Raw genomic sequence first — 57,671 nt, 5'->3', positions numbered from 1 at the left:
GACTTCCGATCTTTACTTTAACGTCCGTTTTTTCAGGAGACGAATGACGGAGAAGCACACGGATCCTCGCTAAAAATTCCCCGACTCCGAAAGGCTTGGTCAGATAATCGTCCGCCCCTGCATCCAATAGATGGATCTTATCTTTTTCAGAGTCCTTAACGCTTAGCACTAAAACGGGAACTTTCGCACCGGAATCCCGAATTTGAATGAGAAATTCCTCTCCACCTTTCTCCGGTAAACCTAAATCTAAAACGACGACATCGGGACGGACCATATAAAATTTTGATAATGCATCTTCTACTGAAACGGCCTCCTCTAATTTATAACCTTCCGGTTCGCAGGCCATTCTTAATAGTCTGCGAATTTGAATTTCGTCATCGATGACTAAAATGACCGGACTACCCAATGTCTTCCTCCAAAGGCGGGAAAGTCATTACAGGAATCCGAATCAAGAATCGAGCCCCACCTTCCGCACGATTCTCCGCCCAGATACGACCGCCTTGCGCCTCGACCAGCCCCTTACAGATGGAAAGGCCGAGTCCGGTTCCGTGAGCGTAGGAAGAAACTTTCGTGAACTTATCGAAAATCCGCTCTTCCTCGCCTTTCGGAATACCAGGTCCTTTATCCTCTACGACTAAGAGAAGATGATCTCTCGGAACGCTGGCGCGAACTGTCACCGGAGTTCCTTCAGGCGTATGCAGAAAAGCGTTCTGAATAAGATGAATTAATACCTGCTGCATAATGCGGTTGTCTAATCGAACCAAAGGCATATTTTGGTCCACTTCCGCCGTTAAACGGTGCGATCCTCTTTCCGATTCTTCTTCCGCAACGGCGCCTAGCACTAAATCCGCCGGATCCTCCCATTGCAGATCTAGCTTCAACCTGCCCGACTCCAAACGGGTCATGTCTAAAAGATTATTTACCAATCTTTCAAGTTTTCTATATGCGCTGCGCACTTCGGCTAATAGGGAAATTTCTTTTTCAGCCGATCGATCGACGGTGCCATCCAGAAGGTCTAGAGAAGCCCTAATAATAGTTAAAGGAGTACGAAATTCATGGCTGACCGAATTAAATAACGCCGAGTGAAGTCTTTCGGATTCTTCCACCATTCTCGCGTTTTCACGTAGGCCAAGAAGCTGAATCCTTTCCACTGCCAACGCGATCTGGTTTAACATAGAGTGCAGCAACGCGTCCTCTCCCGGTTCTAACGGTTCTCTACCTTCGCGATCCAATCCGAGTACGCCGAAACATCCTCCCGGCGATAGTAGCGGAAGATATAACCCTCGGGAAAGCGGGACAGTATCGGTGGAATTACCCGAAGGCTTCCTGTTTTGATAAGACCAGGACGCCAGTGCGAATTCTCTTGCCTCGGGAATGAAAGTACTTTTTGGATGAGCGGTTCTTTCCAAACGTCCGTCCTTATCCGTAATGACGATAAAAATCGGACAATCGAACGTCTTAGACAATAGCTCGACGGATGCGTTCACAATTCCGTCCGCAGTATGCGTCCGAGAAAGCGCGATTGATAATTCGTAAAGGGACGAAATCGCCTCTTCTCCGTGCTTGAGCGCGTCCTCTCTCGATCTTAAACGAGTCGTAAACACGCCTAAAACCATGGCGAGCACGAAATACATCACGAACATCATCCAATCTTCGAGCTTTCCTATAAAGAAAGTAAATCGAGGCGGAATAAATAGAAAATTCCAAAGTAACGCCGAGAGAGCGGAAGTAACCAACACCGGACCTCTACCGGCAAATAAAGAAATCAACATTACAAAAAACAGATAAACTAATCCGATCGACCAGTAACCTATTATGTTCAGCGTCAAAAGATTGATGGAAGTAACACCTAAAAGCGAAAGGAATGATAAAAAATACTGTATCGGGCCTGATTTCCCCACCCACCAAAGAGGTCTGAAATTTTCATACTTTCCTTCCCCACCCGGAACGACCACTAATTGAAAATTCGCCGATTCCGAGGTAAGTCGTTCTAGTAAAGTTCCGCCTTCTAAAAGTTGCCAAAATCGATTTCTGGTAGTTCTCCCGATTACGACATGCGTGGCCTTTGTGCGGTCCACAGCTCTTAAAATCCCCTGAACCAAATCCTTTTCCGGAAGGCTTAAAATTTCCGCTCCAAGTTCCCTGGCCAATTGCAGATGAGAGTGAAGCTGCTTTCTATCTTCGGCGGATAAATTTCTCCCGTCTTCTATGTACACCGTAACCCAGCTACATTTCAAAAGGAAGGCCATTCTTTTTGCGTGCCGGATCAATTCTCCCGAAGCAGGCGACGAACTGATCGCGACAAGAATTTTCTCCGATAATTTGGAATCCCTCGTCGGCTCGAGACGAGCCAATTCGCGATCGACAAGCTTGGAGGTGTAGCTTAAGGAGAGTTCACGCAATGCCGTCAGATTCGGGATGCGAAAAAAAGAAAGTAAAGCGCCGGGAACTTTTTCAGCCGGATAAATTTTTCCCTCTTTCAATCGCTTAACTAGGTCATCCGGAACTAGATCCACAAGTTCCACCTCGTCGGCAATTTCTAGAATCGAATCCGGAACCCGTTCAGCGACGGGTGCCCCGGAAAGTTCCTCGACGATATTGGCCCTGCTTTCCAAATGCTGGACATTCAAAGTCGAATAAACGTCGATCCCGTTATCCAGGATTTCCAAAACGTCTTGGTATCTCTTCGGATGTCTCGAACCAGGAACGTTCGTATGCGCTAATTCATCGACTAAAACTAAATCCGGTTTTCGTTCCAAAACCGCATCCAGATCCATCTCTTCTAACTCCACATTTTTGTACTTGGATTTTTTCCGCGGAACGATTTCCAATCCGAGAGCTTGAGCTTCGGTTTCCTCCCGTTTATGAGTTTCCAAATACCCGATGACTACCTCACGACCTTCGGACTTCGCTTTTTGCGCGTCGCGAAGCATCTCGAAAGTTTTCCCCACGCCGGCAGCCATTCCGAAAAAAATCTTGAGTTTCCCTCTAGATGAGGCTTTATCCCCTATTCTAGAGAGAAGTTCGTCCGGATCCGGTCTTTTTTCCTCAGGGTATGCCATTCAGTAAGATCGATACGTCGAAGGTTCCGCCGTGGACAAGGCGGAGGTTTCGACATTATTCTCCAAGGATAGATTCAGTTTCAAAACGTTGATTCTTTCTTCGCCGAAAATTCCCCATTGCGGATATTCGGTTGAGTCTTTAACCAACAGCTTCAAGTGCTTGATTTGCTCGTCGCTGAACCCCCTCGCTTTTGCGACGAGAGGGAGTTGGTATTCGACCGCCGCAGGACTTAAATGCGGATCTAAACCGCTACCCGATGCAAAAACCAGCTCGGCCGGGACTTCGGCCTCGCCACCCCTCGATAGCCAATAATTTTTCCGCTCATCTACTTGTTTACGAAGCGTTTCGCTCGTAAAACCAAGGTTACTAGCCGATCCGGTTTCCGGGTTGTAACCGCCCGCCGAAGGCCTCGCCTGGAAAAATTTCGGTGATTCGAATTTTTGAGAAAGTAATTCGGAACCGACCACCTTTCCTTTTCTGAGGATCAGGGATCCTTGGCTTTCTTTCGCAAAGGAGAGCTTTCCGATTCCGTAAATTAAGAAAGGATAAACCAATCCGCAAAGGATCGTCCAAAATATGAATTGAGAAAAAACTCTTCTCATACAAACCAACCTTGAACGTAATTCAACACTACGTCGATGAGCTTAATTCCGAAGAAAGGAAGTATAATTCCCCCGAAACCGTATATGAAAACGTTTCGAGCAAGCACCGTATCCGCGCCTAACGGACGATATTCCACGCCCCGCAAAGCCAGCGGAACCAAAAACACGAGTATGAGCGCGTTAAAGATCACTGCGCTCAAGACTGCGGACATCGGGCTTCCCAAACCTAAGAAGTTCAAAACTCCGAGTCCCCCTTTTCCTGCGACCGGATACAGACTCGCAAAAATGGCGGGTAGGATTACGAAGTATTTGGAAACGTCGTTTGCCACGCTGAAAGTGGTAAGAGATCCCCGGGTCATCAATAGCTGCTTTCCGATTTCGACGATCTCGATCAGTTTTGTAGGATTACTATCCAGATCGATCATGTTTCCGGCTTCTCTCGCGGTCTGAGTTCCGGTATTCATCGCAACGCCCACATCGGCCTGAGCCAATGCCGGGGCGTCGTTCGTTCCATCTCCTATCATCGCGACCAATTTTCCGGAAGCCTGCTCCTCGCGAATTCGTTTCAGTTTACTCTCTGGAGTCGCTTCCGCAATAAAATCGTCCACCCCAGCTTCGGCTGCAATCGCGGCGGCAGTCAGAGGATTATCTCCGGTGATCATGACCGTTCTGATTCCCATAGTTCTCAGTCGGGCAAAGCGTTCTCGAATCCCGCCTTTAACAACGTCCTTTAAATGAACTACACCCAGAATTTCGCGCCCTTCCGATACGACAAGAGGAGTCGCTCCTTCTTTCGCGATATCTTCCACTATGCGAACTATCTCGTCAGGGAATTCTCCTCCGAGGCCGATTATATAATTTCGAATCGCGTCCGCGGATCCTTTACGAATATTGGGTCGACTCTTTCCGTCCATGCTATTCTTAAAGTCGACACCGCTCATCTTCGTTTTGGCGGTAAACGGAACGAAGTCCCCTCCCAACTCGGCGAGGTTTCTTCCTCGAATGCCGAACTTCTCTTTCGCCAAGACGACAATCGATCTGCCTTCCGGCGTTTCATCAGAAAGGGACGCGAGCTGCGCCGAATTAGCCAAACGTTGCTCGTCCACTCCGGGGGCCGGGAGAAAACGAGTCGCCATTCTATTACCGAACGTAATCGTTCCGGTTTTGTCCAAAAGTAGAACGTCTATATCGCCGGCGGCCTCGATGGCTCGACCCGATTTCGCAATAACGTTTCTTCGAATCAAGCGATCCATTCCACTGATTCCGATCGCGGATAAGAGACCGCCGATCGTAGTAGGAATCAAACAGACAAGAAAGCCGACTAACGCAGGTAAAGAGTTGGACAATCCCGCCTCTCCACCGCCTTCTCTCACACTGTATTGAACGATTGGAACTAAAGTTGCAACGGCGAGTAAGAATACCAGAGAAAGTGCGGAAAGCAAAATCGAAAGCGCGATTTCGTTAGGAGTCTTTTGTCGTGCAGCTCCTTCCACAAGAGCGATCATTTTATCGATGAACGTCTTTCCCGGATCAGTCGTAATTTCGATGATGATTCTATCGCTAAGTACCTTTGTTCCTGCTGTGACAGCGGATCGATCTCCTCCGGATTCCCGTATTACCGGCGCGGATTCTCCCGTGATCGCGGATTCGTCGACCGATGCGATTCCTTCCACAACTTCCCCATCCCCGGGGATGGTTTCGCCCGCTTCGCAAACGACCCGATCGCCCGTTCTAAGAGTAGAAGCGGGAACGAGAGATTCAACGTTTCCTACGAGTCGCCTAGCTTGAGTTTCCCGTCTAGTTTTGCGTAAAGATTCGGCTCTTGCTTTTCCTCTTCCTTCCGCCAGGGCTTCCGCAAAGTTAGCGAATAGAACGGTAGCCCAGAGCCAGATGGAAATTTGAATCGCAAAACCTCTTTCATTCGAAGAAATGAAAAGTTCGCTCGTGGTCAGGATCGCTCCCAGATAAACCATGAACATAACCGGGTTTTTCCACTGGGTTCTTGGATCCAATTTGATAAACGAATCACCGATAGCCCTCAAAAGCAACGCCGAGTCGCCGAAAAAAGAAGTATTCTTTTTAGTAGTCATAGATTAAAAAGTCCTCCCCGTTCCTTGCAGCAGAAATTCCACTCCAGGACCGAGAACTAACACAGGTAGGAACGTTAAGGCTCCCACTAAAGCGATCACCGATACCAACAAAAGCACGAATAACGCACCGTCGGTAGAGAAGGTACCTTCCCCTGCCGGCGCTTTTTTCTTGCTCATCAGCGCTCCCGCTAATCCTATCGCAGGCCAAATCACGGCGAACCTTCCGAGAAGCATGCAGAAGGATAGCGCGAAATTATAGAATTGAGTATTCGCATTCAATCCCGCAAATGCAGAACCGTTATTTCCCGCTGCGGATGCGAAAGCATATAATATTTCCGTTAAGCCGTGCGGACCCTGATTCGCTCGGGAAGAAAGCCCGAACTCGTAAGAGGAAGCAAGTGCCGTAAACAATAAGATGCTTACTCCCGGTGCCAAGGCTCCGAAAAGCGCGTATTTGACTTCCCGCGCTTCGATCTTCTTACCGAAATATTCGGGAGTTCTGCCGACCATCAAGCCCGCGAGGAAGACCGTAAGAATCACGTAGAAAAGCATTCCGGCTAATCCGACTCCGACCCCGCCGAAAATGATTTCTCCTAAAAGAATATTCCAGACAGCGGCCCCTCCGCTTAACGGGGAGAAACTATCGTGCATAGAGTTAACCGAACCGTTAGAAGCTGCCGTCGTTGCCATTTCCCATAGCACGCTTTGGGCGATCCCGAAACGGACTTCCTTTCCTTCCCAATTGGGCCAAAACCCCTGGGACGAATGAAAGATTTCCGACCAGAAAGCGATGACAGCACTCCCTGCGAACAACAGAAGCATCGCGATGAAAAGAGAGACACCTGCCTTCCAGGATTTGGCCCATTTACCGAATGCAAACGGAAGCGACGCCGGAATTAAAAGGATTAATAAAGATTCCAGCCAATTGGAAAATGGCGTGGGGTTCTCGAATGGATGGGCCGAATTCACTCCGAAAAAACCGCCTCCGTTGGTTCCCAATTGCTTGATCGCGATTTGAGAGGCTGCGGGACCGAGAGGAATTCGAGAGTCGACTCCTTCTAACGAAGTCGATCCCACATACGCCGAAAAATCCATCACGACACCTTGCGCGATGAATGCGATTGCGAATAGGATCGATAAAGGAAGAAGAATATAAAGAGTAGATCTTGTCAAATCTACGAAGAAATTCCCGATACCAACCGGAGAAGCTCCTAAAATACCTCGGGCCATCGCGGCAAGGACGGCAATTCCGACGCCTGCGCTCACGAAGTTTTGGACCCCTAATAAAAGCATTTGGCTTCCGTAAGAAAGGCTAGCTTCACCGGAATAAGCCTGCCAGTTCGTATTCGTAACGAAACTTACGCTCGTATTCCAAGCAAGATCCCAATTCAGGCCGGGCTTTCCCTCCGGATTCCAAGGAAGGAATTCCTGAAATCTTAACCCTAACGTCACCACCGAGAGAGCCAATACGCTAAAACCTAATATTTCAAAAGCGTAAACTTTGGGAGAAGTGGATTTACTCGGATCGACACCGGTCACTTTATAGATGAGATTCTCGAAAGCGACTACAGGTTTTAGGAATTTAGGAAATTCTCCGTCCAAGACTTTGGCGATGAATAAACCTAACCACGGAGAAACCAAAAAAAGGACAGCAAAGTAAAGAAAGTAAAAAACCGAATCGTTTCCATTCATAATATTTACCTAAAACCTTTCTGGCCTAACGATTGCGTATGTCAGATAGACGACTAAACCGAATACGACTGCAATTAAAAACGGATAGGACAAGGAAGCCTCCTAATCACGCTCCATCCGAATGTGTGAGGATGAATGCATGTGCCAAAAACGTAGCTTTTTTTTATCGTCTCGTCAATGAGGAGTAAAGTGTAAAAGATCGAAGAAAGCGTTAATTTCTCGTTAAGATTTTAGATTCTCGATTCTGAAACAAGAAATCGGCCCGATTAAAGCATCTAAAAAAATTGATAAAAAGCAAACTTCGATAAGCAGGAATAGAGAAAAGTATTCTTACGTTAACCAAGATCGAGAGGGAGCTCCCGCAGATGGAGCAGCAATAAAAAACTTGCAAAATGTAAAGAAATTTGCTAATGAGGCGGAAGCCACCGACCGGCCCCCGCCCAGGAAGGGCGGGGCTAACCGAATTCACGCAATGGAGCCGCCGCAAGAAGAACCGCTGCCGGCAGTACAACCGAAACAATGTTGATCGAGCCGAATATGACGATCGGTTAGAGTTGCTTGGTTGAAATCGGAAATCTTTTGAACTGGACCTTCCACTTTCAGGTCCAGCATTTGATTAAAATCGCAATCGTAGAGGGTTCCGTCCCAGCCTACGCTCAACGTATTTCTGCACATCACTCCGGAGGCGGCCGCCGGGTTATACGAAGTGATAAGTTTTTCCAAATAATCCTCGAGATTCCCGCTTTCCAATAAGTATTCCAGATATCGACTGATCGGCATGTTGGTGATCGTGAATAAAGAATTGAATTCGATTCCGAATTGGGTTCCCAATTCTTTCTTAAAGTCCCCCTCAAGAGTGGATTGACCTCCGGGTAAAAATGCGCCCGCCGGATTGTACACCAAATTCAAAACCAAACCGGAATCGAGCTTCCCGTACCCTACAGCGTTCAATCTCCGTAGCGCCTCTATAGATCTGTCAAAAACTCCTTCCCCTCGCTGCGCATCCGTCCTTCTTTTCTGAAAGTAAGGAAGGCTCGAAACGACTTCCACGGAATGCTTTGCATAAAATTCCGGAAGATCCTTATACTTCTCTCCGGCGAGTAGGATGGTAAGATTACAGCGAACCATCACTTTCTTTCCCAGCTTGCTTGCCTCCTCCACCAGCCACCGAAAATCCGGGTTCATCTCCGGAGCGCCTCCGGTGATATCCAAAATGGAAATATCCGAGGACGCGAGTACATCCAAACATTCCTGCATAGTCTCTCTGGACATGATTTCTTTTCGATCCGGTCCCGCATCGACATGGCAATGTTTGCAAGTTTGATTGCAAAGCTTTCCGACGTTAATTTGCAAGATATCGGTTCGAATCGGCTTTAAAGGAAATAAACCGCTTTCGGAAAGTTTCCGATTGAAAAATGGGAACGAGCGTCGTTCCGATATTTCCGAAAGAATCCTGAGTTGTTCCTCCGAGGAAGCGAGATCGCTTCCTCTAGCTAGTAATGATTTCATAATAAATAAAAATTAAATACTGAGTTCTTTAACTTTATTTAATGCTTGGACGCTGTGTACCAAAGTCGCTCCGCCACGAATCGCCGCGCCGACATGAATCGCCTCCCAAATTTGCTCTTCGGTAACTCCTTTTTCCAGCGTATCGGTGGTGTATGCGTCGATGCAATACGGACATTGAACGACATGGGCTACCGCAAGAGCGATCAGAGACTTCTCCCTAGCGCTTAAGGCTCCATCGGCAAAAACCGCTCCATAATAATCGAAGAATTTCTTAGCTAGATCGGGTTCAAATTCTCCTATATTTCCGAATTTCTTTAAATCTTCGGGTTTATAGTAGGTATTCTCGTGTGCCATAAGTCGGCTCCTTGTCTTTGTTTTTGAGAGAAAAGATAAAGTAATTAATAATAGAGTTTAACAGAAGAAACCGAAACGGATACGAAAAAGCCGATGCCGCCGGAAGTTGGACTATTTTTATCGAAAAACAATCAGTTTCGAAAAGAAAAATTTGCCTCTTCGCTAAAATCTTCCCGACCGCTTAATTCTTCGAAACAAACGTAAGATTGTTACATTTTTCGCAAACTTCTTGTGGAATCACTCCCCACTTCATCAAATAGCCGAAAACAAAACAACCCGCGCAAAATCCGACGAAGCTCTCCAAACTTGCAAAAAGGACGAGGATTCCTAGTACAATCCGGAAGGCTTGGATTTGGCCGAGAAGAAGAAGAGTCAAGGCAGTACCGCTAAAAAGTAAGCCTACAAATTGAGCAAAGCGTTTCGGAGGTCCCGGAACGTTCGTGGCCGCAAAACCCATAAGAGGTACTAAAACGTGAATCGCCAATCGAGCAAAGAATGAAAATCTCGGTCCATACAGAACGCGAGCCAGAAATCCGTAGGTTAAGGCGATTGCCAACCAAATGGATAGAGTCCAAATCGTTGCAGCGGCAAGCAATACGACTAGACCGGCTACCGTTCTTGCAGCCACCTCATTGACTGAATCAGGAAAATTTCCGATTTGAATCATGGTACGAATCCTCCCATAAAATGCCCTTTTTCAAGACTTTAATACCGGCTTTTCTTACTCAAGAAAAAATTCGCTATATTGAACAAAATGACCAATTTAACAACTATGTACTTTTTTAAGCTCGGAAAGCGGTATTTGCTCGTTTCTTTTCTCTTATTTGCCTGGGCTCTCCCCTTAGCCTACTTCCCACTCTATCACTCGCGAAGCGACTTTTGGCACTTGATTATCCTTTTCGCGTTTAGCCTTCTTTCATATTATATTTTTATTATATACTCAAAGATTACGGCGATCGGGGAATCCTTCGGACTTACCGCCGGAATTTTACTTAGACTATTTTTCGTATTTCTTCCACCCGTACTGTCCGAAGACGTATATCGTTTTTTATGGGATGGATTTTTAGACATTCATTTACTCTCTCCTTACGCAAACCTACCGCAAGAATTGAAAGTTTCATTTTTATCGTCCGAGGAATCGGCGCTCGGAACGGAATTATTAGAACGAATGAATTCCTCGCGATTTTATTCGGTATATCCTCCCGTCCTTCAGGTATTCTTTTCGGCTTCCGCATGGAGTATGAAAGAGTTTCAATCGATATGGGTGGGAATCATTTTCTGGAAAGGGATCTTGTTTTGTTTCGAGTTGGCAGTGCTTCGACTCCTTCTTACTTTTCGAAAGGAAGGAGAGAATCCGAATTTTCTAAAATATTGGCTGCATCCTTTGGTCGTATTGGAAGGGGCAGGCAGCGGTCATCCCGAACCCATACTGATATTCTTCCTGCTTTTTGCGATGTTAGCTTGGAAAAGAAATAAGAGATTGGAAACCGGCTTAGCGTACACGGCCGCGGTCTTTACCAAAGTGATTCCCTTACTTATGTTGCCGTTGATTCTCTTCCGAATCGGAAAAGATAGGAGATATTCCAAAAAATCGCTTTCTTTCCTAATCTTACTGATTCCCGTCTTGCTTCTATCCGCGTGGGCAATAGATTCGATAAACCTTCTTGAAACGATCGAGAAACAATGGAAGAACGGAATCGGAGTTTATTTTAAGCTCTTCGAATATCACGGAGGTTTATATTATCTTTGGAAGTACGCGTTAAGTTTTTCCTGGTATCCGTATTCTGCCGGTCGTCATCTCGCAGTCCTCGGTTCGGCCGCAATCATCGTATATTCCTTTCGCCAATCGAGACGGATAGCTGACGTAAAATTCATTGCAAGTACATGGGTTTCTCTACTCGGAATTTACTATCTGTTCTCTACTACCATTCACCCTTGGTACATTCTTCCGCTACTAGCCGGCTCGGTCTTTACGGAGGAAATTTGGCCTCAGGTCGTCGCCGGGGTTTGGATACTATCGTATTCAACCTATAGACAAATTCCGTATGTCGACGACCCTATTTTTATGATTTTAGAATATGGTCCAGTCCTGATCGCATTATTCTGGGAAAAAAGGAAACTCATTGACCTTAAAAAGGTCAGGTAGTAAATACAAATTCGCTCCGCCGCTAAAAGGAAACATGATCGATGGCACCTAAAATTTTCGATACCTTCTCGGACACTCTAGAATCGGAAATCCTACAGAGCGAAAGAATAAGAAGTAAAATCTTACTGCTTATCTTTCTGACGACGATGACAATTTGGACGTCCCTTGCGATTTTCGTTCGGGAAAAATTTAACGAAAGCATCGGCCTATCCTTCCCGTTCGAGATCGTCATCGGAATTCTTTTATTCGGAAATATTTATGAATTCGGCGTGTTAAAGCTGTTAAATTATTGGGCAACGCTCGGAAAACCTCTCCCGCTTTTCCCTCGTTTCGGAAACGCTTTTGTTGAAACATCCATTCCGGCGGCAACCCTATTTATATTGGTGAACGGTTACGGATCTCCGGTCGTAGTTTTGAATTCACCGCTGCCCAACCTGTTTTTCATGTTTATTCTATTGTCCGTGCTCCGGATGGAATTCGGATTATCTTTGTTCACCGGACTCGTCGCGGGCATAGAATTTCTTATTATAGGATGGATTTACAATCCGAATACGGCTTTCCAAAACGATTTCGATTACGCTTTCTTCTATTCAAAAATTCCGATCGTAATGCGCTCGTTAATGTTCATCGCATCCGGTATCATAGCCGGCCTCGTAGGAATTCGGCTACGAAACACATTACGAAATTCTTATAAAATTCTAGAGGAAAGAAATCAGATAGTGGGAATGTTCGGACAGTATGTTTCTCCTTCCGTCGTGGATCGACTGATGAGCCAAAAAACGGAGGGAATCTCGGAAAGCCGGGAAGTCTGCGTCATGTTTCTTGATATTCGAAACTTTACGAAATTTTCCGAGAAAAAAAGTCCTACGGAAGTGATCACGTATTTAAACACACTTTTTGAGGATATGATCGATATCGTGAACAAGAATAATGGAATCATAAATAAGTTTTTGGGAGACGGCTTCATGGCTGTTTTCGGAGCCCCCTTATCCGACCCGGGCAAAGACGTTCAAAATGCAGTAAAAGCTTCGTTGGAAATTATAGAAAAGGTGGCCGAACTGAATCTCGCTCAAAGAATTCCGGAAACAAAAATCGGAATCGGTCTGCATTCCGGAGAAGCAATGACCGGCAATGTCGGCTCGTCCCAACGCAAAGAATACACGATCATCGGAGATACCGTAAATCTCGCCTCCCGGGTCGAACAGCTAAACAAAGATTACGGAACGGAACTCCTCGTAACCGATTCCGTTTACGAGCAAATAAAACACTATATGCAGGCGGAGAGCTTGCCGCCCGTAAAAGTAAAAGGAAGGGAAGAAGAAGTGCTGATCTACCGGCTAACGTAATTCGTTTTCGGAAAATCCGCATTTTACTTTTTGCGAATGTCCATCGACCGGTTAACAAACATAGAAACTCTAATGCAAACCCCTAAAATTCATTACGATAGCTTCTTGTCGGAAAAATACGCCTGGATGTTGGGAAATCTCGAAGAAAGAGAAAAGGAAGAAGAGGATCTCTTCCGCAGTTGGAGAATCTTGCCTAAAAGCAACGGATTGGCTTGGGATTTAGGCGCCGGAAATGGAATTCAATCCTTCCCTCTTGCCAGACTTGGATTCAACGTAGTTGCGATTGATTTTAGCCATGATTTACTCACTCAACTCCGACAAAGAAATCGGGGATTATCCGTGGAAACGAAGTCTGCCGACTTTACAAATCCTAGCTTGTACGCGGGGGAAAGTCCCGAACTACTGCTATGCATGGGAGATACTCTGGCTCATCTCGAATCCTTGGAACAAGTACAAATGGTTATTTCTCTCTGGTCTTATTTCTTAAAATCAGGTGCATATATTATCTTAGGTTATAGAGACCTAAGCTACGGAAAACCGGGAGAAAAGACCGGTTTCCCCGTTCGTACCGAAAAAGATAGAATCTTCTCCTGTTTACTTTCGTTCGAGGAGAAGAAGGTTCTTGTAACCGATCTCTTTCATCAATGGGACGGTCATCAATGGAATTTCAGCAACAGCTCTTACTATAAATTGATCCTGCCTATCGATCATTTATCACGTATGCTGACTCGATCGGGCTTTTCTCTCCGAAAGCAGACGGAGCGGGAAGGAATGAAGATTCTCCTATTACTCAAAAACTAACTGAACCATTCGCTCTCGAGTTCTTTTTACGAAAAACCTATCGACAGTGATTCTCGAAATTTGAAGCTGTTCGTATTCTGTCCCGGAACCGACTATGATCGAAAAATTGATACGATTTTCCATCAAGAACCGAATTCTAATTCTAGTTTTAACCGGGATTGTTACCGCGATCGGCGTATTTAATGCGTATCACCTCTCGATAGATGCAATTCCGGATATCACCAACGTGCAAGTTTCGGTGGTAACTCAATCTCCGGGATTATCCCCTATAGAAGTGGAGCAGTTTATCACGTATCCTATAGAAATGGAACTGACAGGCGTCCCGAACGTAACGGAAATTCGTTCCATTTCTCGAACCGGAGTAAGCAGCGTTACCGCAATCTTTAAAGATGGAACGGATATTTATTTAGCTAGGCAGCTCATTAACGAACGACTTCGAGCCGTAGAAAACCTCATTCCGAAAGGATACGGATCTCCGGAACTCTCTCCGATCGCGACGGGACTAGGAGATATTTACGAGTTCGTCTTAACTAGCGATCGTCATAATCCGGAAGAACTCAGAACTTATATGGATTGGGAACTCGCACGGGAAATTAAGTCGGTCGAGGGAATTATCGACGTAAATATCATCGGAGGAAATGCAAAGCAGTACCAAATCAAAATCGATCCTCATAGACTTGCCGTTCATAATATCACACTCTCTCAGCTTTGCGAGAAATTGGAATCAGCCAATCAGAATACCGGAGGCGGATACATATCCAAAGGGTCTGAACAGATCGTTATCAGAGGGGAAAGCCAGTTTAAAACCGTAGAAGAAATCCGTAATGTGGCGGTAAAGACCGAGCGGGATGGAGTTCCGCTTTTACTAGGTCAAATCGCGGACGTGGAAACAGGGAGAGCTTTACGCTTCGGTTTGATCACCAAGGATGGCAAAGGAGAAGTCGTCGGAGCCACAGCAATGATGCTTATGGGGCAAAACTCACTGGAGGTCGTAAAGAGAGTTAAAGAACGAATCGAGCAATTAAAAACCAGGCTCCCCGCCGGAATGCAAATCATAACCTTCTATGATCGCTCCGAATTTATAGGACGAACTCTCGGGACGATCTTCACGAACTTGGCTGAGGCCGGAATTTTAGTGATTCTAGTCCTGATTCTAACGATGGGAACCGTCAAAGGAGCCTTACTAGTCGGCTTAGCCATTCCGATACCGATGTTAGCTGCGACAATTTTTATGAGAATGTTCGGAATCGTAGGAAACCTGATGTCATTAGGAGCCCTAGATTTCGGTCTTCTTGTGGATGGCGCCATCGTAATGCTTGAATCCATACTTCATGGATTCATTTTACGAAAAGCATTTTATGAATTACAAAATACTCAGGACGATCGGGATCTTGCCGCCGAAGAAATTATTACGGAAGCATGCGTAAGAGTCGCAAGAGCCGCTACATTTTCGGTGGCGATTATCCTCCTCGTATATCTTCCTCTCATGACTCTGGAAGGTGTGGAAGGAAGAATGTTTCAGCCGATGGCGATCACGGTAGCGATCTCTTTGGCGACCGCGCTCTTATTCAGTTTAACTACATTTCCCGCAGCGGCCAGCATCATCTTCCGCAAACCCGTGTTTTACCATAGTAAATATTGGGACAAAATCACGGATAAATATCTCGAACTTTTGGATTTCGGGATGAAGAACAAACAATTATTCCTTCGCGCAGGCGTGGGAGTATTTGCTATTTCTTTAATTTTAGGTTCGACTCTCGGTTCCGAATTCTTACCCAGGATCGACGAAGGCGAATTTGCAATCGATATTAAACGACTTCCATCCACTTCATTGAACTATTCCAGGGAAACGAATACGGAACTCGAGAAAGTAATCGGAAAGTTCCCGGAAGTGTTAGGCGCCGTATCCAGAATGGGAAGAGGAGAATCCGCAGCGGAACCGGTGGGAACGGAAGAAGGGGAAACGATGGTAAAGCTTCTACCCGCAAAAGAATGGACCAGCGCCTCCTCTCGAGAAGAGCTGATGGACAAAATGAAAGATGCGATTTTAAATTCGGTTCCCTCTAGCACGATCGCACTTTCTCAACCTATCGAAAATAGGGTTAATGCATTGCTATCCGGATCTAAGGCCGACGTCGTCGTCAAAATTTACGGTGACGATTTGCAGGTGCTAAAGGATACCGCGACCAAATTTGCCGAGAAAATCAAAAAAGTTCCCGGTGCGGCGGATCTCAGAGTTCAACGAGTCTTAGGACTTCCTCTAATCGAAATTAAAGCCGATCGACAAAAAATGGCGAGATATGGAGTCGAAGCGGAAGAAATTCTTACGACTGTGGAAGCATTGAGAATAGGCCGAACTGCAGGAAGAGTTTTCGAAGGCTTTAAACGTTTTGACCTAGTCGTTCGATTACAGCTTGACGTATCCGATTTAAGCGAAGTGGAAAATATCCCGGTCATGACATCCGGAGGAATCACGATCCCTCTCGGGCAAGTTGCTACGATACAATTCGAAGAAGGACCCGCCGCCATTTACCGAGAAGCTTTGAAACGGCGTATCATGGTGGAAGCGAACGTTCGCGGAAGAGATTTAGTGGGATTCGTAAACGAAGCTCAGAAGGCAACGGCGGAACTCGAACGAACTCTCCCGGAAGGATATAGAACCGATTGGGGTGGACAGTTTGAAAACTTTATTCGAGCCAAAAATCGCCTTCTATTCGTCGTTCCGATCGCGCTCGCGATCATTTTCTTTATGCTCATGGCGGCATTCGGAAACGTCTATTATGCGTTAGGCGTTTTTATCGTAGTCCCGCTCGCGATTTCCGGAGGAATCATCGGCTTGGTGGCCAGAGGACTTCCTTTTAGTATTCCCGCAGGTGTGGGCCTCATTGCCGTAAGCGGTATCGCCGTATTGAATGGTGTCGTATATGCTTCAACATTACGCGAAGAACTGGCAAAAGGATTAACCGTATCCGAAGCCGTCATCAGTGCGGGAGTCAATTCTCTGCGGCCCGTATTGACCACGGAAATAATCGCAGCCGTCGGTTTTCTTCCGATGGCAATTTCAACGATGGCCGGAGCCGAAGTCCAACGACCCTTAGCGATCGTAGTAATTTTCGGTGTCATCGTTGCTACCGTACTTTCCCGAGTATTACTTCCGATCGTTATGGAGTATTTGCTAATCGTTTATCAGCACCAAGAAGAACGGAAGGCACTGAATAAAAAAAGATTGGAAGCGGAGTTTCAAAAATCCCGCAATAAGAATCATGTTTCGCTTCCGGTTGAATTCGAATCTTGGACCGACTATCCGGCGATCGATGAGTCCGAGAACGAAGAAGAGAAACCTTCTAAAAAGACTAAGAAATCTTCAAAGAATAAAAATAAATAAAGAAGCAAATCTGCAAAATTGACAGCCGAATAGAAGAAACGGTTGAAAATCAATTGCCTTAGCTTCTACTTTTCGTATTTTAAAGCGACATAAGAAATAGAATTATGTCGGAAAATCCTTTCCCCAAACGAATGATTTTCCATCCTAGCGTTTCCGGGAATCCTTCCCCTTCTTACGCCATGCAAAGTCAGAAACCGATTATCCAACTTTTAGATTCCACTAAAGAACCGTTTAACCTCGCGATCGCTTCCGCAAGAACCTGCTATTCTTCAAAGGGGATTTTGCTTCCGGAAGATATGGTAAGCTCCGAAAAATCTTTGGAAATTCGGGATAAAGTGGCAAAATCCACGAAGAAAGCGGGACACCTTACGACTCGGCAGCATCCCCATTTTATTTTTACCCTGGATAAAGTCTCCCGCCAATTCGTGTGGTCTTTCTTACATTCCCATCCGTATTATAACTCCGAGCAAGTCAGCCAGAGATATGTCGAAGTAAAAAGAGAAAATTATTATATTCCTCCTAATCTGGACGGGAAGCAATTTGAGCTGTATACTGAAGCGATCGAATTTGCGTCCAATGCATATTTCGAATTTGTCGAACTTCTGCACCCGTTTATTCAGGACGAATATTTCCTAGTTTACAAAGCCAGAGCCAGCTACCCCGAAAAATGGCAGGCTGCCATCAAGAAAAAATGTTTAGAAGTCGCTAGATATTTATTACCTCTCGGGACATTTACCTATCTTTATCATTCGGTCAACGGACTGACTCTGCATCGCTATTATCGTTTAATGAATTCGTTTAACGTTCCTGAGGAACAAAAATTCGTCGTCGAAGCGATGATAGAAAAGGTACGAGAATCGGACCCTCTCTATGTGGAAGAAATGGATGATCCGATTCCATTGGAAGAAACTTCTGAGTATCGTTTCTTTACGGAATTCTACCAAGACAATGCACGGGAATACAGACCTGCGCACGCGCAAAATTTCGTAAGGGAATTCGATGTAGATTTGGATGCGCGTTATTCTCGTTTGGTATCACATGCGTCGAATGGCCCGGAAGTTCTGGCTTCATCCGTCCGATCGGCGCTCGGAATTTCAAAAACCTCCCTCAGCGATGAAGACGCGATTCGTTTGGTAATGGATCCGAGCAAAAATAGGCATCTAACTTCGACTCTGAACGAAACGACTATGAGTTCACTATCTAGAGCGATGTTTAACGTTCATTATACGTTCAAAAAAAGAATTTCTCATACTGCAGACAGTCAAGACCAAAGACACAGAATGGTTCCGGGATCCCGCCCTGTATTGATGTCACAGTATGCAGGAATGCCGGATTATATTCTTCCTAAAGTCGTCTTAAAGTATTCGCAATTGGAAGAAACTTACAGAACCAAGATGGACGGCATTTTCAAAAACCTGAACCGCTTTTTGGAGGCTGGAGGAAAACCGGAATATGCTACGTATCTACTTCCGAATGCATTCCCGATCCGTTTTTATGAGGGCGGAGACCTTTTGAATCTCCACCATAAATGGAGAGCCCGAACCTGTTATAACGCCCAAGAGGAAATTTTCCAAGCGTCCATCAATGAACTTTCCGACATCGGCCAAGTTCATCCTCAGATCGCAAAATGGATTAAAGCCCCTTGTTGGATCCGACTTCAAGGAGATGTAAAACCGTATTGCCCCGAGGGCGATCATTATTGCGGGACTCAGGTTTGGAAAAAGGAATTAAGCGAGTATGATCGGACCCTCTAATTCGACCTGCCAGATAGGCGTATAGGTCTCACTCTCCTGCCCTTTTTTACAAAGCTTCGATCGGATGCGGGAAGAAATCTGTTGGAACTCCCACACGAATTGCAAAATGAAAAAGAATTGCAGCCTCTCAATTTTTGTGAAATAAGGCAATTCCACCGCTTCGCTCCGGCCCCCGCCCAGGAAGGGTTGTACGTCCTGGAACATAGGTAACACTTTAGACCGGAGACATGGGTTACACTTTCAAAGTCCTAGATATTTTCTTTGTGCTCTCATTCAAATAACCTATTTTCACAAAGCTGAAATAAATGGCCCATATGCCGTCGTCGACAGGTTCAAGGCCGATATTCTCTCCACCTAAACTCTTCGTAATAAAGAATCTTTGATTTTTCCAATAAAAATTACCGTCATCGACTTTACGAATTTCAAAATGATCCGGATAAAATATCTCGGATAGACGATTCGGATAGGATCTTAGGGAAGGTTTATAGATCTTCGCAGGCGGCTTTTGACCTAACGCCTCATGGGGACGATCATGGTTATATTCCGCTCTAAAACGATCGAATGCCTTTTGCTGCTGTCTCATATTAGAACGAATCGGATAAACCGCTTCTGCCTTCAACGTCCTATGCATTCTTTTATGCCTTCCGTTCTCTTGTGGTTTCCCTGGATGAATCCTTTCCGGAAAAATACCTAATTTGATCCACCACATTGATAATAGGGAAATTCCCGACCCGGCAGCAAACGGAATTCCATTATCCGTTCTAATCGCATTCGGAAGGCCGTATTCTCGAAAACACTTCTCAAATTCCTTCTTTGTTTCGTAAGTCCTTGTGCCTGATAGCCCTTTGCAACTTAGAAGAAACCGACTGTAACCGTCGGATATTGTTAAGGGATAACAACGAATTCCGTCTCGCATTTTAAAATCACCTTTGAAATCAGCACACCAAACCGCATTCGGATGATCATAACCTCGGAAAGGTTCCGAAAAACGAACCATTCCTCCTCTCTTCTTACGGGGCTTTACTAAACCTCTTTTCTTAAGAATACTGCCGATCGTGCTCGCTGCAGGCCAAATAATTTCCGGATGACTTCCCTCAAGTACTACAAGCAATTTGCGAGGTCCCCAAGTAGGGTGCTGCTTACGAACTGCAAGAATCAACCGCTCTTCCGCAAAACCTACTCGGTTCGGGTTTGTGTGCGGAACCCTACTTCTCTCCAAAAGACCTTCAGGGCCTTCCTTCCGATACCGTTCAAGCCACTTGTATCCCGTCTTTCTACTTATTCCAAATGTTTCACAAAGAGAACTTATGGAAACCGTTCCGTCGCATACTGCGGCAATAAATTTTACTTTCTCGTCCATAGGGGACACCTCTTTCCACGGCAAAGGATTTTCCTCCATTTGCCTAAATTTCAGTGTTACCTATGTCACAGGTCTATTCTGTTACCGATGTCTCCGGTTTGTACCGGTGGGGTTTACCCAAGATACGCGGACAGAGAGTTGCCGTAGTATCGATTCAATAATTTAACTGGATAAATCTTATCTTAACCGAAGAACACGTCCGAAATAAAAAAAGGAAGACTTTCTCGCTGCATCTCCCGCTCCTTGAAAGATAGGTGCTGCTATGAAATCCGTATCCACTCTACGAACTGAAGAACTCGTAACCTATCGTCGTTTCCTCCATAAACATCCCGAACTAAAATATGACGAAAAGGGTACCTCCGCCTACGTAGCTAAGCATCTCACCTCTTTAGGATATTCCTTTCAAGATGGAATCGCAACGACCGGAATTGCCTGCTTGATCGATTCCGGTAAACCGGGCAAAACGCTTCTGGTCAGAGCGGACATGGATGCCCTGCCGATTTTCGAGGAAAATAAGGTCGATTATGCATCCATCCATAAAGGAGTAATGCATGCTTGCGGTCACGATGCTCATACTTCCGTGCTGATGGGACTCGCATCCGACCTGAAGGAAGATTTGGCCGCAATCGTTCCCAAAGGCAGAGTTTTACTCGTGTTTCAACCTGCAGAGGAAGGTGGACAGGGCGCCGATCGAATGATCGAAGAGGGAATCCTTGAAAAATACGATGTTTCCGCAGCCATAGCATTGCACGTTTGGAATCACATTCCTGTTGGCAAGATTGGAGTGGTCGACGGTCCGATGATGGCCGCCGTAGACGAATTCTCCGTGACTATCACCGGAATCAGCGGGCACGGGGCAATGCCTCAGCACACGGTCGATCCGATTTTAGTCGGATCGCATATCGTGACCGCTTTGCAGAGTATCGTATCTAGAAATACCGATCCTCTCGATTCATGTGTCGTGACGGTCGGCGCGTTCCATTCCGGCAATGCTTTCAACGTGATTCCTGAAACGGCGGAACTGAAGGGAACTATCCGTACATTTACGAAAGAAATGTTCGATAAAGCTCCGGATTTGTTCCGACGAATCGTGGAAAATATCGCAATCTCTTTCGGCGCGGCGGCCACAATACGATACGATCGAACGAATGCACCCACGATCAACGAGCCTTACGTTACTTCTATCGTGAGAAGGGCATCCGATGTCGTCTTGGGCAAGGGTAATATAACCGAAGAAGGAGCGAAAACCATGGGAGGAGAAGATTTCTCCGCATTTTTAATGCGAGTACCCGGTTGCTATTTCTTCGTAGGTTCCATGAACCCGAGCAAAGGATTCATTCATCCGCATCATAGTTCCAAATTCGATTTTGATGAATCCGCCCTGCCTATCGGACTCTCCGTATTAAAAGAAGCGGTCCGCATTTATCTAGAGGAAAACTAAGCTCCTCGCGCGATCGCCCCTCCCTTTCGTAACGGGAACGGCACAATTAAACCGGTTCTCGCTTGGAGTTCTAGGGAAGAACCGGAAATATGCGTCGATGATTCGGCAATCGTATCGGTATCCATTTCAAGCAAAGCGGAAATAAAGCTACTCAAAGATACTTTGTATTGAGCCGCAAAGCAGGCCGATTCCCAATAATCCTGAAACCGGACGTTCACCCGTTTTCTAGAATCAAAGGATCGAATTTTTCGAAACTTCCATCTAGGCAATGAGCCTTGAGTTCTCCTTAATTTATAAGAAGAGAGTAGATACGTTAGATATCCTGCGGGTCCGCCGTATTTTTTGACGCCCTCTTTCCAGATAGATTCCAAATCGATCGGGATGCGTAGATCCATTCGAGTAAATCCGCCCGAAGCGATTAAAAAATTCCTAAACCTTTCTTCCATATTCTATTTACGTCCTCGATAAATGAAGGCATATGTCGACGATTCGAAAAAAGTCTCAATGGAATTTTTAGAAAATGTAATAAATAATCGTTAAAACTATGTGTTAACGACGAAAAGGAGGATAATGCGTAAAACAAAATGACATAATATAATAATATTAATTTCTATTTTGACAATTTGGAATTTCAGGGTTAGGACTTTTCCCTTCAGTTCGAAATATTTTAAAAGGGGTTTAATTTCGTAATGATTCGATTTCGTCGATTTCTTTCGGAATCATTGCTGTCAGCACAACCGGACTCTTTCCGTTTACTAAAACATCGTCTTCGATCCTGACACCGATACCGCGAAATGCCTCGGGAATACTTTCATCGGCTGGATCGAAGTACAATCCCGGCTCTACTGTCACGACCAAACCTGTCTGCATAGGCTTACTCGTTCCATTTTCAAAATAACGACCCACGTCGTGCACATCCATACCGAGATAATGACCGGTTCTATGCATATAGAATTTTCTAAATTCTCCCTTCTCGATCAAATCGGAAACGTCCCCTTTTAGAAATCCCATATCCTTCAATCCGGAAGTAAGCGTTCGAATCGTCGATATATGGACCGCATTAAACTCGATTCCTTCCATCGTATTTGAAATCGCTTCCATCTGGGCATGCAGTACGAGCTCATAAACGGCCTTCTGTTCCGCCGTGAATTTCTTTCCCGAAGGAAAGACCCTAGTGACGTCGGCAGTGTAATAATCCTTCTCTGCACCGCTATCAACCAGAATCGCCTCGTTCTCTCCGATTTTTGCCCGATTCGTCGTATAATGTAAGATCGTTGCGTTTTTACCGGCGGCTACGATATGACCGTACCCACCACCCCATGCTCCGTGCTTCAGATATTCCGATTCCAAGATCGCTTCCAATTCGAATTCGTACATTCCGGGTCTAGTTTCCCGCATCAATCTCTCGTGGCCGAAGGCTGTTATCCGCGAAGATTCCTTTAACTTCTCGATTTCTTCCGTGGATTTGATCATTCTCATCTCATGCAGAAAGTTAGGAATCTCCCATCTTTGGGGACCGAATTTTCCTTCCCTTAATCTTTGGTTAAGAGAACTTATTAAATCGAGTAATTGCGAATCCCTTGTTTTCTCCTTTCCAAAAAAATGATATAGAGTGTATTGATTCGTCAAGATCTCTCCGATTTTAGAATCCCAATCCCCTAAATCATAACTTTCATCCAGCTCCAGTCTCAACCCGATCTCTTTCTTACCCAGCCGAATTCCCGTCCAGATTTCTCTCTCCTTGTCTTTCGGTAGAGCGAAGTGCGCCGAATAATCGCGGCGCAGAACGAGAACTCCGTCTTCTTCCTCTATTCCGGTAAGATAATAATAGTCCGAGTCTTGTCGAAATTTATATTCCACATCCCGATTTCGAATCCTAAGAGAAGCTGCAAATAAGAGGAGGACGTCCCCGTCCTTTAATATATTTTGAACGGTCCGAATTCTCTTTTTGAAAATGCTATGATCCATAATTTACCTTCCTATTAGACGAAGAGCTTCCTGAACGATGCGATTCGGGTCCTGTTCGAGCATGCAACGGAAATGACCAGCCGGACAAACTCTACCTCCATGAATTCCGCACGGTCGGCAAGGTAAGCCTTGAATTTCCGAAATGAACGTTTTCCTAGCCAAAGGAGTATATCCGAAATCCGGGACTGTCGCGCCGAATACGGCCAGCGTAGGTACGTCAAAAGCGGAAGCGAAATGAATCGGAGAAGAATCGTTCGTCACAAGTAAAGCCGCGCCGCTCATTAAATAAGACATTTCCTGAAGAGTAGTTTGTCCGGCTAAATTGATCGCAAATCCGCTTCCTACCTCCTCGCATAAAGGAATATCTCCTTTTCCTCCGGTAAGAACGATCGGCAATCCGATCTTTTCCTTCAGTAATTTCCCCACATCGCGAAATTTTTCCGCAGGCATGCGCTTCGTTTCCCAAACGGAAGAAGGCGCTATCAATACGTACTTACCCTTTTCCAAATTTTTGTTTTTTAGAATTTCTTGAATTCCTTTTATGGATTCTTCCTTCCAAAAAAGTTCCGGCCTACGAGAGACTGATTTAAGTTCTTCCTGCGAATAAAGTAAAGAAAGAAGCTTGTCCACCTCGTGCGGACCTTTAATCGGACGGGGTTTTCTTTCCGTTAATAAAAAAGAAAAGCCGGCAGTATTATAACCGATTCTGCGAGGAGCTCCCGATCTCCAGGCAATAAGAGAGGATCGAAACGAAAAATGAGGAGCGATACAGAGAGTAAATTTACGTTTTCTAATTTCCGACGTGAAATTCCAAAAGCCGAACACCGATGATTTGATGATTTTCTTGTCCAAAGGAACGATTTCGTCGATCCACGGATTTGCTTCCAAAACGGATTCCGTTCCTTTGCTCACGATCACCGTTAAATTCGAACCCGGATACTTTCTCTTCACTTCTCGAAATAACGGAGTGGTCAGAATTAGATCGCCTAAGAAAGCAGTTTGTATTAAAAGAATATTCTCCGCCATTTCTTACTTCTACCTTTAATCCTCTTCGGGAAAAAACGGGAAATCGGCGACTTTAGTCCGAGCTAGTCGCAAATTAATTCTCCAACTTCAGGATCGTGGCGAAATTATTGATGCCCAATCCGCCTATGGAAAGCGCCAAACCTATCGAATGGTTCCCTTCTTTCATAAAAGAGAAGAGTTCGGAGATCTGAGCTAAGCCGGAAACTCCTACCGGATGGCCTCTGGTTTTTAATCCGCCCGAAGGATTGATCGGAAGCTTTCCCCGTTTATCGCTAATTCCTTCCTCTACAAACTTTAACGCCTTCCCTTTCGGAAACAGACCTGCATCCTCCGCTCCGATCAATTCAAACGGTGTGAATGCATCATGAAGTTCCGCCACACGAACATCGGAAGGTTTTATATCGGCTTCGGTGTAAGCCTGTGCGAACGCCTCCACCGAAGCCGGAAAGCTTAAACCGCCCGGAGTACCGTTTACATGACCGAGACCATGCCCAGTTCCCGCGATCGAGATTTTGGACTTGTTCTTTCCGGTTCGATTCGGATCCGATTCCAATAATACCGCACATGATCCGTCCGACAATGGGGAAATATCGTATAAACAAAGAGGACTGGAAAAAACCGGAGACGTGAAATATTCCTCTTCGGTTAACTTTTTCTTAATATGCGCGATCGGATTTTCCAAACCGTTATCATGCAGTTTCTTCGAAAGCGAAAAGAGATCCTTCCTGGAATATCCGTATTCATGCAGGTAGCGAGTCGTAGTCATCGCGCCTCCTTGAGCCATGGACATTGCAAACTTTCTTTGGGTTTCCGACAAAACGGATCCAAGTAAAAGATTATTTTCTTCTCGAGGCAATCGACTCATTACCTCCGTGGCAATGATGATCCCGCTACGAAACCGGCCCGATAGAATCAGATATCGACCTAAATGAATGGCGGAAGCTCCGCTAGAGGAGGCCGTTTCCGTTCTGATCGCATAAAGGCTCGGAAGTCCGAGATCTTCTTTTATTTTTGCCGGTAGAAAAATTTCTCCTGTATACTTCTCCGGGGCCATTGCGGAAAAGATCAAAAATTCGGGTTGAAATTCCGGGTTCCGTTTAAGTAAGTGATTCGCAGTCTCATAGGAAAGCGATTGGTAATCGGAATCCGTCTTACCGAACTTGCTCAACTGAGCATCCAGAAGATAGGCCTGAGGCATATTCCTACACAGGATTCGAAGCCGAATCCCTCGCAAAGTCAAAAACAATCGAGTCTCTTCAAGTCTTGATTAGGAATAGGGCTTTCCAAAATAGCACCGGATCGTTTATAGTGATAAATTGGAGGAGAAACAACGTGAAAGGAAACCAAGAAGTCCTCGAAATCCTAGCGGAAGTACTCTCCGCCGAGCTGACCGCAATCAACCAGTATTTCATTCATGCAAAATTGAATAAGAATTGGGGCTATGACAAGTTAGCTGATTATATGAAAAAGGAATCCATCGAAGAAATGCACCATGCCGATCAGGTCATCGAGCGCATCCTCTTTTTGGACGGTGTCCCGGACCTACAAAGATATTTAAAAATCAACGTAGGTAAAGACATAGAAAGCATCCTTAAGAACGACCTAGACGTAGAATATTCAGCCGTAGAGCGTCTGAACCGGGGAATAGAAATTTCCACCCGTAATAAAGACAACGGCACTCGTGAATTGCTCGAGAAGATCCTCGTATCCGAGGAGGAGCATATCGACTGGCTCGAGGCCCAGCTCGAAATCATCAAAACCATCGGGGTTCAGAACTACTTAGCCCAACAACTCTCCTAAACATTGTTTCCAAAAAAATCCGCGAATAAAAAAGGCCCCTCCTCACGTCAGACAGGAAGGGGCGCAGGATCTTCAGATCCCTCCAAAGGTAAGCCGTTCCGCTCCGGCAGTAAACCCCGTTCAGATAAAGACGGTGAATCCAAACCCTTCCGTTCCAGGGAAAGCAAACCCGACATGGAAAGAAAACCCTATCGAGCCAAAGAAAGTGGAAGCTCAGAGGGAGAACGTAAACCCTATCGCTCTAGTGGCGGCGGGTCTCAAAACCGGGATAGAAAACCATTTCGTTCCTCGGACGGAAATTCCTCCTCTCCAAGAGGAGAAAGAAGGCCTCCGCGTTCCAGAGATGGAGAAGAACGCAAGCCATACCGTTCTTCAGAAGGTGGTGACCGTAAGCCGTATCGCTCCCGTGAAGGAAACGGAAACCGCGAAGATGGAAATCGTAAACCGTTCCGGTCTTCAGAAGGCGGGGATCGCAAGCCGTTCCGGTCTTCAGAAGGTGGTGATCGTAAGCCGTACCGCTCCCGTGAAGGAAGCGGAAACCGTGAAGATGGAAATCGCAAACCTTTTGGATCTCGGGAAGGTGGTGACCGCAAACCTTTCAGATCTCGTGAAGGCGGAGATCGTAAACCTTTCCGTTCTTCGGAAGGTAGTGATCGTAAACCATACCGTTCTTCAGAAGGTGGTGACCGCAAGCCATATCGCTCCCGTGAAGGAAGCGGAAACCGTGAAGATGGAAATCGCAAACCTTTTGGATCTCGGGAAGGCGGAGATCGTAAGCCGTTCCGTTCTTCGGAAGGTGGAGATCGCAAGCCGTTCCGTTCTTCAGAAGGCGGAGACCGCAAGCCATATCGCTCTCGTGAAGGAAGCGGAAACCGTGAAGATGGAAATCGCAAACCTTTTGGATCTCGGGAAGGCGGGGATCGCAAGCCGTTCCGCTCTCGTGAAGGTGGTGACCGCAGGCCGTTCCGTTCTTCGGAAGGTAGTGATCGTAAACCATACCGTTCTTCGGAAGGTGGTGATCGCAAGCCGTTCCGTTCTTCGGAAGGTGGTGATCGCAAGCCGTTCCGTTCTTCGGAAGGTGGAGATCGCAAGCCGTTCCGTTCTTCGGAAGGCGGAGACCGCAAGCCATACCGTTCTCGTGAAGGAAGCGGAAACCGTGAAGATGGAAATCGCAAACCTTTTGGATCTCGTGAAAGCGGAGATCGCAAGCCGTTCGGTTCTTCGGAAGGTAGTGATCGCAAACCATTCCAATCCAGAAATGCCGGCTATAATAGAGAAGGAAATTCCGAGCGGAAACCGTACCAATCTCGGGAAGGTGGGGACCGTAAACCTTTCGGATCTCGCGAAGGCGGGGACCGCCCTCCTCGGCAAGGCGGACGTAAACCGTTCGGATCTCGTCCTCGAACTGATTCGGATTCCTATGGAAACGAGCGAGCCTTTCCTTCCGAGGAAAGCGAGCGTTACGAAGATGTTCGCTCCGGTTGGAATTCCAGCAAATTATCGTTAAGCGAATTTGATAGACCTGAAAGCTTGACGTTTCACGCATCTTGCGGAGACGGACTTTCATTTCTCTTGAAAGAAGAGGTCGAGGAAGCCGGCTTGGAAGTCTTATCTGAAAATCGCGGCGGAGTTTTCTTTAAAGGACCTGCGAAGAAAGTTAGAGATTTTTGTTTAAGTTCCGGAATCGCATCCGGTATCAGCTTCGAACTTTCCTCATGGGGAGATATTCAGGAACCGGATGACCTCTATGAAGTCGCTGCGATGTATCCGTTCGAGAAATTACTTTCACCGGGAACCCGTTTCAGGATCGACGCCAGCACGAAGGATACGCTACCCGATTCGCGTTATGCCACCTACCGATTAAAGGACGCTATCTTTGATCGTTTTAGGGCAAAAGGTCTGGATTTACCGGAAGCGGATCGAGACGAGCCTGAGGTTCTATTTTATCTGCGATCCAGAATGGACCAGGCAAAATTGTTTCTAGCGCTTCATGCACAACCTCTTCAGCGAAGAGGTCACGAACGACAAGGAGGAGAAGCTCCGATCCGGGAAACCCTGGCTCAAGCTCTTCTCCGTTTTTCCGGCTGGAAAGTTAATGAACCGTTATACGATCCATTTTGCGGATCCGGAACATTATTAATCGAAGCTGCTCTTCGAGTTCGCAACGGAGGCTGGGTGAATTACCGAAGCCTCTCCCGATCCTCGATTTTTTCCCGGCTATTCGGCTCATTCAAACCGAGCGAGCAGCCTTCGAAAGAAGCCGGTCCGATTTTATTCGGTTCGGACGTCTCGGAAGATGCGATCGAACTCGCGAAAGAAAATGCTAAAGAAGCCGGAGTTTCGGATTTAATCCGTTGGGATGTATTCCCTGCCCAAACCCCGCCTGAAGATTTCCCTTTCAAAAATGGAAGAATCGTAACGAATCCGCCTTACGGCGTAAGGATCGGTGATAAAGAAACCGTCGCCGAGCTTTATGCGGAATGGGGAGCTACACTCAAGGAAAGATTTAAGGAAACCGACGTGGCCCTTGTGGCTGGGGATCCTTCCCTACTAGGTAATCTGAAGTTGAAAGCTTCGAAAGAACAATCCGTAACGATTGCCAAGTTAAAGGGAAAATTGGTTGCCTATCGCATCGATTAAGGAGAATCCGAGGAGAGATGAACCACCAGGAGATTCTCCTTAAACTTCTGGAAGTTACCGAGAACTCCAAGGATAGCTTCCAGTTCCTAAAACTTTTCCGATCCTTGGAACCGGAGAAGTTTGCCGTGATCCATGCCGATTCCGAAGCATTGACGGAATCGGCGGAAGCGCTTTTATACAATTTAAAACTCCTCCAAAAGTTAGAACTCTTTCCCGTCGTCGTTTTGGAAAAGGACGGAGTATCCTACGCAAATCTATTTTACAGATCGCCTACTTTTCCAAAAACCACGTTAGACGAATTTAAAGACGGAACTTTCGAAACGAGTTTGCCCGGCTCTCATAATCTTCCGGCTAAATGGTTTCGCAATCCAAGTAATGCTCTCGAATCAGTTCACTCTTCCTTGAACGAAAGAAAAATTCCGGTATTTGTTACGGATCTTAGCGGATCGGAAGTATTTCCATATTTAGCGAATCTCTGCAAAGAACTAAAAACGAAAAAACTGATTCTACTAAAAACCTACGGCGGGCTTTATTCACCTGACGGAAAAAAAATCTCTATCTTGGATTTCGAGTCTAGGGATGAGATCGCGGAAGAACATCGACATCTTTTGGCGGAAGCAAATCGGATTTTTTCAGCCGTAAGCGACACCAATTTTCATATTGCGGTTACCTCGGCGCCGAGTCTCCTAAAGGAACTTTTCACGATTAAAGGAAGTGGAACCTTAATCCGAAAGAAAAATCGGATCGAATTCCACGACACTCTCTCTACTCTCGATCCCCAAAGGCTGAACGCTCTGGTGGAAGAGGCTTTTGGGCGGAGTTTAAAGGAAGGCTTTTGGAATAAGAATTTTGCCGGAATTCTTTTGGAATCGGCATACAAAGGTTGTGCGATCCTCCAAAATACTCCCTGGGGAACATTCTTATCCAAATTCGCAGTAAACGAAATCGCAAGAGGTGAAGGAGTCGGTAGAGATATCTGGGACGCAATGCTTTCCAAATACCCAAAAATTTTTTGGAGAGCAAGATCGGAAAATACGATCGCAAAGTGGTATACGAAGGAGTGCAGCGGGATGCAAAAAGAAGGGGTTTGGATTTATTTTTGGATCGGCCTGGAAGATAAAGCCATTCCGGAAGTCTGCTCCTTCTTACGCGACCTGCCGGTAGATCTGGAACCTAAAGAAAAAACGGAATCCTTTTCCTAATCCGAATCGTATGAACGAAAAAATCTTCCTTTACGACGGCGAATGCGAATTTTGCGCCAATTTAGCCGAAATTCTGAAAGACAAATGCCTGGACAAAAGCGTCCAATTTCAATCGTTTCGAACATTAGAAAAATATGAATTACAAAAAATTCATCCCGCGTTGACGCCGGAGGTGACGGCCGGAAATGTGCAATTCATAGACAGCGGCGTCCGGTACCCCGGATTTTTTGCAGTTCGAAAACTTTCCCATTCTCTATCTGGATGGCGTTGGGCTGCCCCGCTCCTATATTTTCCCTTTGTGCCGATCATAGGAATTCTGGCCATGAATCTACTAAAGGCATTTAGAAAAAAAGGGACTGCTACATAACATAAATATCCGGTCAGCCTATAAAGTCGGATCGGAAATATTACTTTTTCGAGATGGGCTCGGCGACTCGTTGTAGGCCGTCGTAAAAGACGAGGCGTGCATTCAAGGCAAGAACTGCACCTTCTCGGACTCGCTGACGCTTTTGCTCGTCGTTAGCGACGTCCTCGATTAAACGAAATAATTTTTCGGAATGTGATTCGTCTGCATCCAAATTCACTTGAAAGAATTTTCCTTCGGGAAGAGAAATACGGGATTTTAATTCCTTGTAAGAAAGAAACATCCTTCCATATTCCAATTTAAGCAAATATTCGTTTGCAGGTCCTAACGCACCCAAAGCGGCAAAAAAATCCGTTGTAGTGATTCTTTGCATCAAATTCAGATACTGCGCGGTTTCCGGTAGGATATCCTCGGCTGTGACGGATTCTTGCATTTCTGCAAGAAATCTTTTAAGAAGGGAAACATGCGCCTCGTCTTCCTCGCCTTCCCCCAATTCTTCCCAAATATTTTCCACTAAAACGATTTTCGAAGACACGAAATCGGATATTGCGGCCGTATTCAAAAACCAATTAACGAATGCGACCGAAACGAAGTATTCCTGCTTTAGCCAGAGGAGCAAATCGTATCTTTCCATCCGTTTTTCCCGTTGTTCCAACCAGGGATTGGAAGTTAAAACCTTATGATCCGCAACAAGGGCGATTAATTCATCTCGAAACGTTCCCATCATCGACGATCAAACACTCCCTTAGAGGACTTCATTTTTGCATAACCGAATCTTTCCTCTTGAAATTCGCTCCTTGCCATTCTCAAAAGATCGCTTAATAGAGAAGAATAATTTCCAAATTCACGCGTATAGCAGATCGGAAAGCTGCTATAAAACGGCGATAATCCGGGAGTCGTATTCCATTCCAAAAATTGAGGATGCCCGCTTAAGGTCGATTTCCAATCTAATCGTACGGCGCCGGTCGTTCTAACTTTTCTACAAAGCGACAGGGAAAAGGATCGAATCAACTCCGACCGTTCGGGATCGAGATCAAAGATCAGTCGTTCAGGCATCGAAGATTTAGTTTTAGTAAGCTGACCATAGACAGTCTCATCCGAATTCTCCAAACAGATACGAGCGACCTGACTAACTCGATATCCTTCTTTCGGAGATCCGATCACTGCGACAGTCCATTCTTCTCCCGGCAGATAGGATTCCCAGATCCAGGAAGAATGCGAATTTCCTTTTTCCTGAAGAAACTGATTTAAGGAAGCCCGACTCGAAACGATATTCGATTGGCCGATTCCTAAACTCGACCCTTCATATCTAGGTTTCAGGAAAATCGGAAATTCCGAATCGTCCGGAAAGCCTTGGACAGAATTCATTTCTTCGTAGAAATCAATTCCTTCTATGCATCCCCAATTCGCGGTAGGAATTCCTAAAGACCGAGAAAATAATTTGGAAGCGTGTTTATCTAAACTTAACGTATGAGCATAAGCATCGGAACCAGTATGTGGAAAACCGAAATATTCCGCCAGCGCAGGAAGCCAGGCCTCTCGGTTCCGTGATAAAAACCCTTCCAATAAATGAAAAAGTACCGGCCTTTCCGAAAAAGGGAGAGTCGTAAAAAAGGACAAACGGTTTAATAAATCCGGCGGCGATCCAACTAACTCTACGAGTTCACCCGATTCTTCTAAACAGGATTTTATGTATTCGATCGATTCAAGATTCTCCCACTCTTGGGTTAAATTTTGAGCAAGATCCGAATCATAAACGTCCGCGACAAGCAAAACGGAGGAATTTTCATTTTTCATATTAGGATCTCCTCCAATCGCCGACGGAAACTCCTTTATTAACCGAATATGTAGAATTTCGAATAGACTCCCAAACTTTCGGATCCAATTCAGGATAGTACGATTCGTAATCGCTATCGACAGGTTCAGGACTCAGGTGATAAGTTCCACGAACTGCCGAACGAAATACGTGGGTTTTCGACTCCTTATGGAAACCCAAATACCAATTCGGACCGAGAGTGATTTTTCCACCGCCTCCGGGTAAATCGTTCACGAACTGAGGAATTCCCATACCTCCGATTTTACCCCTCATATATTCCAATATCTGAATTCCTTTATAGAGGGGAGTTCGAAAGCCTCTGGATCCGGGAATCAATTCCGGATCGTACATATAATAAGCTCTAATTCTCAATTCTAAGAGTTTTTGGTGCAATCTCAACATGGACTCGCCGTCGTCGTTAATTCCCTTTAAAATCACGCACTGGTTTCCTATATTTACACCCGCTTTTAATAGTCGCAGCACCGCTTCTTTCGCTTCGGATGTGCATTCCTTTTCGTGATTGAACTGAGTATTACAAAAAATAGATAGATTGTCCGTATTATGAGATTCGATCATTTTACAAAGTTCTGAAGTGATTCGCATCGGTAATGTGACAGGATTCCTAGTGCCGATGCGACAGATCTTGACGTGGGAGATTTTTTCCAAATTCTCGAGAATCATATCGATCTTCGAATCGGAAAGGTTCAACGGGTCGCCGCCGGAAATAACGACGTCCGAGATTTCAGGGTGTCCTTTTATATAATCGAAACACGCTTCGAGATCGATAATTTCCATCCTTTCGAAGCTATCGGAGACTTTACGTCCGCGCATACAATGCCTGCAATAAACGGAACATTCATGGTTGGAAAATAATAAAACCCGATCCGGATACATATGCGTAAGACCTTTTACCGGCGAAAGATCCTCCTCATGAAGAGGGTCCATAGATTCTTCGGGCGCAAAAAAAGCCTCCTCTCTCTGTGGGACGATCATTTTACGTATCGGACATTGAGGGTCGAAAGGATCGGATAAGGAGAGATAATAAGGACTCGCGCCTACATTCAAACGAACGGTTTCTTGAATACCTTGCCGTTCGGATTCGGTTAATTCAAAATACAGATTCAAATCTTGCGCTTGAATTCTGTTGCGCAACTGAGCTTTATAATCGGACCACTCGAAAGATGAAAACAATCTTTGGCGTGCTTTCGACAGTGAAGCCGCGTCTTCTTCTACAGGATTTTGAACGAATTTTCTCATAGCGGCTTTCTCCATTTCCTCCTCGAAGGACGGAAAATCAAGCGAAGGAAAAAAAGGATGTCGCCAAATTTAGACACAAAACTATGGCCTTGTCCATGAATTGGAATCCTAAATCGGTTCGAGCCCTCGCCTTCGACGTTGACGGAACTTTGTTTTCCTCCGAAGGAATTATTTTAGAAACCTATGCCGAAGCGATTCGCCGGTTTTCACTCGCCTCCGGAATTCCTCTTGAGATCCCGGATCGTGAGAAAATCATGCTCGAAATCGGAAAACCGGTCAAAACCATTTTCTTAAATCTTGTCCCTCAACTAAAGGAATCCGAAAGAGACCAAATCTCCGATTCGGTATTGCATTTATTGGTGGATAAGATTCGTGCCGGGGAGGGAGAATTTTATCCCAAAGTTTTGGAAACCGTTTCTTCGCTAAAACAAAAAGGTTACCGAATCCTTGCGGCTTCTAACGGACGCAGGCCATATGTCGAAACCATCCTGGAAGTCTCGGGAGTTCTTCCCCTTTTCGATCCGATCCTGATTCTAGATAATAGTTCTTTAAAAAGCAAAGCCGACCTTGTGGCAAAATACTTGGTCGATTACGCTCTTTCTCCGGAGGCCCTTTTGATGATCGGGGATCGTAGCTCCGACTATGAAGCGGCTCGAAAAAATCAGTGCCCCTTTGCATTCTGTGCGTACGGACACGCGCCGGTTGGAGAAATACCGGATTGGGAAGTTTCCCTTGCTCAATTGCAAGACTTGGACAAGATATTCTGATGAGCCAATCGAGGAAGATAACACTCGTTTTCCTGGCAATCGCCTCCTCCCGATTTCTCTACTAATTGAATCTAAAATTTCCCGCACACCCCCTGTAAGAGCTCCCACACCGAGTGGGGGATAAAAAATCTTGAAATAATACGGATTTTGTGAAATGAGGGCTTTTCCACCGCTTCGCTCCGGCCCCCGCCCGTGGAAGGGTGGGGATTTTTTCCCCTCCGCCCGACTCGCCGAGAGATCCGCTTACCGATAAACCGCAAATTGCCGAGCCGATTTCCTTGGTCGGGGCAGCAAATGCTCGGAACACGTTTTCGAGGAATTTCGGCCAACTGCCCTCCTTTCTGTAAAAAAGAGGATTCTAAAAAGCCCGAAGATTTACGGTTCCTACAAGAATCCTTCTAAAAAGTGAGAAGAGCATTCCAAGAACTTCCGAAAATCTAATTGTGCCGGAATCGGAAAAATTGAAATCCCTCTTATACGTTCTGACCGGTATTTTATTTGTCTTGGTTCTATTGGATAAATCGACCGGAGCAGGATTCAAATCTACCGCAAACGGCGGTGAGCCCGGCTTCTTTTCGACATTCAATACGATCGGGAAAACGACACCTCAGCCTCCTCAAGCCACATCCGGAAAACAAACTCACGAAGAAGTGATGGATAAGGCAGAGGATGAAATTCTTTCCGAATTAATGCAAAACGGAGGACAAACGGTCGGCCAAAACTGGACGGAAAGCGAGACCACCGACTCGGACGATATCTTTATACCGGTTGTCGATAATCCAAAAGCTACAATTTCAGAATCTGCTGGCAATCAAGAGGTCCAACACGAACCGGGAGAAATTGAACTGTATTTTCTCAAATTCTATGGAAAGGGAAACAAAAGTCATTCAAGGCTCGTTCGAGTCAAACGCAGGCATACTTCCGGCGACAAAGTAAATTTCATTCTAAAGGAGTTATCAAAAGGACCCGATCAGGATGAAAAAAGAAGCGGCGTATTGAATGCCCTTCCTGCAAAATTCTCCTACTCCAACGAATATTCCGTAGAAAACGGTATTCTGAAACTTTCCTTAGGCAGCGAATTCGAAACGGGCGCGGGTCCGGAATTGTTAAAAGATCGTGTGGATCAACTCTGCTATAGTTTAATGGAAAACCTAAACGTAAAAGGAATCCGGCTCTATATCAATGGTAAAAAAGTCCGTTCCTTAGGTGGTGTTGGGCTTCCTATCCCCGAGGTTCTTACCAAGAATCCTAGGAAAATTGCCGTACTATAATTCAAAAAAATCACTTTTTTGACACAAGCTTACGTTATCCGCGCTTCCTCATTCTTTTTCCGAGGCAAATCGACGTTTTTTTGCTCCGTACAAAATTCTTTCTTGCTATAACGAATATTAAAATCGAACCGTGGATCTTGGGGACGGAAATTTTTCGGAATCCATCCGGACCCAAGCGGAAAGAAAACAATGGTTCAATGGTTTCCCGGTAGCGACCTTCGGGCCCGCCATCTATTTAAGAGAATTCTATTTAACAACTATCCTAGTGAATTCATCGAAAGAAACTTAGCCGACATTCGGCAGTCTCTCGCGATCCACTATTCCTTTTGTATCCTAATCACATTCTTCACATTTTTAATCCCGGATTCCAGGACCCTTAGCGGTGAACCGCTATTTTTACTTTACTCTAGCAGAATCACTCTTGTGATACTCTCCCTCGTATTTCTCTGGAGAAATTCGCTCAAGACCGATTGGAATCCGAAGAATATGGAATCCTATAAAGTGTGGTCCTCTTCCGTTCTGCTCGTTTCGTTTTTACCGTTCTTATATCTGGACGAAGTTCATTACGATATTTATCTTCATCAGGCTACTGCCATTCTTTTGAGTATGAATATCCTACTATGGTTGACCACGACAACCGTAGTGTTGGTCAATCTCACATTCGGAATCGCTTTTTTCGGAATTTGCTATCTCTCCGATTCCATATCCAACGCATTCCAGGAGTTTCCGATCCTATTAACCTATATTTTCGTCGGAACTTTCGGAAACGTCATCATGAATTATTGGAGAATGATGGACTATCGCGATAAGAATAAACTTTCTCGCGCGGTAATTCGCCTCCGAAAGAAAAATGACCAGATCAGAAAAATTTCCAGCGTCGACGATCTTACGGGCTTATACAACCGTAGGTATCTGATCGAACAGTTCGATATCTTCAAAAAACGCGCCCGCAGATATAAATTCAATATGGCCCTTATCATCTTGGATATGGACCATTTAAAGGAAACAAACGATAAATTCGGACATATGGCTGGCGACGAAGCATTGCAAACTCTCTCGGCCGTCATGAAATCCAGAGTCAGAGCGACAGACGTGTGCGCGCGGATTGGCGGCGATGAATTTTGTATTCTTCTAGATTCGGTCGATCCGGAAGGGCTCGATATGCTCTGCGAATCTTTAAGAAAAGGCGTGGAAGTACAGTCCTTGTCGATAGAGGACGAGCACGGAACCCCTGTATTTATAACGATTTCGATCGGAGCATCAATCCTTCCGTTTGATGAAGACTTAACCTTCGACGACCTATATCAATCGATCGACTCGGCTCTTTACAAATCGAAATCGGCCGGAAGAAATAAGGTTACCATCGTCGCCGCAAGTAAGCAGGACAAACAAAGAGATGCGTTCACTTCTTGGCCGGCGGAAGTTCGTATATATAAGTAAGTTCGCAGTATTCGCCGTCGCCGAAATACGTCTGCGCCTTCTGTTCCAGAAAAAAAAGCCGATGTTTTTGATTCGGTTCCAGCTCGTCCAACCTTTGAGTTACTTGCAATTTCGCCGCTTCGCAAGAGGATTTTTTCATTTTAAAAACATCCTGTTCATCCACTGAGACGACGGAAGCTTTACCCATCGCAATGAACTCGTATTTATGAGGCCCGAGTATCTTCACGCTTACCCCGGTTTCTAAATGGACTCTCTCTTTATGAGAAGGTCCACACGCGCAGACCGATAGTATCGCTGCGAGCGCTATACACTCTAATAAAATTCGACTTCTTATATCGGAGAAACGTAACATTGGACCCCCTCGGTCTTCTCGTCTTGTTTACGAAATGAAATTATTATGAAAACTATCTTCCGGTACGGAAACTCATGAAAGCGATTGCGAATGCTCTCTCCCTTCGTATTTTTCATAGTTATACAGGAGGTCCCTTCTCTTAGGCGAAAATCCCGCTTCCTGTAGGAATTTCACCGCTTCCCTTTCCGTCTTTAAACCGAAAGAACGAAGCACATTCTCCTCGATGACGACTGAGGAAATATCGTCCGCCCCGCTAAACAAGGCAAGTTGTCCTACCCCTTTTCCCAAAACCATAACGGATGTTTCAATATGCCGAATATTATCTAAGAAGATTCTGCTGATCCCTAAAACTTTCAGATACTCGGTGGTCGGGACCGAACGTACCTTAAATCTTTTGGTCTGAGGTTGAAACGTCCAAGGAATAAAAGAAAGAAACCCACCTGTCCGATCCTGTAAATTTCTCACGACCGTAAGATGTTCGATCACTTCCGCCTTCGTTTCTTCGGACCCGAATACGATATTCGCGCTGCCTGGAAGACCTGCCTCATGACAAGTCTCCATCGCAAGCACCCATTCCTCGGTCGTTGCCTTCTTCGGGGAAATAATATTGCGCATTCTATCCGTAAGTATCTCGGCCCCCGCTCCGGGAACAGAATCCAATCCCGCATCCTTTAAAAGATAGAGAACATCCAGCAAGGATTTGCCGGTAATCTTTTCAAGATTGATGATCTCAACGGGAGAAAATGCCCGAATGTGCATCTCCGGATATTTTTGTTTTACCGAGGAAATTACATCCAAGTAATAATCGAACGGGAGATCCGGATACACTCCGCCTTGCAGGAACATTTGGTCGGCGCCTTCTGAAACCGCGTAATCCATTTTTTCCAGAATCTCTTCTTTAGAAAGAACGTATCCTTTCCCGTTCCCGATCTCATCCATAAAGGAACAAAAGCTACATTCGACATTGCAATAATTCGTGTAATTAACTACTCGAAACATCGTATAGCTGGCGCTGGAATGCGGAAGAATCTTTTCACGCAACGTCCGAGCGGTAGCCATAATCTTTAAATGGTCGCCGTTCTCATACAGCTCTAGGGCTTCCCCGGAAGATATCCTCTCTCCGGCCAAGGCCTTCTCTAAAATAATATCCGTCGCTTGCTTTTGGAAAATAGGGCTCATTATAATACTAGCTTTTATTCGTTTACGTTGTTACCTTCAGACTTTTCGCGTACCGGAAAAAGGCGAGACCTTTTTCCCTTTTGGTTGAAAAGCAGGCTTTCTAATTGCGACTTATTCTCGACAAATTGCAAGAGGAATCTTAGAGAGCGGGAATTGTTTTTAGAATGCCTATCTCTAAGATAATAACGGCTAATAGAAATGATTATTCAAAGAAGGCTCAAATTCTCCGGTTCGGATCAGAACGGACGTTACGGCAATTTTTCCTGGACAGTGTGATTCCCCATCGTTACGGTGCTTCTGAAGACCATCCAAAGACAAAGGTACTACTGAAAGACTATGGCTATATCCAAGATCGCCTTCCACGTGATTTTCACGGTTCTGTTCGCAGTCGCGAACTTCGTGTTCGTCCGCGCGGTCCTCTACCGCCTCAAACTTGTTTTCAACGGTAGAAAAGCAGCCGGAACCGAAGACTTCCGGGAACACCCGAACTGGGGATTCAGAATCAAGAGTTTCCTAGTAAACGTAATCCTTCAAAAGAAGAACTTTAAAGAACCGTTACGTGGAATTATGCATGCATTTATATTCTACGGATTCGTAACATATTTGCTACATACGTCCAGCCAAATGGTGGCGGGAATATTCGGTTACGGACTGGAAGATGCATATAAATTTTCCTTAGTCGGATCCGTGTTCGGTGATACCGCCAATTACGTTTACGAATATGTCCTGCAATTCGTGACCGTCTTAGTTCTTGTAGGTTTGGGTTTCTTTGCATGGAGACGATGGATTCAGAAAGCCAAAGGATTGGACGTGCATTCTCCTGCGTCTGCGATCGTAATCGCGATGATTTCCATTTTAATGATTTCGACGCTATTGGGAGAAGGTGCAAAAGCTGTCGGAGCGGAATACGCAGACCCCATTCATGATGCAGCTCCTATCGCCGCCGCGATCGGGAATATCTGGCAGGCAATCGGTGTGGAATACTCTACTGCAGATTTAGTCGTTCAAATTATGTGGTGGTCTCACATTCTTGCGGTTTTCGCATTTATGCTGTACGTCCCGACCTCCAAACACGCACACTTGATCTTTGCACCGTTTAACTACTTTCTACAATCCGATACGCCTAAAGGCGCCCTGTCCAAGTTAAACCTAGAGGACGAAACGGCGGTCTGGGGAGTGAATCGTGCGGAAGATTTCCCTTGGCCGAATCTACTCGACGGTCTTTCCTGTATCGAATGCGGTCGTTGCCAAGTACAATGCCCCGCTAACCGAACCGGAAAAGTTCTGAATCCGAAAGCTATCATCGTAGATTTAAAACATGCACTAATGGACAAGCTTCCCGAAGTTGCAAAAATTCGCGAAAGCCAAGGCGAAGGAGCCGCAGACGCTGTTGCCGCCATCGATACCGGTGTCATCAATAACTACGAAGGCCTTTCCGAAGAAGCGCTTTGGGGTTGTACTACTTGTTATGCTTGCGTAGAAGCTTGTCCTGTCGGAAACAATCAAGTCAATGCGATCATGGAAATGCGCAGACACTTGGTTCTTGCAGAATCAAAATTCCCCACCGAACTACAAAATGCGTTCGTGAATATGGAAAATAATTCGAATCCTTGGGGTGTTGCAGCTCACTCTCGTGCAGACTGGGCGGAAGGGCTCGGCGTCAAGACTATGGCCGAAGACTCCAATGTAGACGTTCTTTATTGGGTAGGTTGCGCAGGCGCCTATGATGATCGGAACAAACGGATCGCTCAATCGTTCGTTAAGATTCTTCAAAAAGCGGACGTCAAGTTCGGAATCTTAGGCACGGAAGAAGGCTGTTCGGGGGATTCTGCACGTCGCGGTGGAAACGAATATCTCTACCAAACGTTAGCTCAAGCAAACGTGGACACAATGAACGGATATAACGTAAAGAAAATCGTTACCGCTTGTCCTCACTGCTACAATACCATCAAGAACGAATATCCGCAATTTGGCGGAAACTTTGAAGTGATCCACCACTCCGAGTTCATCAACGAACTCTCTAAGAGCGGAAAAATCGAAGTGGGTGTCGCAGAAGATGCAAACGCAGGCAAGTATACCTATCACGATTCTTGTTACATCGGACGTTATAATGACAACTACGAAAATCCTCGTGACGTAGTTAAGAAAGTTTCCGGCGGAAAATTGTCCGAACCTTCCGACCATCATACCAAAGGACTCTGTTGCGGAGCCGGCGGAGCGCAAATGTGGATGGAAGAGCAGAACAATGATCGCGTTAACTTCAAGCGAACGAATCAATTACTTGCAACCGGTGCGACCACTATCGCTACTGCGTGTCCGTTCTGTATCACAATGATCACGGACGGAGTAAAGCAAGAAGGTAAAGTCGAAGAAGTAAAAGTGAAAGACATCGCTGAATTAGTTGCTGAAAACTTGAAGTAACGATTCGACTCGTTTCCGAAACTTAAAAAGCCTCCCGAAAATAAGGGAGGCTTTTTTTCTTTCTTCGTTTTCTATAGCCCGTATGCGATTCGAAATTCTTCCGATTTTAGATCAAATGATCGAACTATATCAAAATCCTCTGAATATGGAACGATTCCGGAAATATTTAGACTTGGCGCTAAACGAAGACAAAACCGACGTCGAACTCCCTATTTTAAATTTCAATCCGATGGCAAAGGCACACATTCTTAGCAAATGTATAGAATTACAAAATCTGCATGCGGAAACATTGCTGGGGAAAGAAATCGAGAACTACAATAAGGAGCGGAAGGAAACTCGAAGCTCCGCTAAAATCAAAGTATCGATTACGGTAGCGGATGATATCGCAGGCAGTTGGACAAATCGATATTCAACGGATTATAGTTCGAAATTCGAGACTTTCTCGCTTCTAAAAAGAAATTTCTGCACTCCGCTTTTCTTTGCGTCCGAACCATTGGAGCCGAATATGATTCGTCTGCGCTGTAGAGAATACATTCTAAGAACGATTTTTCAGCTCGAATGGAAATATCCAAAAACCTTGGGAGAGCATATCGCGCAGGAAGGAAAAGTAAAAATTCGCACGAATCAGGAAGATGAAATCGAACCGGAGCAACGGTTTGTGGATTTTTATTTAGAAAATAGAAATAGTAACGACCGTTCGAAAATTTTTCCCTTTCTGTACGGTGACGAAGCCGCAATTCAATTCGGTTATGATCCTTTGGGAAATGCGGATTTTTTCGGTTTTAAGACGGCTAAAAATTTATACCAGGAATACGAAACCGAAGCCGGTAAATAGAACGATTAGAATAAAAAAAAGCGGAACGTTGCCGTCCCGCCGTGAATCATCTGGTGCAAATACAATATATGCGACGGGCACCGATTAAAAAATACACGAGATAATAGAATTTTTCCATTCCGGAATTTCCTTTTTTTACCTCGAATCAGAGTTCAGTAAGTTTTTTACTGAACAGCTCGTACATGGTATTTTCCGCATCCAATATAGTCTGTTCTCCGTTATTAAAAGGCATATGCCCTTTTAGGATAGCCTCCCAGGCGATTACTCCTGATTCGATATCCACAGCCTTAACGATTACTTCGGCCATGAATCTTACGCGCACTCCCCTTCTAGCTACATTATAATTTGTAATTTTTCCAAAGAGAGCAAAATTCGAATTCAATAATTTTCCGATATTTAAACCGTCGCTTTCAGTCACACCGGTTTTACCGAACGTCATTTCATTTAAAAGTTTATCGACTTTACTTCGTTCCAGAACCGTCAGACCCGTCTTTACAAGTGCCAATTCTGCTTTCTCTCGATTTCTTGCCTCTATATTTTTTCTACGGTTCGCAACCGCCTCATTTTGCTTCAGCCCCTCCGCCATTTCGAAAGGAAAAACGACATATTTATCCTTTCCGGGTTGAGAGATTCCGGATTTAGCGATTACTTGAACGTCGAAATGTTGCGCGCTTTTGCAATCAATCAACGATAGAAAGACCGTAAGTAACGCGGCGGTTCGAAAACAATTAAGTTTCATCGATTCTCCTCTTTGAATAAATAATGGACATGCATAAGCGACATTCCCTTTCTTTCCGCTCGAAATCGAGCAAAATTATCCGCTAAATATTAAACCTTTCATAAAAATCAAAATAAAAGCTCACTAAGGTTATATCGGTGAAGCTCGATTATTATCGATCGAAGACGGGGCGCGGCATTACTTTCAAATCAACGTTCCGCATTATTTTTAACGTTGCACGGATATACGATTTTTAAGTCTTAATCTTGGCCGAAATCTCGAAAAAATACGATCTTACTCTTCCGCTTTCAATCGAAAGATAAGATTAGATGAAATTGTTTATCCACACTAAGGATCAATACTTCGGTTGAGTGTCTCTTAATACCGAAGGTTCTTCGAAAGCCGAAGCTCAATTCGCTTCCTGAAATTCGAATCGATTTAATCTTGCAGAATTTCCTGAGTAGGATAATCCAAAAGACGGATTTCAGGATTCTTCTTTTGAAAATATCCTTTTTCCCATTCCGAATCGAATAATAAGGCGGCTCGACCGATACTATCAACGACCAGATTGGAACCGGCAGGAACCTTTCCTATATCTTCCTCAGGAAGCCAGCATGAAACTTGGTACGGAAGGATATTGATATTGGTAGGAGCTCCGTATTCGTCTTGAAGACGTCGGCGGAATACTTCGAATTGCAACTGTCCCATTGCTCCGATAACCGGAAGTCCTCCCCCGACGGTTTGAGAAGTAAATAAATGCAAAATGCCTTCCTCCGCCAGCTGTTCGATTCCCTTTCGAAAACTCTTTAAAGATCCGGTTTCAACGCAAGAAAGTGTCGCAAAAATTTCGGGCGCAAATACCGGAAGTGGTTTTAAATCCGGAACCTTTCCGCTAGCCAGCACGTCGCCTATCGCATATGTGCCCGGGTTTACTAATCCGATGATATCCCCAGGATAAGCTTCATCCACTGTATTTCGATCTTGACCGAAAAACGCGAAGGAGGATGAAAGCTTCACTTGCTTTCCGAGTCGACCGTGATTTACGTTCAATCCTCGTTCAAACTTTCCGGAACAAACTCTCAAGAATGCTATACGATCCCGATGCGCTTTGTTCATGTTCGCCTGAACTTTGAAAACGAACCCGCTAAAGGGAGTCGTCACCGGATCCAATCTCGCACCGTCTTTCAAAGGAAAATATAAAGGAGGGGGGGCAATTTCTAAAAAGTGATCCAAGAACAATTGAATGCCGAAGTTGTTCACCGCAGATCCAAAAAATACGGGAGTAATTTTAGATTCTAAAAAATCCTGTAAGGAGAATTTTCCGATCCCGTCCTCAACAAGTTCAACTTCCTCACGAAACGCTTTCAAAACCCAATCTTCGAACATAGAGTCCAAATTCGGATCTTCGATACCGGAACTTTGGAAGGCCGATTTTTGCGAGCCTCCGGGAGTTTTATCGTACGTATAAATTTTCTTATCAAGACGATTGTAAACTCCGCTAAAATCCACGCCGGTTCCAATCGGCCATACCATGGGAATTGCAGTAATACCTAATACTTTTTCTATCTCGTCCAGTAATTCAAAGAGAGGCTTCGTCGGGCGGTCCATTTTATTGATGAATGTAACGATCGGAATTCCACGATCTCGACAAACTTTAAAAAGTTTAATGGTCTGGGGTTCGACCCCCTTTCCGGCATCCAAAACCATGACCGCAGTGTCCGCTGCGATTAAAGTCCGATATGTATCTTCCGAAAAGTCCTCGTGGCCCGGCGTGTCCAATAGATTTAAAACATGATTCTTGTATTCGAATTGTAAGGCGGCGGAAGTAATCGAAATTCCCTTCTCCTTTTCCATTTCCATCCAATCGGAAGTGGCAGCCTTGCGATTCTTTCTGGCCTTAACGGCTCCCGCTAATTGAATAGCGCCCCCGTAAAGTAGGAGTTTTTCAGTGAGAGTGGTTTTTCCAGCATCAGGGTGAGCGATAATCGCAAACGTTCTTCTACGTTTGGTTTCCTCTTCCACAGATTTCTGGGTAACGACCGATTCAGACACGATGTAAATCTCCTCTAGGAATACGTTTTCCTGAGAGGATCCCGTGTCAGCACGAAAACCCTAAGGATTTATTCATGGATTCGTATTTAGCCGGTAAACTCCCCGTAATCAGTGTCATAGATAGTCCCCTAATTGAAATTTATCGTCCGACTTTTCTAACGGTCGATTCGCACGCTTTTTTCCCCGGAAAACACTCGGGAGGGGGATTCCCTCCCTCCTTTTTTTCAGTTATTTCTGCCCGGCTTTTTGAGGTTGTCTAATGCCGAATCCCGTATTTTCCTGGCCTTTGACTCACATCATGTTGGCTTCAAAAATAAAACATCTGATTTGCTGGAAAGATTGGGCAGACGACGAAGTGCTGGATCTTCTACAATTTGCCATTCATGTGAAACACCATAGGGCGAACTACCTTGGGCACATGACAGGTCGGACTTTGGCCATGCTCTTTCAGAAAACCTCCACGAGAACGAGGGTTTCCTTCGAAGTCGCGATGACTGAAATGGGTGGACATGCAATTTATTTGGATTGGATGACTTCGAATTTTCTTCTCTCCGATATCGATTTAGAAGCGGAATACTTATCTAGAAACGTCTCGGTAATTATGGCGAGAATGCGCAAGCACGAAGATCTTTTACAGTTGAAGGAAGGTTCCCAAGTTCCGGTGGTCAACGGCTGCTGCAATATGTTCCATCCTTGCCAATCCTTGGCGGATATCCTGACTATAGCGCTGGACAATCCTAAACCTCTCTCGGATCTGAGCCTAACTTATATAGGGGTTCACAATAATGTGGTGAACTCTTTGATCGGAATCACCTCCGCGCTAGGAATGCAACTGACACTTGTGACTCCGATTGCCGATGCGGAAAATATCGATCACGAAACGGTCGAACGAGCAAAGAGAAAGGGCACTCTCCACTGGGAAACGAACCTGATCGGAGCGATTAAGAATACGGACTATATCTACACCGATACCTGGGTGGATATGGAATTTTTCAACGATCCTAACTTTGCGGATAAGAAGAAGGCTAGGATGGAATTAATGATGCCTTATCAGATCAACGAAGCTCTTTTAAAAGAAACGAAGGCGAAAGTGATGCACGATATGCCGATTCATTCCGGATATGAGATCACTCGCGAGGTCGTCAGAAGCCCTAGATCGATTATCTTTCAGCAGGCGGAAAATCGACTAGATGCTCAAAAAGCCGTCATTCTCCAGCTACTAGAAGCCTAAAGCCCAGCCTCCAAAAATCCGTTGCCGGAAGGGCCACCTCCGAAAACCCTGTTCCAAGAACGGCCGCGATCGGCTTTAAAAACGGAAACAAAGGTATTTCTATGTCCAAACTTACCCATCCAAAGGATGCGCTATTCGAAGGAGAGAAGCCCTTCCCCATCATTCCTGCCTGCGAGCATTTTGCCGGCTCGGAAAAGCTTATCACCAAAGCGCTTGAACTCCAAAACAAACTCGGCGGTCTTTTTGACATTACAATGGACTGCGAAGACGGGGCTCAAACGGGTAAGGAAAAAGAGCACGCAGAAATGATTGTGCGGATCCAAAACTCAGAACTGAATAAACATAATATGAGCGGGGTTCGTATTCACGATTATACGAATTCATACTGGAAGCAGGACGTAGATATTATCGTACCGGGCGCGGGTGCAAAAATCGCGTACATCACGATTCCAAAACCTACGAAAGCATCTCAGGTCGAAGAGATGATCACGTACATTCAGAAAGCGGCTCAAAAGGCCGGAATCAAACGTGAAATTCCGATTCACGTTTTAATCGAAACTCATGGAGCTCTATGGGAAGTGGAAAAAATCGCCGCTCTTCCTTGGATGCAAGTTTTAGACTTCGGATTGATGGACTTCATTTCCGGACACCATGGTGCGATCCCGGCTTCTTGTATGAAAAGCCCGGGTCAATTCGATCATGAACTTCTAAGACGCGCGAAATCCACCGTAGTGGCTGCAGCATTGGCTCACGGAGTGATTCCGGCTCATAACGTAACATTAGATTTAAAGAATCAGTACCAAACCTACAAAGATGCAAAACGAGCTCACGACGAATTCGGCTTCTTGCGGATGTGGTCGATTTATCCCGCACAAATCCAAGCAATCCTGGACGCGATGGCGCCGGATTATAGCGAAGTTCAGACTTCTGCCGAAATCCTGGTAAAAGCTCAGGACGCGGAATGGGGACCGATTCAGCATGCCGGCGATCTTCATGACCGAGCTACTTATCGCTATTTTTGGGAAGTTTTACAAAAAGCAAAACTCACAGGAATTTCTATTTCGGAAGAAGCTGCGAAGAGATTCTTTTAAGAATAGAACATTTTTCGAATATTGGAAAGCCGCAGAATGATTCTGCGGCTTTTTTATTTCGGGCCAGGAAGGGTGGGCATTGCAAAATCACCTTTTCCAATTTTCAACGAAGATTGAAATTACTAAAAAAGCAAATTGAGATCTGTGCGTTATCTGCTAAACTTTTCGTTTAGCTTGCCAATGAGTTCGTTCAAACTACGGTCCATGTATTCCCAGGCCTTCTTACTCATCGGTTCCAAAGGCATCTTCTTTTGAAGCTGCTTGAATCGATCAAAAGATTCCCTTGCAAAATCCAGAAACCGACGTGGGGTAATTCCGAGGCGATCAAATTGACTTTCATGTGAATTAAAAAGTCCAGCCACCTTTTCGCGGTATTCGCCTTCCAAAAAATAAAAGCGAAGGTCGCCCATCGACTCGTCTATAGCTTTATAGATCTTACGACCAGGGCCATCTTCCTTTTTCGGAGACGGGTCGGAATCAGGCCTCACGACAATCACGCTCTTCGGTGTCTTATCCTTATCTTTCTTTTCGAGTTTTTGAAATTTTTCCCGCTTCAAAACTTCGCTAAGAATGGTTTTCTTTTTTTCCGCCAACTTGATTCGGATCCCTTAAGGTTAGTGATATCGAGGACTCGATTGATAACTAGTATATAAACTTTGGAAATTTATGTCCAGTAGTTTCCATCCGGTTTTGAAAACGGAATTCCTTGAAAATATAAGCAACTTCTCGCCTAAGAAAATCCCCACCATGCTCTTTTAGACGAGAGGATCTTTCTTTCTCAACCTACGCAATTCACAATTTTGCAACCATTCGCAACGTAGGCAAAACGGATCGTCAGAGTCGTAAGAAGAAGGCGGGCAAAGATTCGTATCCGTAGCTTGTAACGGTTCTAGAATCTTCTCTCTTTCTTCGACGGACGAAATCGCATGCAGCTTATTTAGTAAATCTCGGTTTTTACGAATTTGAACTTCAAAGAAATCCTCCATCGGAACCGAAGTGTTTGGACTCACGACCTTCTTAATCCTTTTGATAAAGATGGGAGATTTAACCGGTTTTCCCCAATGAGCGAAAATTTTTAGCGCAAGTAAACCGAATACTGCACCGCCAAGATGTCCGGAATTACTCATCATTCCAAAAAAAGAAGTCTGATGATCTTCACTCCGATAATACTGAAGCAATGTAAAAAGGTCATAAGCAAAGCCTACACCTATGAGAACCCATGGAGCGTATTTTGCTCGTACCGGCGGGAAGGCAAATCTCGCATCTGGAAAAAGAAGTCCAAATACTGCAAGAATTCCAAAGACCCCTCCGCTCGCTCCGATAGTAGAAGTGTGATAACTATCCCAAGAAGAATATTCAGGTACTAAGCCGGTCTTTAATCCGACAAAAGCAAAAACTACCACGAAAATTCCGCCACCGAGTTGCGATAAAAGATAAATCGTAAAAAATTTCCACTCGTTCATATAACGACAAATCCAAAATCCGAGCGTATATAGACCGAACATATTCATGCCTATATGTAAAAACGGCATGAATAATCCCTCGCCAACTACATGAAGAAAACCGTAGGTAAAGACCTGCCAAACCATTCCCTTCTCTACGACGAGGCTTGGATTGAGACCAAAGTAATACGTTAAAATTCCCCCGCCGCCTTCGAGCATGAGGAGTCCCCATACGGCGAAGTTCGTAAATAGTATAATGTTCAGGGGATGGAATACGGAAAATCCGAACAGCTTCAGACTAGAGCCGTAATTTCTCTTTGCCATTATGTAAGGTTTAAGGGAACTGGTAGTGGAGTCAAGTAGGCAAAGCCGGGGCTTATGCTAGCCCCGGTTCGTCCTCATCCCCTGGGAGTTGGCGGATGACTTCAATCACATAGTTATAATCGTAGGAAAGGAGGGCTCGCTTTAGTAAATCGGGCCAAAAAAAGTTTGGAAAAGCAAAATTTACGACCTATCTTCTGGGAAGGCCGAATTTTACGTCTTTTAGACCAGCGCATGATCCCCGGCAAAAAAGAATGGTTTTTGGCGTCCACTGCAGACGACACAATCCTAGCTATCCGCGAAATGATTGTTAGGGGGGCGCCGGCGATCGCCATAACCGGATTATTCGGCGTTGTCTTAGAATTAAAAAAATTCGATACCAAGCCGTCGTATGAAACGCTGGAGATAATTCTATCTCGCATTTTAGAATCGAGACCGACGGCGGTTAATCTGCGAACCGCTCTCGACGAATTTAGGAAACTACTCCCAAAGGAAAAATTCGAATCCTTAAACTTCGGTGAGATACAAAATATCGCCGAGAAATTTGCGATTAGCGTCTACGAAGATGATATTCGAAATAACATAGCTCTATCCAATAATGGATTGGCTTTATTTCCGAATAAGTCGGAAAAAATAAAAATATTAACTCACTGCAATACTGGAGCTCTCGCAACCGCGGGTCATGGGACAGCCTTGGGGGTAATCCGTTCTCTCCATGAAGGAGGATATGATTTAACCGTTTATGCAGATGAAACACGCCCCTATCTGCAAGGCGCTCGCTTAACCGCCTGGGAACTACTGGAGGAAGGAATCGACTCTTATCTAATTACGGATAGTATGGCAGGTTGGCTAATGGCAACTCAGAAAATTAATGCCGTAATCGTCGGGGTCGATCGAGTCGCAGCAAATGGAGATTCCGCAAACAAAATCGGAACCTATCCTTTAGCGATCGTTGCAAAGGCTCACGGTGTCCCTTTCTATATAGCCGCCACGGAAAAAAGTTTCGATTTCAGGATAGCTTCCGGTAAAGATATTCCGATAGAGATGCGAAATCCTGAAGAAGTTACAAGATTGAATTTCCTGAAAAAAGAAGACGGTTCTCCCATCTTGGGTGAAGGCATTATTGCTCCGAAAGCGGTCAAAGCCTTAAATCCTTCTTTTGATGTAACGCCTGCAGAGTTCATTACTGCGTTTATAACCGAAAGAGGTATAATAAAACCCTCCGAAATCCAAAAGGTATTCGGTTAACTAAATCGAATACCTTTCTGCACGACGTTTTCTCATTTTTGAGCTTTGACTGCGACCATTGCCGCTTTATCCTGTCCAGGATGAAAACGCATCATGAAGGCGGATTGAAATTTATCTATCTTCTCGATTTGCCTTCTATACTTGATAATGGCTCCCTTATAAGCGCCCTTCCGAACGACTAGTTGCACCTCTCCAGGATGGAAGCGAGTGGTTCTGAGAACCTCGATCTTTTGCTTTAGGGCTTCCATAAATCGATTTTTTTCGTTATACTCTTCAAAAACCTTACGATAGCCCTCTTTCTTCTCTTCGGGAATTTGACCGCGAGATCGTTGCACTAGCTGCTTGATTTGCTGAATTTTAGGAAGAACCTTCTCCATCTCTTTTTCGGCCGAATGCAAACGTTTAGTCAATTCCTCGAATGCGCGATCGTTTCGAAAATGAAATCCTAATTCAACGACGGTATCTAATTCCGCCTGAGAGCCCAGATTACTACAAACCAAACCCGTAAAGGTCGTTACGGAAGAAGAAACTAGGTTAGCATTCGAACCGTTCAATGCGATCGTCCCGAGACAATGGATTTTGGAATTCAAAATAAATCCCTCGATCACCACGTCTCCGTCGACTTCTATCTCCGCGTTTTCAATGAATTTAGCGTTTAGGTGGCCGCCGATTTTTATGACGTTTTTGCCATCACCTTTAATTCCGCCGCTTGCTTCCAAATCCCTAGCGATGGTAAGATCGGAAGATTCTATATTTCCTTTTACGATCAGACTTCCGTTTGTCACGACGGAAGCCCCCGATTCTATATCACCTTTGACTAATACGTTTCCGTCATAATTAACGTTTCCGGTTCCTAAGCCTACATTGGAATCGATTTGCAATTCCTGAGAAACGGTGACCGAACTGTCGGTGGAAAAAATGGCCCCATTTGTAGTTGCGTGATATTCGCGTAGCGGCTTTCCGTCTACCAACGTCTGCCTTTCCTGCACGTTCTTTCCGACGGTTAATTTCGGTCTTTTGATCGCAGGAGGAGCTATCGGCTTTCCAAATACGTCGATTCCGGCTTTGCCAGGAATTCCTTCGAAGAGTGTAGCAAGTTTCTCGCCCTCTTTTACATATATATATCGATCGATATTTCGAAAATCGGCTTTTCCATCTTCTCCGATTTTTACCCTTTGAGCTTGAGGGTGGTAAAATTTCAGCCATCCGTCCTCTCCCCTCGTCGGAGGAAGACCGGCAGCAATAGGAAACGTTACCGGCGAAAAATTCATTTTCGAAGTAGCATCGGCCAAATGCTTTAGCGTCTGATAAATTTGATCGTTTAAAACTCGTTCTTGAGATATATCTCGATCATGTAAAAATTCTAGGATAACTCCCGTTGATAAGGAACGCCCTTTTATCATCCCAGGCCGAATCGTTAGTTCGGCTGATAAAGCGTCATTAGCTACTTTTAAAGTAAATACGCTTTCCCAGCTTGTATCTTGTTCCGGCAATCCTGAGGTTTGTTCAGTACTCACAATCATTCTACCTTACTAACAATCGGACCTTCTCACTAGTTGCGGCCTTTTTTATAATTTAGCAACAGGTTAACAATTTTCTGACAACAATCGTGTCCGATTCTCAAGTTTCTCTTTTTTCGCGTTCCATTGGAGACAAAAGTTTACACTTAAATCTCTTACGTTTCCCTCTTATCGTCGACTAACGAACGTTCCAACTCGAGGCATTTTGGGACGAAAGTACCTTTATATGAGGACGGATAAATTTCGAGAAAAATAACATCTCCTTTTAAGACTCAAAGGCGTTTTTTATGAAGAATCCCCATATTTTAGCCATAGACGGAATTTCCGGAAACTGAGTATAGAATGGCAAATGATCGCCATGGGTCAATAAACGCGATTTTACAAAGATCGGGGGGTCCTTTAGGCGATTCCGGAGGTCCAGGAATAAATCCTCGGATTCGCCCGGAGAAATCACCGGATCGTCAAATCCGTGTAATAATGCGATCGGTTTTCTCCAAGAAGAGGTAAAATTGGCAGGGGAATTCTCTTTGATGAAGCCAGGTGGAAGAGAATTCAAAATTTCCACCGACAATTTCTCCCGGAAGGATGGCACGGATCTAATTTCATCCACAAATTCGCGTTCCTCCGAACTCAGAGCCGAATACATTCTAAGACCGATTGCCGCCTCTTCCCGTCGTTGAAGGCCCGAATCCAAAGCGGATTCCCGAAAGAATTCTTCCAAGGCCTGAAAATTACTCCTGATCTTTTTAATGTAATTGTAGAGCATTACGTACACCGCATATGGGTCTCTTTCAAAATTAGCGATTACAAACGGAAGCGTTTTGCTAAAATCCGCATATGTCCCTACCAACAAGGTAGACGATAACCTGACTTGTTCCTCTTCGCTCGAAAGAGCGACCATTCCCATTCCGGCAGAGAAGCTTGCGGACAGATACGAAACCGGTTTTCCTTCCAGCTCGTAAATGGCGCGAAATGTAGAACGGATTTTAGGCACAGTTTCGGACGAAACTTTCAAGCCTCTGACTTCCGGCAATTCGGGTAAGTAAACGGTAAATCCGGTATTATAGAGATGCCTCGCTAGTTCCAAAATTCGAGGATCCTCGATGCCTCGGGCGCTCATCCCGTGCTGGATATAGACAGCAGGCGCGTTTTTTTTTCCTGGAAAAATTTTCGTTCTTATTTCTAATCCGGAATCTATCAGTATGTTTCTTTCTTTGAACGCCGGAACGGAAGAAAAACCGAGACCTGCATATCGAACCAGGAAGGGAAAGCCGACTAAATAATATTTTTCTATCATAGTTGAAAAGCGAAAGAAACCATCCTAACGGTTTTCGAATTAATATTTTTTCATAAGAAGAATCAGATAGATTCTTCCAAGATATTGTTTTACACTTTCATCTTTTAAGAAATAGATTAGTATATATTGTCTAAAATGTTCCAAGTCGACGGGAACTAATTTATGATTCAGATTTTCGGGCGGTAATATATCGATCTTAAATCTGCCCAATTTCATTTCCGAAATAAGCTCGGCGCAAATCTGATTGGCAAATTCAAGCATGATCGATGCAGCATGGCTTCGGATAGTCGGATCAATATGGAATGAGCGAGCGATCTTCGGTAATAATTTTAATTTTGTATAACCGTCCATGGCTAAAAACAATCGACCTTCCGCCTCTCCTTTGAATTCTACGGATGTGCAATTTTCGTAACAGAACCCTTCATTCTTTGAAGGGCCGAAAGCTTCTCTAGCGGCATTAACTCCCAAATTTTTATCTAGAAATTCCGGAAAGATCTGCGAGATCGTAAGAATAAACTTTTCGTCGAGTAAAGGATCCAAATTTAAAGACATACTAAACGATTTAAACCTTCCGTCACGGATGAGTATAACGCCTTTCTGGCTTTATACTCCCAATCTTTGTCACCGAGCCGAATTCTGACTGAGGCGCCGACATTTAAAGAAAGATCCGAAGAACCCAAAAATTCCATAATGAGAGGAAGAGAATTTTGAAATTCGATCCAATCTTCGGAAGTCAAAAAAGCGGCAATCCGATTATTTCTAATTCGAAAAAGAGACGGTGATTCCCTATATTTTTCTTTCCACCAATTTCCGAAGCTTTTCAATGCTGGAAGCAGGCGTCCTTCTATCCCCCGGAATTCCACAAACATAAGGATTTTCGGCTCCTCGCCGATAACTCTTTCCTTTTCCAAAATATTGCAAAAAGATAAATGAGATAGCCAGCCCGTTTCGAAATCCTCCGTCTTTGCTGCCAATACGAGCTTTTCGGTAACCGACTCAAGCAAGGGGGTGATTATCGAAATATTAAGATCTATTTTCGACCGGGAAATGTATAAAACGCATCCGACAAGTAGGCCTTCCCACTCGAGTTTCCATATTATAGCCTCGTCAGTGGGAGTCTCTACGACTTCCGGAAACCCGTCTTGGAATACGATCATGCTTCCTTCTTTCGTTGCGGAACGACTTAGTTTTCGATTCGGTGAGTATAAATGAATCTCCCAATGATCTCCTTCTGGTAAAGAACGTAAAAAATCCTGCAATACTTCATACGTCCGACCTTTCACGGGAAAGTGAAAGCGGATTGGAGTCGCGTCGGCTTCTTCCTGCGGAATCTCCGGCAGCCCGTCTTCCTCCCTAAGCGATTCGTCGGTTTTTTCGTAAGTTGGAGGAATTCCGATCGTCGAAGTTTGAGTTTCTAAAGAAGAAAATTCGTTCAAATTCGTCTGGAGTTCATCAGCTTGGAAATTTTCCTTAGTATGCCGGCTTGCTTCTTCCCGTTTTTCAACGTTAGTTCGGACAACAAATCCGAATAAAGTCAGCATGGTAAGTGAAATCCCCGCTAGGGCAATGATTTCTCCGTCTATCCATAGCAGAGAATTTCCCTCGGCAACGAGAAAGGTCGAAAGAAATAGAAAAAAATCCCCGAAAAATTGCATTTTGCCGGACTCCGTTCCGTTACTATATGTAACGGGCAGACTTCCTTCTAGCTCAAATGATTTTTCCATGAAACTATACACGGAACTCGCGGAATACTACTTCGATATTGAAAAGAATACCAGGAAATTCGACTTGGAAACCCAATTCTTAGATCGTCTGTTCCGAAAGCACCGAATTCGCAATATTTTAGACCTTGGATGCGGTACAGGGGAACATGTTACTCATTTCCAGGGCCTCGGTTACAAGCCTAAAGGCGTGGATTCCTCTACCCGAATGATCGAAGTGGCAAAAAAACGCTATTCACATTGCCGGTTCGAAGTAGGAAATATACAAACGTATAAAGCCGCCGAGCAATTGGACGGAATTATAAGCCTATTCGGTTCGTTTAACTATCTGTTAAGTAATGAAGAGGTCGAGGCTTCTCTTAAACAATTAGAGCAAAATCTGAAACCCGCCGGTATAGCGGTCCTGGAAGTTTGGAATGCCGAACCGTTGAGGAAGATAAAGAGAAAGGCAATTGCGCCAGTGTCGCAGACTAAGGCTCGTAATACGATAATTCAAAGAAATCGAGGCTTTAGATTGGTTCGCGCGGACCAAGCCACCGTGGTGGAAGTAAACTACATTTATAATCTTAATTCGAAAGAGATCAAAGATAAACATTTGATGCGTGCTTATTTTCTCACCGAATTCCAGAGGATGGTTTCAAAACATCGAATGGAAATTCTTAATGTGTATTCCAATTATAGCGAAGTAAAATTCCGTAGTAACGCCAGCCGGATGATATTGGTGCTGAAGAAAAAAAGTGTATAGCGCTATAAGCTGCACGGGGAGCCCACCCTTCCTGGGTGGGAGCCTGTTGAAAAAGAGGCCTGGTTTGTCTGAAAATTCTTCTTCCTCTTTAAAGCGAATGGCAAAAAGAAGAAGGGACTGCCGTAGCAGATCGTTTAAATATACCGAAATCCGCAAATTTTTCCTATGTTGTGAGCGGAGCATCTTTCGGACCATTCAAGAGAAACTTTTTCCAATCCTTTTGTCATGAATCTATTTCCTGCACGAGATCCTTTCATTGCACCAAAGACGCCTTCAATCGAAGAAAACCGTTTGGCATAAATTTTTCTCGATTTCGGGTTTTGTAACTTTTTGCGCATTTCCATCGTGTAGAAATTATTCAGCTCGCTCGGATGGTAGTTTTTACTTGGACTTAAATGAATGTAGTTTCTTCTCAAGTTATTAGAATTCACCAAAATGGATTTAGATCGACCTTTTGTGCAGAAATGTTTCAACTTACAGCCGTTGCAACCCGTCGATCTGTAATCCGAATAACTGTATTGTCCATGAAGATACTTTTCGGATCGGAATTTAAGTGTTCTGCCCGATGGACAGACGAAGTTGTTAGCTTTCTTTTCATAGATAAATTTGATGAACGGAGGCCTTCGTTTGGAGAAATCGGTAACTTTTGGGATCTTCCCTGCTTGGAATAACCTTGTTACTTTTTGATCGGGACAATAAAGATCGAAGTCTTTTAATCTCTGGAAATTACTTTCGCTTGCATAACCGGCATCTAAGACATATTGAATTCTATTTAAATCTTGTTTTTCCGATCTTAAGAATTCGTAGCAAGATTCGACTTTTCGAATCATTTTCTCCGCAAACTTAGTATCGGATTGTTCCGTTTCCACACTGTGAGAAATGATCATGTTGGATTTGCAATCGACCGCCGCTTGAGCATTGTAACCTACCAGGAATACGTTTCCTTTTTTCTGTAGATCGCAATCTCTCTCATAGAGATGGACTCTACGACGGTCTTTGTGCTTTTTTAGGAATTTTACCGCATCCTGTAAGCTTTTCTGCCTTTAAGTTCTAATTCTTTTCTTTTGTCTCGAATTTGAGAACGATCCATATCGGCAGACTTTTCCCATTCTTGAAATTTGACCTTACTTACCTTTTCGATTTGTTCAAGTCTAAGCTCGAATTTTTCCAGGTCCCCTATATCATCGGGATTCGCATTCGCCTTTATCTTAGTGCCATCTATGGAAACGGTTTCAAAATCTATATAACCGCTTTCGTAACCGAGAAATACCGTTTGAGAAAATAGATCTTCGATTTCAGTTCTGTGAGTCTTTCTGAACTTTGAGATAAAACTATGATCCAGCTCTTCTCCATCCAGAAGATAGATCAATTCAGCTCTGAGTTTGGATATCCTACAGAGTTCCCGCATCGAGATATTGCCGATTAAAATGGAATAAAAAAGAGCCGAAATAACTTTCTTCGGTGAAATTGCAGGTCTTCCAGTCTCATCATTCTGGTAATTCTTTTCGAAATCTTCGAAATCTAACCGATCAATGACTTTCTTAAAACCGTGAATCGGATGTTCTTCCCCGAACAATTCCTTGAAGTCTAAAACGTACATTCTAAGCTGATTTCGGATCCGTATTCTTGAACTTTGCCATTCCGTAAATCTAGCAAGTTCCCTAAAATTGCATCCCTTTTTCAACAGGCTCGTGGGGGATGGAGGCGGTTTCTCGAAGCAAAGTTATTTATCACGAATTATCCGAACTGTCAACAAGGCCTCAAAAAAGACTGTAGGAGCTCCAACACAAACTCGCTAAGAGAAAGGGTTTCCAAAAAAGCGGGATTGTGCTAACGAGGGGCTTCGGAGCGGGTACCACCGACCGGCCCCCACCCAATAAGGGTGTGTACGTCCTGGAACATAGGTAACACTTTAGACCGGAGACATGGGTTACACTTCAAAGTCCTAGATATTTTTCTTTGTGTTCTCATTCAAATAACCTATTTTCACAAAGCTGAAATAAATGGCCCATATACCGTCGTCGACAGGTTCAAGGCCGATATTCTCTCCACCTAAACTCTTCGTAATAAAGAATCTTTGATTTTTCCAATAAAAATTACCGTCATCGACTTTACGAATTTCAAAATGATCTGGATAAAATATCTCGGATAGACGATTCGGATAGGATCTTAGGGAAGGTTTATAGATCTTCGCAGGCGGCTTCTGACCTAACGCCTCATGGGGACGATCATGGTTATATTCCGCTCTAAAACGATCGAATGCCTTTTGCTGCTGTCTCATATTAGAACGAATCGGATAAACCGCTTCTGCCTTCAAAGTCCTATGCATTCTTTCATGCCTTCCGTTCTCTTGTGGTTTCCCCGGATGAATCCTTTCCGGAAAAATACCTAATTTGATCCACCA

50 protein-coding genes and 1 pseudogene (1 of these 51 running past the window's edge) are annotated in these 57,671 nt (G+C 44.8%); 20 read left to right on the top strand and 31 right to left on the bottom strand.

Annotated features, from left to right (window positions below):
• The 9 genes from LEP1GSC058_RS08190 to LEP1GSC058_RS08155 form a co-directional block, all read right to left on the bottom strand.
• Positions 1–406: the 5' portion of a response regulator gene (locus LEP1GSC058_RS08190; RefSeq protein ID WP_016549111.1), read on the bottom strand. The gene continues 299 nt to the left of window position 1, outside the view; only the first 406 of its 705 coding nucleotides appear in the window; the start codon lies at positions 404–406; its stop codon lies beyond the left edge, outside the window.
• Positions 399–3,062 (bottom strand): sensor histidine kinase, encoded by a 2,664-nt coding sequence (locus LEP1GSC058_RS08185; RefSeq protein WP_016549138.1) that lies wholly within the window; start codon positions 3,060–3,062, stop codon positions 399–401. Before LEP1GSC058_RS08185 ends, LEP1GSC058_RS08190 begins: the two co-directional genes overlap by 8 nt.
• The gene (gene kdpC, locus LEP1GSC058_RS08180; RefSeq protein ID WP_016549141.1) at positions 3,063–3,665 is read right to left on the bottom strand and encodes a potassium-transporting ATPase subunit KdpC; all 603 of its coding nucleotides are present in this window, start codon (positions 3,663–3,665) and stop codon (positions 3,063–3,065) included. It abuts the gene before it with no gap.
• Positions 3,662–5,755 (bottom strand): potassium-transporting ATPase subunit KdpB, encoded by a 2,094-nt coding sequence (gene kdpB / locus LEP1GSC058_RS08175; RefSeq protein WP_039948202.1) that lies wholly within the window; start codon positions 5,753–5,755, stop codon positions 3,662–3,664. Before kdpB ends, kdpC begins: the two co-directional genes overlap by 4 nt.
• 3 nt (positions 5,756–5,758) lie before the next feature.
• A complete protein-coding gene (gene kdpA, locus LEP1GSC058_RS08170) occupies positions 5,759–7,447 on the bottom strand; it encodes a potassium-transporting ATPase subunit KdpA (RefSeq protein WP_016549095.1) in 1,689 nt (562 codons plus the stop codon).
• 9 nt (positions 7,448–7,456) lie between these two features.
• Positions 7,457–7,540: a K(+)-transporting ATPase subunit F gene (gene kdpF / locus LEP1GSC058_RS20620; RefSeq protein WP_016549148.1), complete on the bottom strand. Its 84-nt coding sequence runs from the start codon at positions 7,538–7,540 to the stop codon at positions 7,457–7,459.
• 372 nt (positions 7,541–7,912) lie between these two features.
• Positions 7,913–8,956: an arsenosugar biosynthesis radical SAM (seleno)protein ArsS gene (gene arsS, locus LEP1GSC058_RS08165; protein WP_016549135.1), complete on the bottom strand. Its 1,044-nt coding sequence runs from the start codon at positions 8,954–8,956 to the stop codon at positions 7,913–7,915.
• A 12-nt stretch (positions 8,957–8,968) separates the two neighbouring features.
• Positions 8,969–9,310, bottom strand: coding sequence for an arsenosugar biosynthesis-associated peroxidase-like protein (locus LEP1GSC058_RS08160; RefSeq protein ID WP_016549147.1), 342 nt, complete (start codon positions 9,308–9,310; stop codon positions 8,969–8,971).
• Between the two features lie 181 nt (positions 9,311–9,491).
• Entirely contained in the window at positions 9,492–9,977 is a 486-nt protein-coding gene (locus LEP1GSC058_RS08155) for a DUF4395 domain-containing protein (protein ID WP_016549096.1), read from the bottom strand.
• A gap of 135 nt (positions 9,978–10,112) precedes the next feature.
• Between LEP1GSC058_RS08155 and LEP1GSC058_RS08150 the strand changes: the two genes are divergently transcribed.
• The 5 genes from LEP1GSC058_RS08150 (at position 10,113) to LEP1GSC058_RS08130 (ending at position 18,742) form a co-directional block, all read left to right on the top strand.
• Complete coding sequence (locus LEP1GSC058_RS08150; protein WP_016549153.1) at positions 10,113–11,456, top strand: hypothetical protein; 1,344 nt, start codon at positions 10,113–10,115, stop codon at positions 11,454–11,456.
• 41 nt (positions 11,457–11,497) lie between these two features.
• Positions 11,498–12,802: an adenylate/guanylate cyclase domain-containing protein gene (locus LEP1GSC058_RS08145; RefSeq protein ID WP_016549123.1), complete on the top strand. Its 1,305-nt coding sequence runs from the start codon at positions 11,498–11,500 to the stop codon at positions 12,800–12,802.
• 72 nt (positions 12,803–12,874) lie between these two features.
• On the top strand, positions 12,875–13,603 hold the full coding sequence (locus tag LEP1GSC058_RS08140; protein WP_016549121.1) for a class I SAM-dependent methyltransferase: 729 nt from the start codon (positions 12,875–12,877) through the stop codon (positions 13,601–13,603).
• Positions 13,604–13,697: 94 nt separating this feature from the next.
• Entirely contained in the window at positions 13,698–16,988 is a 3,291-nt protein-coding gene (locus tag LEP1GSC058_RS08135) for an efflux RND transporter permease subunit (RefSeq protein ID WP_016549124.1), read from the top strand.
• A 179-nt stretch (positions 16,989–17,167) separates the two neighbouring features.
• A complete protein-coding gene (locus tag LEP1GSC058_RS08130; RefSeq protein WP_039948209.1) occupies positions 17,168–18,742 on the top strand; it encodes an FAD-dependent thymidylate synthase in 1,575 nt (524 codons plus the stop codon).
• Here LEP1GSC058_RS08130 and LEP1GSC058_RS20315 read toward each other — a convergent pair.
• Together LEP1GSC058_RS20315 and LEP1GSC058_RS08120 are read right to left on the bottom strand one after the other, a co-directional pair.
• Positions 18,716–18,946, bottom strand: coding sequence for a hypothetical protein (locus LEP1GSC058_RS20315; RefSeq protein WP_039948200.1), 231 nt, complete (start codon positions 18,944–18,946; stop codon positions 18,716–18,718). The two genes, LEP1GSC058_RS08130 and LEP1GSC058_RS20315, sit on opposite strands and share 27 nt — an antisense overlap.
• 28 nt (positions 18,947–18,974) lie before the next feature.
• Positions 18,975–20,126 (bottom strand): IS481 family transposase, encoded by a 1,152-nt coding sequence (locus LEP1GSC058_RS08120; RefSeq protein ID WP_016549104.1) that lies wholly within the window; start codon positions 20,124–20,126, stop codon positions 18,975–18,977.
• Between the two features lie 238 nt (positions 20,127–20,364).
• On the opposite strand from LEP1GSC058_RS08120, the gene LEP1GSC058_RS08115 reads away from it, so the two are divergent.
• On the top strand, positions 20,365–21,543 hold the full coding sequence (locus LEP1GSC058_RS08115; protein ID WP_016549140.1) for a M20 metallopeptidase family protein: 1,179 nt from the start codon (positions 20,365–20,367) through the stop codon (positions 21,541–21,543).
• On the opposite strand, the gene LEP1GSC058_RS08110 is transcribed toward LEP1GSC058_RS08115, so the two are convergent.
• The 4 genes from LEP1GSC058_RS08110 to LEP1GSC058_RS08095 all read right to left on the bottom strand — a co-directional run bounded on the left by LEP1GSC058_RS08110 (position 21,540) and on the right by LEP1GSC058_RS08095 (position 25,735).
• Positions 21,540–21,989 (bottom strand): hypothetical protein, encoded by a 450-nt coding sequence (locus LEP1GSC058_RS08110; RefSeq protein ID WP_016549159.1) that lies wholly within the window; start codon positions 21,987–21,989, stop codon positions 21,540–21,542. The two genes, LEP1GSC058_RS08115 and LEP1GSC058_RS08110, sit on opposite strands and share 4 nt — an antisense overlap.
• 232 nt (positions 21,990–22,221) lie before the next feature.
• Positions 22,222–23,511 (bottom strand): aminopeptidase P N-terminal domain-containing protein, encoded by a 1,290-nt coding sequence (locus LEP1GSC058_RS08105; RefSeq protein ID WP_016549161.1) that lies wholly within the window; start codon positions 23,509–23,511, stop codon positions 22,222–22,224.
• Positions 23,512–23,514: 3 nt separating this feature from the next.
• The gene (waaF, locus tag LEP1GSC058_RS08100; RefSeq protein ID WP_016549136.1) at positions 23,515–24,537 is read right to left on the bottom strand and encodes a lipopolysaccharide heptosyltransferase II; all 1,023 of its coding nucleotides are present in this window, start codon (positions 24,535–24,537) and stop codon (positions 23,515–23,517) included.
• A gap of 73 nt (positions 24,538–24,610) precedes the next feature.
• Positions 24,611–25,735, bottom strand: a complete 1,125-nt coding sequence (locus LEP1GSC058_RS08095) for a thiolase family protein (protein ID WP_039948198.1) — start codon at positions 25,733–25,735, stop codon at positions 24,611–24,613.
• A gap of 134 nt (positions 25,736–25,869) precedes the next feature.
• Between LEP1GSC058_RS08095 and bfr the strand changes: the two genes are divergently transcribed.
• From bfr to LEP1GSC058_RS08070, 5 genes are all read left to right on the top strand, one after another.
• On the top strand, positions 25,870–26,337 hold the full coding sequence (bfr, locus tag LEP1GSC058_RS08090; RefSeq protein WP_016549154.1) for a bacterioferritin: 468 nt from the start codon (positions 25,870–25,872) through the stop codon (positions 26,335–26,337).
• Positions 26,338–26,470: 133 nt separating this feature from the next.
• On the top strand, positions 26,471–27,844 hold the full coding sequence (locus LEP1GSC058_RS08085; protein ID WP_016549150.1) for a hypothetical protein: 1,374 nt from the start codon (positions 26,471–26,473) through the stop codon (positions 27,842–27,844).
• A 23-nt stretch (positions 27,845–27,867) separates the two neighbouring features.
• Entirely contained in the window at positions 27,868–28,977 is a 1,110-nt protein-coding gene (locus tag LEP1GSC058_RS08080; protein ID WP_016549134.1) for a THUMP domain-containing class I SAM-dependent RNA methyltransferase, read from the top strand.
• 17 nt (positions 28,978–28,994) lie between these two features.
• A complete protein-coding gene (locus LEP1GSC058_RS08075) occupies positions 28,995–30,179 on the top strand; it encodes a hypothetical protein (protein WP_016549146.1) in 1,185 nt (394 codons plus the stop codon).
• A gap of 10 nt (positions 30,180–30,189) precedes the next feature.
• Positions 30,190–30,546: a DCC1-like thiol-disulfide oxidoreductase family protein gene (locus LEP1GSC058_RS08070; RefSeq protein ID WP_016549100.1), complete on the top strand. Its 357-nt coding sequence runs from the start codon at positions 30,190–30,192 to the stop codon at positions 30,544–30,546.
• Positions 30,547–30,586: 40 nt separating this feature from the next.
• Here the strand turns inward: LEP1GSC058_RS08070 and LEP1GSC058_RS08065 are convergent, their stop codons facing one another.
• From LEP1GSC058_RS08065 to LEP1GSC058_RS08055, 3 genes are read right to left on the bottom strand one after another with little or no spacing between them, the layout of a single operon-like run.
• Complete coding sequence (locus LEP1GSC058_RS08065; RefSeq protein ID WP_039948197.1) at positions 30,587–31,267, bottom strand: iron-containing redox enzyme family protein; 681 nt, start codon at positions 31,265–31,267, stop codon at positions 30,587–30,589.
• Positions 31,267–32,340, bottom strand: a complete 1,074-nt coding sequence (locus tag LEP1GSC058_RS08060) for a D-alanine--D-alanine ligase family protein (RefSeq protein WP_016549110.1) — start codon at positions 32,338–32,340, stop codon at positions 31,267–31,269. Before LEP1GSC058_RS08060 ends, LEP1GSC058_RS08065 begins: the two co-directional genes overlap by 1 nt.
• Position 32,341: 1 nt before the next feature.
• Positions 32,342–33,631, bottom strand: a complete 1,290-nt coding sequence (locus tag LEP1GSC058_RS08055) for a KamA family radical SAM protein (protein ID WP_016549117.1) — start codon at positions 33,629–33,631, stop codon at positions 32,342–32,344.
• 68 nt (positions 33,632–33,699) lie between these two features.
• On the opposite strand from LEP1GSC058_RS08055, the gene LEP1GSC058_RS08050 reads away from it, so the two are divergent.
• From LEP1GSC058_RS08050 to LEP1GSC058_RS08040, 3 genes are all read left to right on the top strand, one after another.
• A complete protein-coding gene (locus LEP1GSC058_RS08050) occupies positions 33,700–34,383 on the top strand; it encodes an HAD family hydrolase (protein WP_016549145.1) in 684 nt (227 codons plus the stop codon).
• A gap of 443 nt (positions 34,384–34,826) precedes the next feature.
• A complete protein-coding gene (locus LEP1GSC058_RS08045) occupies positions 34,827–35,654 on the top strand; it encodes a GerMN domain-containing protein (protein ID WP_016549101.1) in 828 nt (275 codons plus the stop codon).
• A gap of 189 nt (positions 35,655–35,843) precedes the next feature.
• On the top strand, positions 35,844–37,094 hold the full coding sequence (locus LEP1GSC058_RS08040) for a GGDEF domain-containing protein (protein ID WP_016549144.1): 1,251 nt from the start codon (positions 35,844–35,846) through the stop codon (positions 37,092–37,094).
• On the opposite strand, the gene LEP1GSC058_RS08035 is transcribed toward LEP1GSC058_RS08040, so the two are convergent.
• Both LEP1GSC058_RS08035 and mqnC read right to left on the bottom strand, forming a co-directional pair.
• Positions 37,057–37,446 carry an LIC11299 family lipoprotein gene (locus LEP1GSC058_RS08035; protein ID WP_039948196.1) on the bottom strand — a complete coding sequence of 130 codons (390 nt, stop codon included), beginning with the start codon at positions 37,444–37,446 and terminating at the stop codon, positions 37,057–37,059. The two genes, LEP1GSC058_RS08040 and LEP1GSC058_RS08035, sit on opposite strands and share 38 nt — an antisense overlap.
• Positions 37,447–37,518: 72 nt before the next feature.
• The gene (gene mqnC, locus LEP1GSC058_RS08030; protein ID WP_016549106.1) at positions 37,519–38,625 is read right to left on the bottom strand and encodes a cyclic dehypoxanthinyl futalosine synthase; all 1,107 of its coding nucleotides are present in this window, start codon (positions 38,623–38,625) and stop codon (positions 37,519–37,521) included.
• 336 nt (positions 38,626–38,961) lie between these two features.
• Here mqnC and LEP1GSC058_RS08025 point away from each other — a divergent pair, with 336 nt between their 5' ends.
• Positions 38,962–41,046: a heterodisulfide reductase-related iron-sulfur binding cluster gene (locus tag LEP1GSC058_RS08025; RefSeq protein WP_016549109.1), complete on the top strand. Its 2,085-nt coding sequence runs from the start codon at positions 38,962–38,964 to the stop codon at positions 41,044–41,046.
• Positions 41,047–41,128: 82 nt separating this feature from the next.
• Positions 41,129–41,881 carry a hypothetical protein gene (locus LEP1GSC058_RS08020; RefSeq protein WP_016549103.1) on the top strand — a complete coding sequence of 251 codons (753 nt, stop codon included), beginning with the start codon at positions 41,129–41,131 and terminating at the stop codon, positions 41,879–41,881.
• Between the two features lie 145 nt (positions 41,882–42,026).
• Here LEP1GSC058_RS08020 and LEP1GSC058_RS08015 read toward each other — a convergent pair whose 3' ends face one another.
• On the bottom strand, positions 42,027–42,620 hold the full coding sequence (locus tag LEP1GSC058_RS08015; protein WP_016549102.1) for a CsgG/HfaB family protein: 594 nt from the start codon (positions 42,618–42,620) through the stop codon (positions 42,027–42,029).
• Positions 42,621–43,037: 417 nt separating this feature from the next.
• Positions 43,038–44,651, bottom strand: coding sequence for a peptide chain release factor 3 (locus LEP1GSC058_RS08010; RefSeq protein ID WP_016549160.1), 1,614 nt, complete (start codon positions 44,649–44,651; stop codon positions 43,038–43,040).
• 298 nt (positions 44,652–44,949) lie between these two features.
• Between LEP1GSC058_RS08010 and LEP1GSC058_RS08000 the strand changes: the two genes are divergently transcribed.
• Together LEP1GSC058_RS08000 and LEP1GSC058_RS07995 are read left to right on the top strand one after the other, a co-directional pair.
• A complete protein-coding gene (locus LEP1GSC058_RS08000) occupies positions 44,950–45,882 on the top strand; it encodes an ornithine carbamoyltransferase (protein WP_039948195.1) in 933 nt (310 codons plus the stop codon).
• Positions 45,883–45,983: 101 nt separating this feature from the next.
• The gene (locus tag LEP1GSC058_RS07995; RefSeq protein WP_016549097.1) at positions 45,984–46,973 is read left to right on the top strand and encodes an HpcH/HpaI aldolase/citrate lyase family protein; all 990 of its coding nucleotides are present in this window, start codon (positions 45,984–45,986) and stop codon (positions 46,971–46,973) included.
• A 149-nt stretch (positions 46,974–47,122) separates the two neighbouring features.
• On the opposite strand, the gene LEP1GSC058_RS07990 is transcribed toward LEP1GSC058_RS07995, so the two are convergent.
• Together LEP1GSC058_RS07990 and LEP1GSC058_RS07985 are read right to left on the bottom strand one after the other, a co-directional pair.
• The gene (locus tag LEP1GSC058_RS07990; RefSeq protein WP_016549113.1) at positions 47,123–47,566 is read right to left on the bottom strand and encodes an LIC11177 family protein; all 444 of its coding nucleotides are present in this window, start codon (positions 47,564–47,566) and stop codon (positions 47,123–47,125) included.
• 162 nt (positions 47,567–47,728) lie between these two features.
• Complete coding sequence (locus LEP1GSC058_RS07985) at positions 47,729–48,739, bottom strand: rhomboid family intramembrane serine protease (RefSeq protein ID WP_016549108.1); 1,011 nt, start codon at positions 48,737–48,739, stop codon at positions 47,729–47,731.
• Positions 48,740–48,904: 165 nt separating this feature from the next.
• Here LEP1GSC058_RS07985 and mtnA point away from each other — a divergent pair, with 165 nt between their 5' ends.
• Positions 48,905–49,984, top strand: coding sequence for an S-methyl-5-thioribose-1-phosphate isomerase (mtnA, locus tag LEP1GSC058_RS07980; protein ID WP_016549099.1), 1,080 nt, complete (start codon positions 48,905–48,907; stop codon positions 49,982–49,984).
• 32 nt (positions 49,985–50,016) lie between these two features.
• Here mtnA and LEP1GSC058_RS07975 read toward each other — a convergent pair whose 3' ends face one another.
• The 4 genes from LEP1GSC058_RS07975 to LEP1GSC058_RS07960 all read right to left on the bottom strand — a co-directional run bounded on the left by LEP1GSC058_RS07975 (position 50,017) and on the right by LEP1GSC058_RS07960 (position 54,525).
• Positions 50,017–51,507 carry a DUF342 domain-containing protein gene (locus LEP1GSC058_RS07975; RefSeq protein ID WP_039948194.1) on the bottom strand — a complete coding sequence of 497 codons (1,491 nt, stop codon included), beginning with the start codon at positions 51,505–51,507 and terminating at the stop codon, positions 50,017–50,019.
• A gap of 262 nt (positions 51,508–51,769) precedes the next feature.
• Positions 51,770–52,801 carry an alpha/beta hydrolase family protein gene (locus LEP1GSC058_RS07970; RefSeq protein ID WP_016549158.1) on the bottom strand — a complete coding sequence of 344 codons (1,032 nt, stop codon included), beginning with the start codon at positions 52,799–52,801 and terminating at the stop codon, positions 51,770–51,772.
• 39 nt (positions 52,802–52,840) lie between these two features.
• Entirely contained in the window at positions 52,841–53,353 is a 513-nt protein-coding gene (locus tag LEP1GSC058_RS07965; protein WP_016549129.1) for a chemotaxis protein CheX, read from the bottom strand.
• Positions 53,344–54,525, bottom strand: a complete 1,182-nt coding sequence (locus LEP1GSC058_RS07960) for a hypothetical protein (RefSeq protein ID WP_232224645.1) — start codon at positions 54,523–54,525, stop codon at positions 53,344–53,346. Before LEP1GSC058_RS07960 ends, LEP1GSC058_RS07965 begins: the two co-directional genes overlap by 10 nt.
• Here LEP1GSC058_RS07960 and LEP1GSC058_RS07955 point away from each other — a divergent pair.
• The gene (locus tag LEP1GSC058_RS07955) at positions 54,524–55,267 is read left to right on the top strand and encodes a class I SAM-dependent DNA methyltransferase (RefSeq protein ID WP_039948205.1); all 744 of its coding nucleotides are present in this window, start codon (positions 54,524–54,526) and stop codon (positions 55,265–55,267) included. The genes LEP1GSC058_RS07960 and LEP1GSC058_RS07955 overlap by 2 nt on opposite strands.
• Before the next feature lie 134 nt (positions 55,268–55,401).
• Here LEP1GSC058_RS07955 and LEP1GSC058_RS07950 read toward each other — a convergent pair whose 3' ends face one another.
• From LEP1GSC058_RS07950 to LEP1GSC058_RS07940, 3 genes and pseudogenes are all read right to left on the bottom strand, one after another.
• The gene (locus LEP1GSC058_RS07950) at positions 55,402–56,154 is read right to left on the bottom strand and encodes a transposase (RefSeq protein ID WP_016547490.1); all 753 of its coding nucleotides are present in this window, start codon (positions 56,152–56,154) and stop codon (positions 55,402–55,404) included.
• A gap of 128 nt (positions 56,155–56,282) precedes the next feature.
• Positions 56,283–56,867 (bottom strand): transposase, encoded by a 585-nt coding sequence (locus LEP1GSC058_RS07945; protein ID WP_232224644.1) that lies wholly within the window; start codon positions 56,865–56,867, stop codon positions 56,283–56,285.
• Positions 56,868–57,202: 335 nt separating this feature from the next.
• A pseudogene (locus LEP1GSC058_RS07940) lies at positions 57,203–57,671 on the bottom strand (integrase core domain-containing protein); the annotation flags it as partial.

Origin of the sequence: Leptospira fainei serovar Hurstbridge str. BUT 6 (genome assembly GCF_000306235.2) — a bacterium.
Classification (GTDB): Bacteria; Spirochaetota; Leptospiria; order Leptospirales; family Leptospiraceae; genus Leptospira_B; species Leptospira_B fainei.
This window is presented reverse-complemented; position numbering and strand designations above follow the sequence as displayed.

What these genes read in the sequence shown, in the direction of transcription:
- LEP1GSC058_RS08185 (WP_016549138.1), bottom strand. Translation starts at nt 3,062, where the DNA reads ATGGCATACCCTGAGGAAAAAAGACCGGATCCGGACGAACTTCTCTCT.
- kdpC (WP_016549141.1), bottom strand. Translation starts at nt 3,665, where the DNA reads ATGAGAAGAGTTTTTTCTCAATTCATATTTTGGACGATCCTTTGCGGA.
- kdpB (WP_039948202.1), bottom strand. Translation starts at nt 5,755, where the DNA reads ATGACTACTAAAAAGAATACTTCTTTTTTCGGCGACTCGGCGTTGCTT.
- kdpA (WP_016549095.1), bottom strand. Translation starts at nt 7,447, where the DNA reads ATGAATGGAAACGATTCGGTTTTTTACTTTCTTTACTTTGCTGTCCTT.
- arsS (WP_016549135.1), bottom strand. Translation starts at nt 8,956, where the DNA reads ATGAAATCATTACTAGCTAGAGGAAGCGATCTCGCTTCCTCGGAGGAA.
- LEP1GSC058_RS08160 (WP_016549147.1), bottom strand. Translation starts at nt 9,310, where the DNA reads ATGGCACACGAGAATACCTACTATAAACCCGAAGATTTAAAGAAATTC.
- LEP1GSC058_RS08155 (WP_016549096.1), bottom strand. Translation starts at nt 9,977, where the DNA reads ATGATTCAAATCGGAAATTTTCCTGATTCAGTCAATGAGGTGGCTGCA.
- LEP1GSC058_RS08145 (WP_016549123.1), top strand. Translation starts at nt 11,498, where the DNA reads ATGGCACCTAAAATTTTCGATACCTTCTCGGACACTCTAGAATCGGAA.
- LEP1GSC058_RS08140 (WP_016549121.1), top strand. Translation starts at nt 12,875, where the DNA reads ATGCAAACCCCTAAAATTCATTACGATAGCTTCTTGTCGGAAAAATAC.
- LEP1GSC058_RS08135 (WP_016549124.1), top strand. Translation starts at nt 13,698, where the DNA reads ATGATCGAAAAATTGATACGATTTTCCATCAAGAACCGAATTCTAATT.
- LEP1GSC058_RS08130 (WP_039948209.1), top strand. Translation starts at nt 17,168, where the DNA reads ATGCAAAGTCAGAAACCGATTATCCAACTTTTAGATTCCACTAAAGAA.
- LEP1GSC058_RS20315 (WP_039948200.1), bottom strand. Translation starts at nt 18,946, where the DNA reads ATGTTCCAGGACGTACAACCCTTCCTGGGCGGGGGCCGGAGCGAAGCG.
- LEP1GSC058_RS08115 (WP_016549140.1), top strand. Translation starts at nt 20,365, where the DNA reads ATGAAATCCGTATCCACTCTACGAACTGAAGAACTCGTAACCTATCGT.
- LEP1GSC058_RS08110 (WP_016549159.1), bottom strand. Translation starts at nt 21,989, where the DNA reads ATGGAAGAAAGGTTTAGGAATTTTTTAATCGCTTCGGGCGGATTTACT.
- LEP1GSC058_RS08105 (WP_016549161.1), bottom strand. Translation starts at nt 23,511, where the DNA reads ATGGATCATAGCATTTTCAAAAAGAGAATTCGGACCGTTCAAAATATA.
- waaF (WP_016549136.1), bottom strand. Translation starts at nt 24,537, where the DNA reads ATGGCGGAGAATATTCTTTTAATACAAACTGCTTTCTTAGGCGATCTA.
- LEP1GSC058_RS08095 (WP_039948198.1), bottom strand. Translation starts at nt 25,735, where the DNA reads ATGCCTCAGGCCTATCTTCTGGATGCTCAGTTGAGCAAGTTCGGTAAG.
- LEP1GSC058_RS08075 (WP_016549146.1), top strand. Translation starts at nt 28,995, where the DNA reads ATGAACCACCAGGAGATTCTCCTTAAACTTCTGGAAGTTACCGAGAAC.
- LEP1GSC058_RS08070 (WP_016549100.1), top strand. Translation starts at nt 30,190, where the DNA reads ATGAACGAAAAAATCTTCCTTTACGACGGCGAATGCGAATTTTGCGCC.
- LEP1GSC058_RS08065 (WP_039948197.1), bottom strand. Translation starts at nt 31,267, where the DNA reads ATGGGAACGTTTCGAGATGAATTAATCGCCCTTGTTGCGGATCATAAG.
- LEP1GSC058_RS08060 (WP_016549110.1), bottom strand. Translation starts at nt 32,340, where the DNA reads ATGAAAAATGAAAATTCCTCCGTTTTGCTTGTCGCGGACGTTTATGAT.
- LEP1GSC058_RS08055 (WP_016549117.1), bottom strand. Translation starts at nt 33,631, where the DNA reads ATGGAGAAAGCCGCTATGAGAAAATTCGTTCAAAATCCTGTAGAAGAA.
- LEP1GSC058_RS08050 (WP_016549145.1), top strand. Translation starts at nt 33,700, where the DNA reads ATGGCCTTGTCCATGAATTGGAATCCTAAATCGGTTCGAGCCCTCGCC.
- LEP1GSC058_RS08040 (WP_016549144.1), top strand. Translation starts at nt 35,844, where the DNA reads ATGGTTCAATGGTTTCCCGGTAGCGACCTTCGGGCCCGCCATCTATTT.
- LEP1GSC058_RS08035 (WP_039948196.1), bottom strand. Translation starts at nt 37,446, where the DNA reads ATGTTACGTTTCTCCGATATAAGAAGTCGAATTTTATTAGAGTGTATA.
- mqnC (WP_016549106.1), bottom strand. Translation starts at nt 38,625, where the DNA reads ATGAGCCCTATTTTCCAAAAGCAAGCGACGGATATTATTTTAGAGAAG.
- LEP1GSC058_RS08025 (WP_016549109.1), top strand. Translation starts at nt 38,962, where the DNA reads ATGGCTATATCCAAGATCGCCTTCCACGTGATTTTCACGGTTCTGTTC.
- LEP1GSC058_RS08020 (WP_016549103.1), top strand. Translation starts at nt 41,129, where the DNA reads ATGCGATTCGAAATTCTTCCGATTTTAGATCAAATGATCGAACTATAT.
- LEP1GSC058_RS08015 (WP_016549102.1), bottom strand. Translation starts at nt 42,620, where the DNA reads ATGAAACTTAATTGTTTTCGAACCGCCGCGTTACTTACGGTCTTTCTA.
- LEP1GSC058_RS08000 (WP_039948195.1), top strand. Translation starts at nt 44,950, where the DNA reads ATGTTGGCTTCAAAAATAAAACATCTGATTTGCTGGAAAGATTGGGCA.
- LEP1GSC058_RS07995 (WP_016549097.1), top strand. Translation starts at nt 45,984, where the DNA reads ATGTCCAAACTTACCCATCCAAAGGATGCGCTATTCGAAGGAGAGAAG.
- LEP1GSC058_RS07985 (WP_016549108.1), bottom strand. Translation starts at nt 48,739, where the DNA reads ATGGCAAAGAGAAATTACGGCTCTAGTCTGAAGCTGTTCGGATTTTCC.
- LEP1GSC058_RS07975 (WP_039948194.1), bottom strand. Translation starts at nt 51,507, where the DNA reads ATGATTGTGAGTACTGAACAAACCTCAGGATTGCCGGAACAAGATACA.
- LEP1GSC058_RS07970 (WP_016549158.1), bottom strand. Translation starts at nt 52,801, where the DNA reads ATGATAGAAAAATATTATTTAGTCGGCTTTCCCTTCCTGGTTCGATAT.
- LEP1GSC058_RS07965 (WP_016549129.1), bottom strand. Translation starts at nt 53,353, where the DNA reads ATGTCTTTAAATTTGGATCCTTTACTCGACGAAAAGTTTATTCTTACG.
- LEP1GSC058_RS07955 (WP_039948205.1), top strand. Translation starts at nt 54,524, where the DNA reads ATGAAACTATACACGGAACTCGCGGAATACTACTTCGATATTGAAAAG.
- LEP1GSC058_RS07960 (WP_232224645.1), bottom strand. Translation starts at nt 54,525, where the DNA reads ATGGAAAAATCATTTGAGCTAGAAGGAAGTCTGCCCGTTACATATAGT.
- LEP1GSC058_RS07950 (WP_016547490.1), bottom strand. Translation starts at nt 56,154, where the DNA reads ATGATCATTTCTCACAGTGTGGAAACGGAACAATCCGATACTAAGTTT.
- LEP1GSC058_RS07945 (WP_232224644.1), bottom strand. Translation starts at nt 56,867, where the DNA reads ATGTACGTTTTAGACTTCAAGGAATTGTTCGGGGAAGAACATCCGATT.